This window comes from uncultured Nostoc sp. (assembly GCF_964247315.1).
Lineage (GTDB): Bacteria > Cyanobacteriota > Cyanobacteriia > Cyanobacteriales > Nostocaceae > Nostoc.
This window is the reverse complement of record NZ_CAXTTT010000016.1, coordinates 27,248-70,340: the sequence shown is the minus strand read 5'-3', so window position 1 is coordinate 70,340 and position 43,093 is coordinate 27,248. Positions and strand designations below refer to the sequence as shown.

31 protein-coding genes and 3 pseudogenes are annotated in these 43,093 nt (G+C 40.9%); 11 read left to right on the top strand and 23 right to left on the bottom strand.

Translation table 11 applies throughout. The annotated features are described in order from the left end of the window. From ACFE93_RS07500 to ACFE93_RS07490, 3 genes are all read left to right on the top strand, one after another. Window positions 1-2,110, top strand: a 2,110-nt coding sequence (locus ACFE93_RS07500) for a CHAT domain-containing protein (protein WP_375472714.1), incomplete at its 5' end; no start/stop codon positions are given. A 2-nt stretch (window positions 2,111-2,112) separates the two neighbouring features. Then, complete coding sequence (locus tag ACFE93_RS07495; RefSeq protein ID WP_375472713.1) at window positions 2,113-2,532, top strand: hypothetical protein; 420 nt, start codon at window positions 2,113-2,115, stop codon at window positions 2,530-2,532. Further along, window positions 2,529-3,902 carry a hypothetical protein gene (locus tag ACFE93_RS07490; protein WP_375472712.1) on the top strand — a complete coding sequence of 458 codons (1,374 nt, stop codon included), beginning with the start codon at window positions 2,529-2,531 and terminating at the stop codon, window positions 3,900-3,902. The genes ACFE93_RS07495 and ACFE93_RS07490 overlap by 4 nt, the downstream gene beginning before the upstream one ends. Before the next feature lie 107 nt (window positions 3,903-4,009). On the opposite strand, the gene ACFE93_RS07485 is transcribed toward ACFE93_RS07490, so the two are convergent. From ACFE93_RS07485 to ACFE93_RS07475, 3 genes are all read right to left on the bottom strand, one after another. After that, window positions 4,010-4,993, bottom strand: a complete 984-nt coding sequence (locus ACFE93_RS07485; protein WP_292780652.1) for an RNA polymerase sigma factor, RpoD/SigA family — start codon at window positions 4,991-4,993, stop codon at window positions 4,010-4,012. 577 nt (window positions 4,994-5,570) lie between these two features. Next, the gene (locus ACFE93_RS07480; RefSeq protein ID WP_375472718.1) at window positions 5,571-7,301 is read right to left on the bottom strand and encodes a helicase HerA domain-containing protein; all 1,731 of its coding nucleotides are present in this window, start codon (window positions 7,299-7,301) and stop codon (window positions 5,571-5,573) included. A gap of 120 nt (window positions 7,302-7,421) precedes the next feature. Beyond that, complete coding sequence (locus tag ACFE93_RS07475; RefSeq protein ID WP_375472711.1) at window positions 7,422-8,216, bottom strand: glutathione S-transferase family protein; 795 nt, start codon at window positions 8,214-8,216, stop codon at window positions 7,422-7,424. A gap of 762 nt (window positions 8,217-8,978) precedes the next feature. Here ACFE93_RS07475 and ACFE93_RS07470 point away from each other — a divergent pair. Next, window positions 8,979-9,827 (top strand): fasciclin domain-containing protein, encoded by an 849-nt coding sequence (locus tag ACFE93_RS07470; RefSeq protein ID WP_375472710.1) that lies wholly within the window; start codon window positions 8,979-8,981, stop codon window positions 9,825-9,827. Between the two features lie 76 nt (window positions 9,828-9,903). On the opposite strand, the gene ACFE93_RS07465 is transcribed toward ACFE93_RS07470, so the two are convergent. Both ACFE93_RS07465 and hemL read right to left on the bottom strand, forming a co-directional pair. After that, window positions 9,904-10,806 carry a polysaccharide deacetylase family protein gene (locus ACFE93_RS07465; protein WP_375472709.1) on the bottom strand — a complete coding sequence of 301 codons (903 nt, stop codon included), beginning with the start codon at window positions 10,804-10,806 and terminating at the stop codon, window positions 9,904-9,906. A gap of 709 nt (window positions 10,807-11,515) precedes the next feature. Further along, entirely contained in the window at window positions 11,516-12,814 is a 1,299-nt protein-coding gene (gene hemL / locus ACFE93_RS07460) for a glutamate-1-semialdehyde 2,1-aminomutase (RefSeq protein ID WP_375472708.1), read from the bottom strand. Window positions 12,815-13,043: 229 nt separating this feature from the next. Between hemL and hisIE the strand changes: the two genes are divergently transcribed. Then, the gene (gene hisIE, locus ACFE93_RS07455; RefSeq protein ID WP_375472707.1) at window positions 13,044-13,694 is read left to right on the top strand and encodes a bifunctional phosphoribosyl-AMP cyclohydrolase/phosphoribosyl-ATP diphosphatase HisIE; all 651 of its coding nucleotides are present in this window, start codon (window positions 13,044-13,046) and stop codon (window positions 13,692-13,694) included. Between the two features lie 29 nt (window positions 13,695-13,723). On the opposite strand, the gene ACFE93_RS07450 is transcribed toward hisIE, so the two are convergent. Continuing rightward, on the bottom strand, window positions 13,724-14,998 hold the full coding sequence (locus ACFE93_RS07450) for an MFS transporter (RefSeq protein ID WP_375472706.1): 1,275 nt from the start codon (window positions 14,996-14,998) through the stop codon (window positions 13,724-13,726). A gap of 470 nt (window positions 14,999-15,468) precedes the next feature. Between ACFE93_RS07450 and ACFE93_RS07445 the strand changes: the two are divergent. Beyond that, a pseudogene (locus ACFE93_RS07445) lies at window positions 15,469-15,660 on the top strand (DUF2811 domain-containing protein); the annotation flags it as partial. A 662-nt stretch (window positions 15,661-16,322) separates the two neighbouring features. Here the strand turns inward: ACFE93_RS07445 and ACFE93_RS07440 are convergent. Continuing rightward, window positions 16,323-17,042: a response regulator transcription factor gene (locus tag ACFE93_RS07440; RefSeq protein ID WP_104905561.1), complete on the bottom strand. Its 720-nt coding sequence runs from the start codon at window positions 17,040-17,042 to the stop codon at window positions 16,323-16,325. Between the two features lie 649 nt (window positions 17,043-17,691). On the opposite strand from ACFE93_RS07440, the gene ACFE93_RS07435 reads away from it, so the two are divergent. After that, a complete protein-coding gene (locus tag ACFE93_RS07435) occupies window positions 17,692-18,318 on the top strand; it encodes a CPP1-like family protein (protein WP_292780627.1) in 627 nt (208 codons plus the stop codon). 163 nt (window positions 18,319-18,481) lie between these two features. On the opposite strand, the gene ACFE93_RS07430 is transcribed toward ACFE93_RS07435, so the two are convergent. From ACFE93_RS07430 to ACFE93_RS07370, 13 genes and pseudogenes are all read right to left on the bottom strand, one after another. Continuing rightward, window positions 18,482-19,174, bottom strand: a complete 693-nt coding sequence (locus ACFE93_RS07430; RefSeq protein ID WP_375472705.1) for an HAD family hydrolase — start codon at window positions 19,172-19,174, stop codon at window positions 18,482-18,484. 61 nt (window positions 19,175-19,235) lie between these two features. Continuing rightward, entirely contained in the window at window positions 19,236-19,553 is a 318-nt protein-coding gene (locus ACFE93_RS07425; protein WP_375472704.1) for a GNAT family N-acetyltransferase, read from the bottom strand. A gap of 125 nt (window positions 19,554-19,678) precedes the next feature. Continuing rightward, window positions 19,679-20,755 carry a 4-hydroxyphenylpyruvate dioxygenase gene (gene hppD, locus ACFE93_RS07420; protein WP_375472703.1) on the bottom strand — a complete coding sequence of 359 codons (1,077 nt, stop codon included), beginning with the start codon at window positions 20,753-20,755 and terminating at the stop codon, window positions 19,679-19,681. A 106-nt stretch (window positions 20,756-20,861) separates the two neighbouring features. After that, window positions 20,862-21,566, bottom strand: a complete 705-nt coding sequence (locus ACFE93_RS07415) for an SDR family oxidoreductase (protein WP_375472702.1) — start codon at window positions 21,564-21,566, stop codon at window positions 20,862-20,864. Between the two features lie 81 nt (window positions 21,567-21,647). Next, the gene (locus tag ACFE93_RS07410) at window positions 21,648-22,802 is read right to left on the bottom strand and encodes an NYN domain-containing protein (RefSeq protein ID WP_375472701.1); all 1,155 of its coding nucleotides are present in this window, start codon (window positions 22,800-22,802) and stop codon (window positions 21,648-21,650) included. Between the two features lie 318 nt (window positions 22,803-23,120). Further along, entirely contained in the window at window positions 23,121-23,900 is a 780-nt protein-coding gene (locus tag ACFE93_RS07405; protein ID WP_375472700.1) for a phosphate ABC transporter ATP-binding protein, read from the bottom strand. 920 nt (window positions 23,901-24,820) lie between these two features. Next, window positions 24,821-25,600: a phosphate ABC transporter ATP-binding protein PstB gene (gene pstB / locus ACFE93_RS07400; RefSeq protein ID WP_375472699.1), complete on the bottom strand. Its 780-nt coding sequence runs from the start codon at window positions 25,598-25,600 to the stop codon at window positions 24,821-24,823. A 126-nt stretch (window positions 25,601-25,726) separates the two neighbouring features. Beyond that, a pseudogene (gene pstA / locus ACFE93_RS07395) lies at window positions 25,727-26,608 on the bottom strand (phosphate ABC transporter permease PstA). A 73-nt stretch (window positions 26,609-26,681) separates the two neighbouring features. Beyond that, the gene (gene pstC, locus ACFE93_RS07390; protein WP_375472698.1) at window positions 26,682-27,659 is read right to left on the bottom strand and encodes a phosphate ABC transporter permease subunit PstC; all 978 of its coding nucleotides are present in this window, start codon (window positions 27,657-27,659) and stop codon (window positions 26,682-26,684) included. Window positions 27,660-27,882: 223 nt separating this feature from the next. Next, on the bottom strand, window positions 27,883-28,926 hold the full coding sequence (gene pstS / locus ACFE93_RS07385) for a phosphate ABC transporter substrate-binding protein PstS (RefSeq protein WP_375472697.1): 1,044 nt from the start codon (window positions 28,924-28,926) through the stop codon (window positions 27,883-27,885). A 373-nt stretch (window positions 28,927-29,299) separates the two neighbouring features. Next, window positions 29,300-29,434: a hypothetical protein gene (locus tag ACFE93_RS07380; RefSeq protein WP_375472696.1), complete on the bottom strand. Its 135-nt coding sequence runs from the start codon at window positions 29,432-29,434 to the stop codon at window positions 29,300-29,302. Between the two features lie 435 nt (window positions 29,435-29,869). Continuing rightward, window positions 29,870-30,133: pseudogene (locus tag ACFE93_RS07375) on the bottom strand (Uma2 family endonuclease); the annotation flags it as partial. 73 nt (window positions 30,134-30,206) lie between these two features. Beyond that, the gene (locus ACFE93_RS07370; protein ID WP_375472695.1) at window positions 30,207-31,160 is read right to left on the bottom strand and encodes a stage II sporulation protein M; all 954 of its coding nucleotides are present in this window, start codon (window positions 31,158-31,160) and stop codon (window positions 30,207-30,209) included. 80 nt (window positions 31,161-31,240) lie between these two features. Between ACFE93_RS07370 and ACFE93_RS07365 the strand changes: the two genes are divergently transcribed. Together ACFE93_RS07365 and ACFE93_RS07360 are read left to right on the top strand one after the other, a co-directional pair. Then, window positions 31,241-32,086: a hypothetical protein gene (locus tag ACFE93_RS07365; RefSeq protein ID WP_375472694.1), complete on the top strand. Its 846-nt coding sequence runs from the start codon at window positions 31,241-31,243 to the stop codon at window positions 32,084-32,086. A 45-nt stretch (window positions 32,087-32,131) separates the two neighbouring features. Then, window positions 32,132-32,917: an RDD family protein gene (locus tag ACFE93_RS07360; RefSeq protein WP_375472693.1), complete on the top strand. Its 786-nt coding sequence runs from the start codon at window positions 32,132-32,134 to the stop codon at window positions 32,915-32,917. Between the two features lie 138 nt (window positions 32,918-33,055). On the opposite strand, the gene ACFE93_RS07355 is transcribed toward ACFE93_RS07360, so the two are convergent. Then, the gene (locus ACFE93_RS07355) at window positions 33,056-33,844 is read right to left on the bottom strand and encodes a DUF1868 domain-containing protein (protein WP_375472692.1); all 789 of its coding nucleotides are present in this window, start codon (window positions 33,842-33,844) and stop codon (window positions 33,056-33,058) included. Between the two features lie 177 nt (window positions 33,845-34,021). Here ACFE93_RS07355 and holA point away from each other — a divergent pair, with 177 nt between their 5' ends. Both holA and ACFE93_RS07345 read left to right on the top strand, forming a co-directional pair. Beyond that, window positions 34,022-35,011 carry a DNA polymerase III subunit delta gene (gene holA, locus ACFE93_RS07350; RefSeq protein ID WP_375472717.1) on the top strand — a complete coding sequence of 330 codons (990 nt, stop codon included), beginning with the start codon at window positions 34,022-34,024 and terminating at the stop codon, window positions 35,009-35,011. Between the two features lie 109 nt (window positions 35,012-35,120). After that, window positions 35,121-35,603, top strand: a complete 483-nt coding sequence (locus ACFE93_RS07345) for a DUF4168 domain-containing protein (RefSeq protein WP_375472691.1) — start codon at window positions 35,121-35,123, stop codon at window positions 35,601-35,603. Window positions 35,604-35,839: 236 nt separating this feature from the next. On the opposite strand, the gene ACFE93_RS07340 is transcribed toward ACFE93_RS07345, so the two are convergent. Both ACFE93_RS07340 and ACFE93_RS07335 read right to left on the bottom strand, forming a co-directional pair. Further along, a complete protein-coding gene (locus ACFE93_RS07340; RefSeq protein WP_375472690.1) occupies window positions 35,840-40,246 on the bottom strand; it encodes a PAS domain S-box protein in 4,407 nt (1,468 codons plus the stop codon). Window positions 40,247-40,433: 187 nt separating this feature from the next. After that, window positions 40,434-42,809 (bottom strand): glycoside hydrolase family 31 protein, encoded by a 2,376-nt coding sequence (locus tag ACFE93_RS07335; protein ID WP_375472689.1) that lies wholly within the window; start codon window positions 42,807-42,809, stop codon window positions 40,434-40,436. Window positions 42,810-43,093 lie beyond the last annotated feature (284 nt).

Here is a 43,093-nt window from a genome sequence, read left to right as displayed (position 1 = left end):
TCATTTCGGGCGATTTGAAGAAGCGATCGCATCTTATGACAATGCCCTCAAAATCAAACCTGACTTACACGAAGCTTGGTTCAACCGAGGTGTGGCGCTGGATCATTTCGGGCGATTTGAAGAAGCGATCGCATCTTATGACAATGCCCTCAAAATCAAATCTGACTTACACGAAGCTTGGTTCAAGCGAGGTGTGACGCTGACTCATTTCGGGCGATTTGAAGAAGCGATCGCATCTTATGACAATGCCCTCAAAATCAAACCTGACTTAAACGAAGCTTGGATTAACCGGGGAATTGCGGCGGGAAACGCAACTGGAGAGAGGACAGATTTATTTTTCACATTTACTTTACCTAGTGCAACAGCAGCCAACCTCGCTTTGAAATTTAACAATCCCGATTTAAACAAGCGTGGCTACGAGGGTAAATTGGCAAGCTATAAACAAGGGTTGAAGCATTGCCCCCAAGACACGCATCCAGAAGGTTGGGGAAAATTGCATCAAAAGATAGGTGATGCTCATTACTTCCGAGGGCGAGGTAATTATAACGCCCGCAATTTTTGGCGCAAAGCTATTACCAGTTACAAAACGGCACTACAAACTCTCACAGCAGCAGATTTTCCTGAGTTGCATCTGGAAGTTTTGCAAGACTTAATTCGCGTGCAGTTGGATTTGGAGGAAACAGCCGAAGCCACAGAACTCCAGCGACAGGGTACTGATTTATTGCGGCGCTTATTAAATGAATCAAATCGCTCTAATCAAAGTAAAAAACAACTAGCTCTCAAATTTGCCTGGATTCAACAGTTAACTGCTGATTTAGCTGTGCAGTCTGGAGATTTGCTGCAAGCGATTGAATTAGCAGAAGAAGGTAAAAATACTTGCTTGCGTTGGCTTTTAGATGAATGGAGTGATGATTCATCTCTAAGTTATTCAGAAATGCAACAACTGCTGAATCCCTCAACTGCTATTGTTTATTGGCATCTCAGTTCTTATGCCCTACACACCTTCATCCTCAAACACAACGCGCCATCACCGATTGTCCCAGGAGAAACCGAGTTTGTGACTCAGGCGCAACGTTTACATGATTTTGAAGGCTGGGTGAAAAATTGGAATGAACAATACGCCGATTATCGCAAAGGTAAAGATAAGCAAGGTGAACAAGCAATAACTTGGCGCAGCAAGTTACCCGAAATGCTTCGCAACTTGAGTAATATCCTAGATATCAACGCTGTTGTTTCAGAAATACCAGAAATTACTCAGTTAATCCTCATTCCTCACCGCGATTTGCACCGCTTCCCTCTCCATGCACTATTTCCACCTGAATTCACCATCACCTATCTACCCAGCGCCAAAATAGGATTGATTCCCCAAACTTACCTGGAAAACAGAGGCGATGAGCAGCACAATTTACTCAGCATCGAACATCCCAACAGCAAAGGTTATCCCCGTCTGGAGTTTGCCCAAATTGAATCGGAAGCCATAAGCCGGATGTTTCCCAACCACACCCGCAAGCGTTCTGAGAAAGCGACAAAAACAGCAATAATCAACGCTTTGCCCCAAGATTACGGTATTTTGCACTTTACAGGGCATGGCGAATATAATTTCCAAAATCCTGCGTTATCTCACTTAGCGTTAGCGGGTGAAGATAAACTAACTCTGGCGGATATCCGCAATCTTAATTTGCAAAGCTACCAACTCGTGACTCTAGCAGCTTGCGAAACTGCGATTACAGGTAATCACACCATCACCACAGAATATGTGGGGCTTGTCAGTGGCTTTATGGGTTGCGGTGTGGCTCATGTTGTTAGTACCCTATGGACTGTAGAATCAGCCGCTAGCGCTTTGATGATGATTCAGTTTTACCAATTGTTGCAACAAGGAAAATCAGAAGCAGTAGCTTTGGCTGAAGCTACCCAATGGCTGCGAAATGTCACAAATGCGGAACTTGCAGAATGGTATGCAGCACAAATCGCTACATTACCCCAAGATGAAGGGATCATTCGTCCTTTTTTACAAGATCAGTTAGATAATCTTAAGATCAGACAAACAACTGATCAACCCTATAGTCATCATTACCACTGGGCAGCTTTTACAATTATTGGAGTTTTTTGAACATGCAACCTTTAGAAGCCTATAATCTCAAAGCTTTTGTGTTTGCATTGTCTTACCTTGATGCACCATTACCTGAGAATGTGCAAACACAGATTAATCAAGTAAATATTCCCGATGACATTGGTAAACTGGATGCGATCGCACGCAATTATCCCCCGTTAACTGAACATTATCAAACTGTTCGCCAAAATTTAAAACAGGAAGCTGAAATCCGCAGCAAAGGCCCTTTACCCGCTAAAATTAATCAGTCTGCCGAACAGCAAAGCACAGAAATCAACAATATTCTTGTTGCTATTGATGAACTAGATGATCAAAAATTAACTGAAATTGCTCAACCCATTCTCAAGGCTTCTGATTCTGTAACTGTTGCTAAAGACACGTGGGCAAGAATTATTCTCTCTCTACAAACGCCTATGCCATGAATCAACAGTATAATCTTATCTATCCAACTATTGATTTATTTGTCTATGACCTGCAACAAGGTTTAGGACAAACAGACGAGCAAATTAACCAAAATCGTCATTATTTTTGGCGTAAAATTCAACCAGATTTAAATAAAGATTACGAGAAAGTTAAAGATGATGATTTGCTGAAACAACTCGCTACGTTAGAAAAAACCGAAGCAGATTACGTCGAGTTACTCGTACCCGAAAAACAAGAAAGTTTTCAGCCAGATATAGCAGGTTATTATTACGCATTGCAACTAGGTGATACCTATACCCTGCAAGTAGATAGCGGTGTTACTGATTATCTGGGCAAACCTATAAGTAAATTTCAAGATATTAAACAAAATATAGAATCTCGTACCCATCACCAAAAAGGAAAAATTGGTCAAACTTGGTTTGTTTGGGGACAGTTGGAAAAAATTTATAACCCGGAAGAAATTAGAGCGATCGCACAACAATGCTATACACAAATAAATCCCAACTTTCAGGGTCAAATTGCTTTACAAAACCAGAGCAGTTTTTTAGGTGCATCTGCATTTGAAGTCTGGGAACAGCCTAGTGATTGGGCAAATGAAGAGAACTTTAAAGATAGCTTACATATATTAATATGTTTGTTTCCGCCCCAGCAATCCCTCGAAAATATTAAGAAAAGTATTGCTAATATCTATTTTGATTTAATCCGTATTTTTTGCTATCGTCATAAAATCCTTTGGGCTTATCACCAAAGCCGCAAATTGAAAAGCCGAATCAAGAAAGATTTTAATGAGGTGCAAGAAACTGTCAAAAAAATCAGAGATTTAGGACAACAACTAAACAATGGTAGACTCAATCTTGAGGAATTACAAAAAACCCTAACTGATACGCTGACAATCTTATCGCAATACGCAATTAATTTAAGCTACTTGGATGATCAAGCACGCACAATCAAAGTTAATCTAAATAATTATAAAAAGCGGCTAGAGAAGATTTCACGAGAAAATAGCAACAGCCAACTACAATCTATGCAGCAATTTGGCGAATTTAGTGCTGATAAATATTTGTTGCAAATAAAAACAGATTACATCAACCTCAGCCCAGGCTTGACTCTGCTACAAAATTTAATTAGTACAATTCAAGGTACCATTGACATCTACCAAGCAAAAAGCGATCGCAACCTAGAAAACTTCATCGGTAGCGCAGGTATCGGATTAGCAACTAGTCAAATCGCATCTTCAGTATTAGTTGCTCAATATCCACCCAATAGCAAAACACCATTTTTCCTCACAACAGCCTTCTTGTGGAGCATCTTTGCTGGAGTGCTAACCAGTATAATAGCCTGGATATTCTTTAAAAAAATTCGCCGCTAATCACTCTTGGCTTTGCGTCCTTAGCCAGCATAAAAAAAATCGCCCCCTGAATTCAGGAGGCGCATCACCAAGGTGGTGTAGAGACGCGAAATTCCGCGTCTCTTGTTTTAGCTAGCAACGTATTCTTTGACATTGGCACGACGGCGACGCAGATGAGCCAAAGCTTGATGCTCTAACTGACGGACGCGTTCGCGGCTAAGATTTAATCTCTCACCGACTTTCGCCAATGACATCTCGTTACCATCTTCTAAACCAAAGCGTAGGGCTACAACTTCTCGCTGTTGCGGGGTTAATTCTGCTAACAGGTTGTTCAAGTCTTGGCGTAAGAATTCCTGGTTGGTGTAATACTCTGGCGATGGGCCATCATCTTCGAGCATTTCTTGCAACTCAGTATCCTGGTTCTCACCAACTCGCACATCCAAAGACACTGGTTGACGAGCCATATTCAGATACTCGCGAATCTGAGTCGGTTCTAGTTCTAGCTCTTTGGCAATTTCGGCTGGAGTCGGCGATCGCCCCAAGGTTTGAGCTAACTCGCGCTGCACTTTTTTAATTTTGTTCAGTTTCTCGGTAATGTGGATCGGTAAGCGGATGGTACGTCCTTGTTGAGCGATCGCACGAGTAATCGCTTGGCGAATCCACCAGTAAGCGTAAGTCGAGAACTTATAACCCCTCATCGGGTCAAATTTCTCCACACCCCGCTCTAATCCTAGTGTTCCTTCCTGGATTAAATCCAGAAACTCCATATTTCGCTTTTGGTATTTTTTAGCAATAGCGACGACCAAGCGCAAATTCGCTTCGATCATTTTTTGTTTTGCTCGCTTACCTTGCGCCACCGTTTGTTGCACATCGGTTTCCGATTGTTTAACGTGATCGGCCCACTCTGAAATATCCGGTTCCCGTTGCAACTTCTTCGCCAAAGCTTCTTTGGCATCAATGAGCGTCATCATTTGTTGTACTTGCTTGCCAAAGACAATTTCTTGTTCACGGGTTAGCAGTGGTACACGACCAATTTCTCGCAGATAGGTTCGCACCATATCAGCTGTGAATTTGGTGTTGAGGTTTTCGGTTTGGGTATTGACAGTAGGCATTGGTGCGATGTCCTCTACTTCGTAAAGATAATGTATGTTTTATTACTAAAATGGATGGGAAAAGTAGTACATCTATCACGAAATATCGGGAGCTACCAAAAGCAATTAGTTAATTGATACAGCCATTGCTAAGACGGTAAGCCCCCAATGATAGGTTCCCCTACCTTCCCTAAATTTTCAATCTTTTATAAGCACGCTGGTTATTTTTGAGAATTCTTCTCTTGGACGGTTACTAACACCGAACGGTAAATCCGAAGTCGGTATGAGTTCCACTTAACTTATGATACGATAAATCAGACAAATAGTAAACTATCTTAAGATAAAACCTATAATTATAATTTAAAAGCAGCCGTTATAGAAAAAAATTTTAAAGTCCCTTAAAATTACTCACTACATCTATAGTGACGCCAAAAACCCCTCTTCTGTTGCCAAAACTAGCGGGATAACCGAACTTAATTTGCTGTGATAATGGAGGGATGTCACGAATTGGACATTAGTCATTAGTCATTGGTCATTTGCAAAGGACATGGACGCGCTAGCGGCTTCCCGCAGGGTACGACAACTGACAAATGACAATCTAAAATCCAAGGTCAGCTTTGGCTAGTTCCGCAGCGGCAAATACTTCTGCATCAGGTTTTTCTTCCCAGGCTGGCTCACCAATTTCGGCATAAAAAGTTGCGTCATAAGGACGGGTACGGACTACTACGGGCATAGGAACGGCGTGACCTAATATTAAAGCTTGTTGTTTCGAGTCTAGTTTTGCCAATACCGATCGCAGTCCGCTACCACCAGATACACCTGTAAAAATCGCCTCAATATCTTTTTCATCATTCAGCAAAGCGGTAATGCGAGTCCCAATTTGCGACATAACTTCATTATCTATGCCTGATGGACGCTGATCGACTACCAAAAGTGTGACAAAATACTTCCGTAGTTCGCGGGCAATAGTCCCAAAGATGGTACTTTGGACGATAGCCGGGTCAAGGAAACGGTGCGCCTCTTCAATGGTAATCATCAATGGCGTTGGGCGATCGCTGGGATTTTTGCTTTGCAGGAATTTGTCTGCTTTCTTGACGTAATGCTCGTGAATACGTCGGGTGATCATATTCGTCACCAACATATAAGAAAGCATATTAGACTGGGAACCAAATTCTATCACAACATTCTTCCCAGATTCCAGGCATTGCACAATTTTACTAATGTAATTCTGCGGGCAAACTGCTCGCATATACTTCAAGCTATCCATCCGCAAGAGTTTGCGCTGTAATGCCATAATCGAGCCTTTGTGTCCGCGCTTCTCCTCGCAGAACATCTCGATTTCTTCGTTAGTCATATTTAGCAACTGCACAATCCAAGACTTGCCAAATTCGCTATACAGAATATTGGCGTTATCTAAGGCTGCGTCAGAGAGTCCTAAATCTCGGCTACATAACTTAATATCTTCAACTTCTATTTGCTCGTAACTCAAATAAAGTTCTTGAGCATCACGCACACCCCGACGCTTTGTCGATTCCGGGTCGAGGGTATAAACTTCCACTTTACTAGGAAAAAGTTGCTTTAATCCTTTAACGGTATTGACATTTTTACCTTCTGCGACGGCTTCCCAGCCATATTCAGAGTGCATATCAAAAATCAAATTGACTGCCGCATTTTTACGGATAACACCAGCTAAAAGTAGCCGCGTTAGAAAAGATTTACCAGTACCAGATTTCCCAAAAACCCCATTACTCCGTTCCACGAAGCGATTCAAATCGATACAAACCGGCACATCCATATCCAAAGGTTTGCCTATGGAAAAGTTGCGCCTTTGGGGGTCATCTTCCCAACCAAATACCCGGCGAAAATCGTCAACACTTGCTTCGTAAACTTGACTAAAGTGGCTAGGAATAGTTTTAACCGGCAACAATTCTATCGTCGTGCTGGTTTGTGGCATAAATGAAGCTAAACCCGTCATCGATGGGAGGAAAGGATTTGCCGATTTACCATTTGTTGGGGAGAAAGATTCTTCAGCTTCGGGAGTGAACATCAACATCGGCGCGAGGTTGATAGTACCATAAGTACCACTTCCGGCTAAAACATCTCGTAAAAAAGTGTCTTCCCAACTGGGGGGATTAGCAATAATTCGGGCATTAGCCGCTCCCAATGCTACATCTGTCAGCATACAAAAAAAACGCGATCGCATCCCTTGCACAACAAGAAATTTACCCACCCGCATATCTTCCACAGAAATGTCAGGATGCAATCGTACTTCTAAACCTTCAGTTAGAGAACCTTGAATGACCGAACCTAATGGCTGTGCCGAATTCATCTGATTAGTCATTTGTCATTTGTCATTTGTCATTGGTCATTGGTTATTGGTCATTGGTCATTTGTTTTTCTTCTTCATCCCCTATGCCCCATGCCCAATTTCCCATGCCCTATTATCTATCTAATCAATCTGAATCGAAGTTGGCGCACTTCCTGTTGGTGGAGTAGTACTAATTAACGGGATGCGGAATTGGGCGTAAAGGCGATCGCGCCAGGTGAAGAATGGTTCATAATCTATATTCTCGGCAAAGATTGGCAATCCTTTACCTCTGATAGAAGCTGGTAAATCCAGATAGGGGCCAGCAGGAAACTTGAGTAATATCGATAAGCCAGCCACTGCTAAGTCAGCTAAAGTCGGCTCATCTCCTGTTAAATAGGGACTATCTGCTAATAATAACGTCAAGGCTTCCAAGTCTTGTTTTAAAGATGCGATCGCTGACTTTATCACATCTGGGCTGTAACCGACGCCAAAACCCAACACTGTCAGTAAGTCACTAGGTACTCCTTGAACCAGACTTTTAAATATATCTGGTGTTGAGGTAGGTAATAAAGACTTACGGAAATTTTGATCTTGACTTATGGCAGCAAATAGGGCTTTGCGACCTTTAATGCCTATAGATTCATCCGCCCATTCTTCTATTAATAAAGTTAAACCCCGTTGTTTAGGATCTTGCGGTATTATGGGGCGATCGGGATACTCTAAGTCTAAATACTTAGCTATTTCCGTAGAATCCGCAATATATTTATTACGATCCTTTAATACTGGCACTTGTTTTTGACCAGTCAGCCGGAACAGTTCTACCTGTCCAATCCCAGGCGTAACCTCAATTTTGCGGTAAGCGAGTCCTTTAAAATCTAAAATTAGGCGCACTTTCTCTGAGTATTGAGAGAGTTCCCATTGGTATAATTCCAGCATATTTTGTATATCTTGTAACTGGTCAACTTCTTAACTTTACAATTGTATCTTTAGTTTAAGTAATTTTTATTGGTATTAGTTGCTTAGTTATCTATTTAATTGACATTAGGGTTTAACTGATGCCTAATTTTTGGCAAAATTATCGATTTTAAAAAATATTGCTTTCTGATTGATTAAAATATCGAATAACTAAGTAATTTCATTCAGCATATATATTCAGCATATATATAAATATAAACCTAACTCCTTATTCGTGGGTTTTCAACAGTTACTTCAATTTCTGTTACCGTTAGCCTACGTTAAAATATTTCGGTAATTAATTTCTATGCTTTTGTTGAATAATCAATGGTCAATTCTAAGATATAGCTTTCTTCCCTATGTAATTTAGGATTTATGAATTAACTATTAATATACGTACAAGTTTATATATAAATTGTCTTTTATAATCTTTCTTTGAAGGTCATTCTAACTCATAACTTGTAAATATGAGATTTTCACACTTTCTTGAATTTACGTGACACCGAGTGGGGCTTTTTAACTCATTTTGGTGTGATGGAGAAAATTTGCTCAATTTACATGAAATATATGGTAGATATATTTCATAACTTATCAGCTTGAGTGGAGGTTAAACATTTTACCTCACTAGCACAAACACTTCTAGTTCTAGAGAAAAATCTTACTTCCCTCTTGAGTTAGATTTTGTGCATAGCAAAATGTTATAAATCTTTATGTAATGTGTGGACAAAAAGAAAAACAAAATTTATGAAGACAAATTACAGCAAATTGCTGACCACGTTGGCAGGCATAACAGGATTGAGTAGTTTCAGCGTCCTCATTACTTTACCATCTGACGCGAAAGAGGCACTAAATCCTAACCCCAGTATTTTCAACGAAGCCCCCTATAACCAGGGTCAACGCCTTCAAGCAAACACTCAATACACACCTGCTGAAGCTGTTTCCCAAATAGAAAAGGGCAATACTAAACGCAAATTGGTAGCACAGAATAGTGGTGGAACGCTAAATCCCAAACCAAGTATTTTCAACGAGCCTCCCTATAACCGTGGTGGTGGTAGTGTGACACCTAGTGAACCTACACCCCGCACCCCACGTGCTATCCCACAAACTCAACCTACCACACCACCGACTGAGACACCGACTACAACTCCACCAGGGCCAGGGGCAAGCGACAATCAAGGCAAAAACTTGTTAGCGTTGGCAGAATCAAATGCTTCCTTTACCACGTTGACCAAGGCTTTGAAAGCAGCAGGATTGACCGGAGCTTTGCAAGGCAAAGATAACTTAACTATTTTTGCACCCACAGATGCAGCTTTTGCTAAGTTACCACCAGCTGCTTTGCAAGAATTGTTACAGCCAGCTAACAAAGAAATATTGCTCAAGATTTTAACTTACCATGTGGTGACTGGTAAGTTATTGTCTACTGATTTGAAGTCTGGCGAAGTTAAAAGCCTTGAAGGTGGTACAATCAACGTTAAAGTTGATCCTGCTACAGGTGTAACTGTCAATGATGCTAAAGTGACACAGGCAGATATCACAGGTAGTAACGGCGTAATTCACGCAATCGATCAGGTGATTTTACCTCCTGACATATAGTTGTACGGTATCAGCACAACTGGCAACATAACTAGATTGATATAAAGTATTAATACGTTAAAATTCCGTTCAGATGTTAATTTTGGACGGTTTTTTTGTTTGCAGTCAGCTTTTGATCTTTATCTTGCATTTCTAAAAGTTCAGGAATAGTAACAAAGCGATAGCCTTGTTTCCGAAAGTTGGCAATAATTTCTGGTAAAGCTTGCACAGTTTTAGAGCGATTACCACCACCATCATGCATTAGCACAATTCCACCTGGCTTGGCCTTCCTAAACACATTATTAATTAATTTTGGTACAGCAGGACGTGAGTAGTCTACAGAGTCAGATGACCAGCGAATGATGGCATATTTGCTATTTCTAGCGTAACTAGCCACCCCATTGTGCATGAGTCCCCCTGGTGGTCGAAATAAATTTGTTTTAATCCCTGTTATTTGATAAATCAAGTCTGCTGTATGGTCAATTTCATAGGCAGCTGCTTGTGGATTTAAGAATTGATACCAATGATGCCAAGTGTGATTACCAATTACGTGACCCTCAGCAATCTCCCGCTTTACTAAGCCTGGATAATTCTTCACGTTTTGCCCAATGAGAAAAAATGTCCCTTTAATCTGATTTTTTTTGAGAATATCCAGTACTTGCGCGGTACTCCCAGGCCATGGCCCATCATCAAAGGTGAGCGCAATTACTTTCTGTTCAGGAGTCAATTTTGCCGCATCAACTATTGCCCCTTGAAAACGCTGTGGCAAAGTATATGAAAAACCTTTTGTTTGTACTTGTTGCTGCCAACTTCTAAGCATCGTCGCTTTTAGGTCTTCAATCTGCTGCTGAATTCCAACTTTGCTTGTATTCTCTGTACTTTGAGCATTAGAGGAGCTTGACTTAATAAGCATCATCGTGATGACACTTATACTGCCACTCAAGACAAGCAACGTAACTAATATTTTTTGCAAACCAAAAAATGACTTATTGTCGTCCACTTCATAGCTCCTTCAAGGTCGAACCATCTTTGTTTTCACAATACTTATGGCAGCTTTTTATACTCTGTAAGCCTTGCCATCCAAGCTACAGTTATGATTGGTATATTTTTTAAAGTTAGCTCCAACCCTGACTCTGAAAAAATACCTTACCCGATGGATAATCTAATATCTATAAGCAAAATCCTCACCATGAAGGTTCTCACCTTCATACACATTAATTTTTGTAACCTATGGGGTATAAGGGGAATTTCGAGAACTTTAAAAAGCAAGTAAAATAATTTGTAATTAAGTTAAGTTTTGCAACAGATATCGAGACAAGAGCCACAAAACTTGCCACTTCTTAGTTGCAAGGGACTTAACCCCCTATAATTTATTAATCCTGCGAATCTTAATGTAGGCTAAATATTGCATATTCTATTGACGAAGCCATTGCGAAATTATGACAAAGATGTGACCTTCCTTGAGTAATGACGGTAAAGAGCAAACCTGTTAAAAAATTTCTTTGATCCCCAACCGTGCAAGATGATTGAACACCATTAACTGCTGAAAGTTTTGCAAGTAATGCTTGAGAGTGAGTCCGAAAATTCCGCACGCTTGTTTCTCTCTTAAAAAAAGGACTTCCTATAAATCATTCATTTTGTGGGGTAAGATGCCCACCCCACAAGAGTTAACAGGATACTTTTTATTTGGAAATCCCTTAACAAACAGGTTACAGGCTCGACATTACATCCCGTGCAACTGCTAAAGTCTGCTCAATGTCTTCTTCAGTGTGAGCAAAAGACGTAAACCCAGCTTCAAATTGAGAGGGTGCTAAGTAAACACCGCGCTCTAACATCCCGCGATGGAAGCGTCCGAATTTGGCTGTATCAGACTTTTTCGCATCTTCGTAGTTATGAACTGGGCCAGAGGTAAAGAATAAGCCGAACATGGCGCTGATTTGACCGCCGCAAGCTGCATGACCAGTTTCTTTGGCAATTTGCTGCAAACCATCTGCTAGCTTTTTAGTAATCTGCTCAAGAGACTCGTAAGTCCCTGGCTTTTGCAGCAATTCTAAAGTTTTAATACCAGCAGTCATTGCCAAAGGATTACCCGAAAGAGTCCCAGCTTGATATACGGGGCCGGCGGGCGCAACCATTGACATAATATCTCGACGGCCGCCATAAGCCCCTACTGGCAAACCACCACCAATCACCTTACCCAGGGTTGTTAAATCGGGAGTGATGCCAAATTTTTCTTGAGCGCCACCGTAAGCAATGCGGAAGCCTGTCATCACTTCGTCAAATACCAATAACGCTCCATACTCCTGAGTCAATTCTCGTAATCCTTCTAGGAAGCCAGCGTCAGGCGCAATAAATCCAGCATTGCCGACGACTGGCTCAAGAATGACACCAGCAATCTCGTCGCGGTTTTCTTTAAATAAAGCTTTGACTGCTTCTAGGTCATTGAAAGGTGCAGTTAGAGTAGTGCTAGTTGCTGCTTTAGGTACTCCCGGTGAGTCTGGCAAGCCAAGTGTGGCAACACCAGAACCCGCCTTTACTAGAAACGTATCGGCGTGTCCGTGATAGCAGCCTTCAAACTTGATGATTTTGTCTCGGTTGGTGAAAGCCCGCATCAGCCGCAAAACTCCCATACAGGCTTCAGTTCCCGAATTAACAAATCTGACCATTTCGATGCTAGGAACGGCATAGATGACCATTTCTGCCAAAACATTTTCTAGAACTGAGGGAGCGCCGAAACTAGTGCCTTTTTCTAAAGCTTCATGTAACGCTGCAATTACTTCTGGATGAGCATGACCGCAAATAGCTGGCCCCCAAGTGCCTACATAGTCTATGTATTTATTGCCATCTACATCCCAAATATACGCGCCTTTAACACGATCAAAAACGATGGGTTGTCCACCCACAGATTTAAAGGCACGAACTGGAGAACTGACTCCTCCGGGCATGAGATTTTGAGCAGCGGCGAAGACTTCTTGTGATTTTGTTGTTTTAATTGTGGTATTTACCAAAGTTCTCTCCTAACAGTGGGCAATAAAACGCTCTATCTTAGGATAGGGTCAAACACTGCTTAGAATTTCTATCCTATAAAATTAGCTGAACCAAAAAAATAACAATATGTTATGCAAGTCCAATGAAGATTTGATTTTAGATATTTAATTCCAAAAAATATACCAGCTAACCTATTCTGAATGGTATCGTGAATCCATAAATTATTCTCATGAGAGCAAACTAGCTGGTATGTCTTCTAAGGATTCGCGATCGCTGCATTACACTATCCCGGTTGAGAAAATTCGCTACGATGAACGGGGTCTGGTGCCTGCAATTGTCCAAGACTATCTAGATGGTACTGTCCTGATGATGGCGTGGATGAATCAGGAGTCGTTACAAAAGACTTTAGAAACTGAAGAAACTTGGTTTTGGAGTCGTTCCCGCCAAGAATTGTGGCACAAGGGGGCAACTTCTGGGCATATCCAAAAAGTGCAAAGTATCCGTTATGACTGTGATAGTGATGCGCTGCTCATTGGGGTAGAACAATTAGGAGATGTTGCCTGCCATACTGGAGAGCGCAGTTGTTTTCACCAAATAGAAGGAAAAATTGCTGCACCTCCAGGAGATACATTGTCGCAATTGTTTCAAATAATATGCGATCGCCGCGACAATCCTACTGAAAGTTCTTACACTTGTAAACTATTTGCAGGTGGCGATAACAAAATTTTGAAAAAGATTGGTGAGGAAACTGCTGAGGTGGTAATGGCTTTTAAGGACGATCGAGAAGATGCGATCGCAGGTGAAGTGGCTGATTTGCTATATCATACTTTGGTTGCCTTAGCTCACCATCAAGTTGATTTAAAATCTGTATATCGCAAGCTGCAAGAACGTCGTCAATAGAGGGAAAATAAGCGCACATCTGTGCGCCCCTACTCAGCCAAAATTCGATTCAGGTACTGTAAAATTGCCACAGCGATCGCTACACTGAAGATGAAGCCTAGCCAGTAAGTATTGGTAATAATTTGTGGTTGATCTAATGCCCATCCACCCAAGGGATGACCAATAAAAGAGCCAATAGCCCAGCACAAAGCGTTGATGGAGAAATACACGCTGCGTTGATTTTCTGGGGCTAACTCAGTCACTAAAGAGGCAGCAGATGGGGTATAGGAAACAATTGCCACAGCAAATACTCCCAATGCCAATGTTACCCAAAGCAGATGATGAGATGGTGCTGTCCCGCTTACCCAAATCAGTCCAAAACCGATTGCCCAGAAAATCACAGAAACAGTGAGTGCGAGTGTGTGAGAACAGCGTTTTAAGATGCTAGTGACAGGCAACTGACAAATAATTGCGAACACCAGATGCCAAGCAAATAGTCCGCTAATGGTAGTTTCAGTAAATCCTTTGGTAGTACTTTCTACAAGGACAAAATTTTTGAAGTAAAGCGGCAGGGTGCTGTGGATTTGAGAAATATAGATTGTAAAGAATATATTAACTGCTATGTAGACTAAGAAGCGCCAATCTTTTAATACTGCCATCCAAGCAGCAAAAAGTTCTGTCTTTTCAGATTCCTCTATCTGCTGTTGTTCAGTTTCACTAATCCCTACATAGACAACTCCAAAAAATAGCATAAAAGAGATGGCATCAATGATAAATAGCCATCGGTAATTCCCAACGATCGCAATCAAAAACCCAGCCAGCACAATTCCAATCGCTAACCCAAGATTATCAGCTAGTCGAGCGATCGCAAAAGTTTCCCGGCGATTGTCAATTTGGCTGGCGTCAGCAACCACAGCTTCAGCTGCCGGCCAATAGAAACCTATCCCTAAACCGCTAATCAAGCTACCGATTACCAAAGAAGTGAAATTATCGGTTGCAGCTAAAACTAGAGAAGCAATTGCTGAAATCGCCGTCGCTAGCAACAAAGTGCGGCGGCGTCCCCAATATCCAGAATCAGCCAAAGAACCACCTGCAATCCGCCCTACAATGCCGGAAATCGAGGCGCTACCCAAGGCTATCCCAACACTGGTTGCAGATAAACCAAGTTGATTAACAAAAAAGATGGGGGCGTAAAACACGGTAAAGCCAGTACCAACTTCCGAGAGAAATCTACCAATTGCGAAAATCCAAACCTGGGGATGTATCGAGGGCAACCACGATGATAACTGAGATTGAGAAGCTAATTTCATGAGTTTAAATGTCATAGCTTGCTGACATTTTTGTAATTCTTATCATTGGCTGCAATTTTCCTCACTAATTCCACAGGGTTTCCACAGGGATTTTAGCAGTTTTCCACAGGTGCTATACGAGCTAATAAGCTTCTTGCTGTCTTGCTGGGGATTGTTGATTACAAGTAGCAAAGAAGTTTAAGGACTGAGTTTTTGTAAAGTAAAGTAACAAAAAATTGGCTTTAAGTCTGATTATTTCGTTCGTATTTATTTTTTATACAATTGTTTTTAACATTTCGCAGCATTGACAAACCCACCCCCTCTTAGCGCACAATGATGCGGCTTGCTTTTGTAATCCGTTCAACTGTTGACATCAAATATGTAAAATATAATACTATCAGATGTAAGTGCAGATTGTTGGGATAGCGAAAGAGCGTGTGAAGCCCTAAACCGCTTTAACGCAAGCAACTTGTCCCTCTTGATTATCCTCATAGGAGGAAAATCTTATGAAAGCAACGGTTAGCATCTTTACAGAAATTCCTGAAACACTCCACGAATCCTTAAAAAACTACTTAGAAACCCATCCCGATTGGGATGAAAACAGAGTATTAACGGCGGCGCTATCATTGTTTTTACTCCAAAATGGAGATAGCGATCGCCGTGCTGCGCGAGTTTATCTGGAAACTTTGTTTCATCACTCCAGAGTAGAAATGCCCTGTACCGACTCACCAGCAACAGCTAATTTACTAGACACCCCATAGGTACTGGTATGAAGGGCGTTATTCCCCGATTAATGGGGCACGGTATGCCGTGCCCTATTAACGGCATTTTAAGTTCATAGCGGTCGGCAATATTACAATAAAAAAGATCGGTAGATTCCGATCCATAAAAAAGTTCTAATAGTTTCTCTTATTGCCAAAACTAGTTGGTAATAAAGCAGAATTTACCTTTGTTCTCAGTCTCCGACTGGGAATGCCTATTTTGGGGCTGTCGCTTCTCTGACTTACAGCACCAGCCCAATGAAGCAGCGTTTCCAGACAGAGGCTAGAAACATAGTTTTAAGTGGACTTTAGCCTAAGTTGACGCTAATGTACAGCTATGTGTCCTACAAACACCAATCTAAGTGACGTTATATCTACCAAAACGGTCACATACAAAGAAATATTTTCCAATGGACTCTCTCCCCTGTCCACTGTTTTAAATAGATAAATAAATATCTCAAATAACTGTTTGGTCTGTATTTGAGGAATATCTACCTATTTTGATTGTCTAAATTTGTCTTTTACTAAAGCCAAAGAAATTCACTAATGGCTCCCCCAAGAGTTAACAGTCAAGAGTTAAAAAACTCTAGACTATAAACTCAGGACTTGCCTTCCAACTGCTGGGGGTGAGCAGCAGATTCAAACTTATAGCCTACGCCACGTACAGTTTGAATTAATGCTGGCTGACTAGCATCAATTTCAATCTTCTTGCGAATTTGGCCGATATGAACATCTACAACCCGCTGGTCGCCTACATATTCATAATCCCACACCTCTTGGATTAGTTCTGCCCGCCGCCAAACTCGGCCTGGATGACTAGCTAAAAAATGCAACAAGTCAAATTCCAGAGCCGTTAAAGGTACTGCTTGGTTATTAAGTGCTACCTCCCGTCGCACTGGATCGATCATAAGTTTTTCAAATACTAAGCGTTTCTGCTCGGCCGTAGTTATCACTCGCTGACGCCTCAAAATAGCTCCAACTCGGACTTCTAGCTCTCCTAGCCCAAAAGGCTTGGTGAGATAGTCGTCAGCACCTTTAGCAAAACCGCGAATTTTGTCAGCTTCGTCAGCACGGCTAGTCAACATCAAAACAAAAACACCATTACGACTTTGCATCTCTTGGCAGAGGTTAAACCCTGTGACATCTGGTAAATTCACATCTAGAATCACCAAATCAGGGTTAAATTGCTCAAATAGAGTTAAGGCTGTCTTTCCATCTTCGGCAGCCTCCACCTGATAGTTCTGTTTAATCAAAAAGCGTTGGATTAAATTCCGAACCGCAGGGTCGTCGTCAACAACAAGAATCTTGGCAGGAGCCATGACCATTACTTTGCACAAAAATTCGTAAGATTAACAAGAGAGTTGCGTAAAAACGCAGTTGCCACTTTGGGACTAACTAAGAATCTACATGGCTACGGTATAAGAATCCCGATCGTTCAAAAATAAATACTTTAATCAGGATTGTGGGCAATGAGAAGGCGAAACTTCTATTAGCCAACAGTATATAAGCGCTCTGACTTTAACTGCAACCGTTCTTGATAGCAAGACACCTTCTCGATCCCAGTTAGGTGGTAACTTAAAACGTTTCAATTTTAAATCGATATGTGGATATATACCACAAGCGATTATTCAGTATAATTAAAAAAAACTCTTTTAGGGCACAGTAAGTTGCCAAATTTGAAACAGTAAAGTTGATTTTTTCATAAAAACCATGAATTTTAGGTTCTCTCCTTTCAAATTCTAGATTAAAGCCAGAATTAGACAACGACATGAGGGTATACACGGAGTTATAGCGATATGTTAAAGTGACTATAGTTGAAATTACAAAGTCGATCAAACTAACCCGTGCTACTATCCTGGTAGGGCATATAAATAGGTCGAGACTTTAGTTTCGATCAAAATAAAACCTAAAGCTGTTTTTTATTCGATAAAAGACTGCCGCTGACTGAGGCTGAAGTAACAAACTCCCATGAGCGATCAAAATCCCTACGAAAAACTTGGGGTATCAGAAGAGGCTAGCTTCGATGAAATTCAGGATGCTCGTAATCGCCTATTCGAGCAACATAATGGCGATGCCAAGCATTTGGAAGTGATTGAGGCGGCTTACGATGCGATTTTAATGGATCGCTTGCGGATGCGCCAGGAAGGTAAAATCAAAGTCCCTGAGCGGATACGGTTTCCAGAGTTGCGAGTGCAATCGCCTCCGAAAGAAAGTCCAACCCCTCGCGAGCAGTCACCTGCATGGCTGCAACGGATGCTGGATCAGCCAACGCCTGCGGATATACTCTTACCAGGAGCTTGGTTTCTTGGTTTGAGTTCTATTAGCCTGTTTTATCCAGAGGGGGGCGATCAGGTTTTGCAGTTAGCATTGGTGGTTGGCGTAGGCACTAGTATTTACTTTCTTAATCGCAAAGAAGGCAAATTTGGCCGAGCAGTTCTGTTCACCCTGGTCAGTTTAATAATTGGCCTAATCGTTGGGGGACTAGTTGCTAGCTGGCTTTTACCACAAATATCATTTATTAGTCTGGAAACGAATCAGTTCTCTACTGTAGTGACGTTTATATTGTTGTGGTTAGTTAGTAGTTTTCTACGTTAAACCACTGCCGTCAGCAGGTTTCTATAAAGAAGACATGGTTTATGTATGTTCTTCTGAAATAAAAAAGTCAGGAGTCAGAATACCTATTCTGACTCCTATTTTAATATTTTAATTTGCAACCCGAATGCTGATTAATTGAATCTGTTGCAGCTACAGAGCCTTTTTAAACAAGGTGTTTAGCTCTTAGAACTAAATCTACAGCAGCGCTAAAATCCTTAACGATTAAGTCGGGGTGGTAAAGTTCTAATTGGATGCGATCGCGAATTCCAGATTCCACAGCCATCACCTTAATCCCATAATTTTTAGCTGCGGTAATATCGGCTTCCGTATCGCCCACCATCCAGGTATCAGCAGATGGGGGCAGTTCTTTTAATGCCCTAGCCATCAACAAGGGCTTATCTTCAATATCGCGAGTTTTAACATAGTCGTTAGTCAAGCAATAACAACGATTTTCTGGGAAAAATCTCCCTAAATCGTGTTTTTGGAAGGCATAATCTAGTTCCCGAAATCGGCGCATCGTCATCACTGCCAAATCAATTCCAGCTTGTTGAATTTTTAACAGTGCATCCACAGCACCAGGCGCGAGAGTGTCATAGTGAAAGTAAGGTTCTGTATGCACAGTTTGCCGTCGCAACTGAGCGAATTCTTGGGCTTGAGCTTCGTCTAACCCGGAATTTAAAGCGATTTGTTTTTCAGGAACACGCGATCGCTTGAACTGCCAAAATTCTGCTTTCGGAAGTTCTTGCACTACTTGATCTGGGCGACGGGTTTTATCTAAGCAGAATTGATAAACGCGGTAGTACCGTTCGGAAACATCAATAATTGGGCCGTCGAAGTCAGTAATCAGTCTTATCATCGGCGGAAAATGTTAATTTTTATTAAAATTATCTCAGATGTATGGGTATTTTTAGAGACTATTAAGTTTGGCTGAGGATTTTTTGTAAATTCTTTTTAAGAAAGTATCGACGATGACCTGGAGGAAAATCTGCTAACTCTCCAAAAACTTCATATCCCAAGTGCTGATAAAATTCAGGAGCTTGGAAGCTGTAAGTAAAAACATATACGTTTAAGCAGCCACGATTAACAGCTTCTTGCTCTGCTGTCAAAAGTAGCGCTTTTCCATATCCATTACCTCTTAACTCCTCTGCAATCCAGAGAGTACCGATATGAAGCCATCCCAAGCCGATAAAACCTTCCAAGCCGCCCACTACATTTTCTTCTGAATCACGCAGCAATAGAAACAGTGGCGTATATTGGTAATCTCCAATCTTGCCTATATTGAATTGCTGAAGTTGCTTGTCTATAAAATCAACTTATTTGGAGTCTGGCTGAATTTCAATTAATATTTTGTACTCAGGCATCATTGCAAAGTACCGCGTTTGATTTGTTCGCTTTCAATGGCTTCAAATAAGGCGCGAAAGTTCCCTTCGCCAAAACCTTGAGCTTGGAAACGGCGTTCAATAAACTCAAAGAAAAATGTCGGCTGTTCAAATATTGGCTGGGTGAAAATTTGTAATAATAAGGGTGCGGCATTTCCTCCTTCTGCGGGAGTATCTTCTTGCCAGTCCACCAGAATTTCCTGTTGCGCGATCGCTTCAAGTTCCAAAACTGATAATGGAAGTCCAGGACGTTGTTTTAGCTGTGAGTAATAGGTTTGGGGAACTGAGAGTAAAGATAAACCACTGGCACGAAATTTAGCGATCGCACTCACAAGATTAGTCGTCCGCAAGGCAATATGTTGAATTCCTGGCCCCCGATTGACATCTAGAAATTCCTGAATTTGAGAATTCTTGGTAGCCGGCTCATTAATGGGCAATTGAACGCTACCATTGCGCGAAACCATCACCTGGCTGTGTAAAGCAGAGTGATTGGTTTTAATTTTAAATGCTTGCTGGGGTTGAAAATCTAGAATTTTTTCGTACCAAGCCACAGCCCGATCCAATTCACTAACTGGCACGTTCAGAACTACGTGATCTATGGCGGTAAAAGTGTTGTCATTAGTCATTTGTCCTTTGTCAAAAACCAATGACAAATGACCACTGACTAATGACTTTTCTATCAATGTATGAGTCAGTCCACCCCAGGCGGCAATTTTACCACATTTGATGAATCCCGTACCCTCTTGGCGTTCCTGGATGGGTTGTAGGATTGTAGCACCGTGTTTTTGAGCTAGGGCGATCGCGCCTTCGACATCTTCGACAACAAAAGCGACATCTGCCACACCAGGTGGATATTGCCGCAGAAATTCAGCTACTGGACTTGTAGGCAACAGTGGTGAAGATAGAAAAAAGCAGACATCACCACTTTTCACCACTTCTGTACAAGTGTGAAATGAACTAATGCGATCGGTTACTGCTTGAAAACCAAGATGACGTACAAACCAATCCCGCCACATTTTGGCGTCTTCTACATAGAAATGAACGCGAGCAATTTTCATAGATATTGAAAATTCAGCATAACAGTTTATATATCTGTAAATTTTGCCTTTTCTACTAGATTTTCATGTCTTTCCTAAGCAATAATTATGTAAGCGTATTCCCACTCTAAAAGAACAAATGACTATCAGGTTGAATGTTAATTTCCATTGGCACAGCTTGTGGTTCGGCAGAAAGGGCAAAGAAAATCGCATTGGCAGCAGTTTCAGGACTAAGCATTTTTTTCCGGTCTACTTTTAAGTTGACGTTATCCCAGAAAGGAGAATCTACTCCACCAAAGTAGAATAGCGTGAACTTGATACCAAAACGCTTGAGTTCCTCTGCCATGCACTTGCTGAAACCGACAACACCAAACTTAGAAGCCGAATAAGCTGCTGCCGTCCCCATCGAATGCTTGCCCAGAATTCCAACCATATTACAGATGTGACCAGACTTGCGCTTTTGCATCTCTTCAGCAGCCGCCTGAGTAGTGTAAAAGCTACCTTTTAAGTTGACATCTAACATCTTGTCTAAATCAGCGGGTTCCAGGCTGTTGTAGGGCTTGAGTATACCAGCACCAGCTGCATTCACTAAAATATCGATTTGACCAAACTCAGCGATAGTCTTTTCAATCAAAGTATCTACCTGTAGTGGGTCAGTAATATCGGTGGGAACAGTCAAAACTTCTCCTGGTAAATCAGCAGCCAGTGTGGTTAAACGAACTGCATCTCTAGCAGCCAGTACTAACCGGACTCCGGTAGACGCAAGTTTTTGTGTTAAAGCTGAACCAATACCACCAGTAGCACCGACAATAACAACAACTTTATCCTGCATCGTATTATTTATATTTCTTTACATCTTTTTACATAATACAGAATTACAGGCTCGGGTTGTACGTAAACATCCAGAAAATATCTATTCGGAGAGTAGCGGAATTACCTCACATTCCTTGCCACTCATTTTTAATCTAAATGTGGGAGATGATTCTAAATATTTGGTAAAATTGGAACCTAATTTTAATTTTTTAATAATTGAATTAGGAGACTCTCCGGTTATTTTCCGTAACTCAGAACCTAGTTTAGACACAGATAATTTAGTTTGGGGAGACTTGATTTGTATATCTTGGATAATTTTTAATAGTAATTTATTTAATATTTTTTCATTAAGAATTTCTGCGGAATCTTCTTTTTCTTTTTCTTGAATAGATTGTGCAGATGGGTCATCTATAATAGGGATAATTTCTTCAATTTCTGGTTGCTGAGGATTAAATTTATTATTGATATTGGATCTTTCTTGAAATAAATTTGCAATAGTTGCTAAACTGTGTAATCGAGTATTAATAGAATCTTGTTCATTTTTAATTAAGTCTTGAATTTGCTCAACCACTTTTTCAAAGGATGGAACTTCTGTTGCCATTGCTAAAGAATAATGAGTTAATTTGCCAGTATTCCGGTTTTCTATATGTAAAGTTTGCCCTTGTCTACGTACCCAATAGACAATTAACCCCTGGTTTTGGAGTTCGTTGCAAAGGTGAATTAAAATTCCATCGTTAGAACAGACTAATATTTCTTTAACTGTTGGATAAGAGCGTGAAACACAAGCACCAAAAGCGATCATTTTTGCATCAGCACTATCTTTACCCTCTGGTACGTGGACAAGTTGATAGCCACGGTTATATAGTTCAATATCTTGCTTTCCAATACTTGGATTTCTCCAGTTAGCAAATGCCATTTTAAATTGGAGAGGATACTTGCAGACACTAGCTAAAAATAATTCTGAATTAACATCTAATTTTAAGTTCTCTGCATCCAAAAGTAGAAGAGATATTCCTGTTTCTAATTGATGTTTTATTTCAGTTTTTTGTTGAAATTTTTGGATAAATTGGCTGAATGCAGCAGATTCTAACCAAGCAGGCGATAATATAATTTGCAGCAGTTGTTCAGCTAATGTCAAACTAAAAGAGCCAAGACTTTTCTCCGTGATTTTTTCTTCTGGCAGGTTTTTTACTAAAGAAAGTTTCGTCGCTTCAGGCGTAGATAGTTTAGTATGTCCGTTGCTGTTAGCAAACAAGTCAGTTTCTAGAGAAGGAGGGAATGCAGGCTCAAGGAATTGCTTACCACAATTTTTGCAGAGATAATTCTGCTTGTCATTCCGACGACCATTTTTACGATATGAAGTAGATTCGCACCGGGGACATTTCATTTTATGATTCAGGTGGTCTAGAGCAGATACTTGTCTTTAAATATATAGTATAAAAAAATACTGTCAAGATCAGATCGCATTGCCCAACACCAGAAAAACTTAAAGCAAGCGGAAATTCAATTTAACCCCTGATTTCCACCTGCACCATGTAGTAATCCTCTGAATAGCTAGAATTTAAGAAACACTTTAAATAATGCGAGCAAAAACATAGTCGCGGGTGCGAGAATCTACAGGGTTAGTAAAGATTTTATTTGTAGTACCAAATTCAACCATTTGAGTAATCCGATTTTCATTACTATAAAAGAAAGCCGTAAAATCAGATAGGCGAGTAACTTGCTGGATATTGTGAGTAACCATTACAATTGTCAACTCAGAACGCAAGTTATGGATCAAATTCTCGATTTTCATACTACCCATAGGATCGAGACCTGAACAAGGCTCATCCATCAAAAGAACATTCGGCTTAACGGCTAAAGCACGGGCAATACATAATCTTTGCTGTTGACTGCCAGAAAGCTCTAAAGCAGATTTGTGCAGCTTATTTTTCACTTCATCCCAAAGTTCGGCAGCTTTGATAGCAGATTCAACAATTCCATCTAATTCTACTTTCGGATACCATCCAACTAATTTCACCCCATAAGCAACATTATCGTAAACGCTCATGGGAAAAAGATTTGGTTTGGGAAAAACCATACTAACTTGGCGACGTAAACGATTGATGTTGACACGACGCTCATAAATACTCTGCCCAAAAAATTCTACTCTTCCTTCAACCCTCACATCTCCTTCTAATTCACTCATGCGATTTAACGATTTAAGAAAAGTAGACTTCCCACAACCACTAGAACCAATAATTGCCGTGACTTGGTTTTGATAAATATCCATTGACACGCCTTCAACTATCTTTTTAGTTTCGTAATAGAAGCTGAAGTTTTTGACTCTGATGGCTGGAATTAGTTTACTCATATTCCCAAAACGTCTGAAACAAAACTTGATTAAGTAAAACAGTACAAATCAGCAATGCTGTTTCACTATGTTACTCCCAAAAGGATATATTCATGGAAATTACGTAGTTATACAGCAAATAAAGTGTTATTAGCTATTTGTATCAAGACTGTGTTCCAAAATTTATCTTTTGCAGACTTTTTATACTCATTTTTTGCACCTTCACTTAGAGGATGTTTGAAAAGTGGTATGTTGTGATTTTAATCGAATTATTATCCCCCTTAATCCCCCCTTATAAAGCAGGGCTGTTTCATTCCATTTCAAACAGGATTTGTCAAGATGTTTAGCGAGAAAATTGTAAGTAAGGGCGACGATGAGATCAACATTTAAGCACTTAAATATCAGTAAGATAGTTGATTTTATCGGCACGCTGGTAACAAAATAACCAATTTTTAATCGTTAGAACTCTTGATTTTTAAAGCTCTTTGGGGAATGAAACAGCCCTGCCGATATATTGGGGGGAAACAAGAAAATCCGGTTCCCTCCCCAATATATCGGGGAGGGTTAGAGTGGGGTAAAAAATATTTGATATCATGTCCGCCAAATCACCCATAATGAAAGAACCCCACCCCAACCCCTCCCCGCAAGCGGGGAGGGGAGCTAAAGCACAGCTTTCGCGGGGTGGGGTTTATATGATACATCAATCATGACTTTTAAAACATCCTTTTACATAGCATCCTTGCTTATGAAAAAGGATTAGGTCTATTTCAATTTAAAATATTTATGTATAAATAAAAACATCAATATCATATATCCTCATAGATAGTGAGGAATTAGTTTTTTATAAAGATAAATTAGTAACTTTTTTAAACTAGATTTTATGAGTATCTTCTAGTGCAAGCTAGATCGACAAAAATCGATAAGTCACGTTTGAAGACACCTTAACCGAAACGTCCTGAAATGTAGTCGCGGGTGCGAGGGTCTAGTGGGTTGTTAAAGATTTGCTCTGTAGCGCCAAATTCAACCATTTGACCAATCCGACTTTCATCAGTGCTAAAAAAAGCCGTAAAATCAGAGACGCGAGCGGCTTGCTGCATATTGTGGGTAACGATCGCAATCGTCAACTCAGATTGTAAACTGTGGAGTAGTTCCTCAACTTTCATGGTAGCGATGGGGTCAAGAGCCGAGCAAGGCTCATCCATCAGCAGAACTTTCGGCTTGACTGCTAAAGCACGGGCAATACATAATCTTTGTTGCTGACCACCAGAAAGCCCTAAAGCTGATTTATCCAGCTTATCTTTGACTTCATTCCAAAGAGCAGCGCTGTGAAGTGCAGATTCGACAATTTCATCTAATTCTAATTTTGAATATCTGCCTGCTATTCTCATACCGTAGGCAACATTTTCGTAAATGCTGATCCCAAAAGGATTTGGTTTTTGGAACACCATACCAATTTGGCGGCGTAACCGATTGATGTTGACACGAGGGGCATAAATATTCTGACCAAAAAATTCTACATCTCCTTCAACTTTTACGGGACCTTCCAATTCACTAATGCGATTAAGAATTTTGATGAAGGTAGATCTACCACAACCACTAGGGCCAATAATTGCGGTTACTTGGTTCTGATAAATATCTATTGACACCTTTTCAATAGCTTTTATTATCCCATAGTAAAAGCTGATGTTTTTAACTTTGATAGCTGGAATTAGGTTACTCATGCTAATTCGTAATTCGTAATTCGTAATTCGTAATTAAGATATATCAAACAAGGTTTTAGCCCGGCAGTTTACCTTTTTAATATCATACTTTGCCAGGATGTAAAACAATACAAAAAATTATTTATTTTACTTTAGACTTCTCTGTCTAATAAATAAGCGAGAGAGAATACTGACACATAAAATTAAACCGAGTAGAACTATAGAAGTAGTCCACACTAATTGACTTTTTTGTGGGTCGGGGTCGTTGTAGAGGTTAAAAATCAATACTGGTAAAGAAGCTGTTGGACTTAACAATCCTTCTGACCAATCTAGACTAAATAAAGCGGTAAAAATTAAGGGTGCTGTTTCACCAGCAGCACGAGCTATAGCTAATAAAATGCCTGTAGTAATTCCGGGGATTGCAGTAGTTACAACAATCCGAAAAGTAGTTTGGAAGCGAGTTCCACCTAAAGCAGCAGAGGCTAGGCGTTAAGATGTGGGGATCAGTTTTAAAGATTCTTCTGTTGTCAGTATAATTACAGGTAGCATAATCACGGCTAAAGCAAAACCACCTGCGATCGCACTAAATCCTTTAGTTACTAGAACTATCACACCATAAGCAAACACGCCTACAACAATTGAAGGCACGCCTGTAAGAATACTAGTGACAAAACGAACAATACTAGCAACTGGGTTAATTTGACCAAATTCTGCTAGGAAAATTCCTGTCATAATCCCTGTGGGAATGCTTAAAATAGCACCAATAACCACCATGATTATGGTTCCCAAGATGGCATTGCCAAAGCCATTATCAATAACTGCTTTGACAAACATTTCTGATTTTAGTCCAGAGATTCCCCGGATGAAAATTTCCCACAAAATTGATAATAAAGGAATGAGTACTAGACCTGTGAGACCAAAGGCGATCGCATTCATTGTGTATGTAAATATTACTCGTCCTGTTGGCAGAGGACTGCATAATTCTGCCGCCAAAGATTCATCTGTTTCTGACTGAATGTAACCACTCATAATTTTGAAAGTTTTTGATTGACAAATGTCTTATTACACTGAGCCTTTATAGTAATTTCAATGTAAAATGGTGTTATTTATTTTTTCTGCCAACCCACTTCACTAAGATGACAGCGCCAATATTTACAGTTAGAGTTAGCCCAAATAAAATTAATGCCAAATAGCTTAAAGCTCCTATGTGCAAACCTGGTTCAGCTTCGGCAAATTCGTTAGCTAATACAGAGGGAATTGTATAACCTGGATCGAGTAAAGAAGCGCTGATTTGAGCAGAGTTACCAATCACCATAGTTACAGCCATTGTTTCACCCAAAGCACGTCCTAAAGCAAGCATTGCTGCACTCACTATTCCAGAAAATCCAGATGGTAACAAGACTCGAAAAATTGTTTCCCAACGGGTTCCACCTAAAGCCATAGATGCACTACGTAATTCTTTAGGAATAGCCATTAAGACATCACGACTAATTGCTGCCATTGTGCGCAAAATCATGATGGCGAGAATAACTCCAGCAGTCAACATATTAGTCCCAGAAGGATCTTCTGTATTAAATAGTGGTATCCATTTAAAAGTGCTGGCTAACCACTTTTGTAAAGGTTCGAGAACTGGAATAAAGACAAAAATCGCCCACAAACCAATAATTACACTGGGAATTGCAGCAATTAATTCAACAACAAATGCTAGGATGGTTCGCAGCGATGTAGGTAAAAAATTTTCACTCGTGACTAAGGCTACTGCTATTCCCACTGGGACAGCAAAAAAAATAGCGATCGCACTACTTACCAAAGTTCCATAAATATAGGGTAATGCACCAAAAATCTGATTACCTGTATTCCAATCTTGTCCCCACAAAAACCCCATTCCAAACTGCTTAATGGCTGGTAGAGCTTCGTGTAAAATTACCCAACTCATTAACAATAATACTGCAACGGTAATCACAGCAAAAAAGTATACTAGCCGTGTAAAGCCTTGGTCAAACCAGAAATTTGTGCCACTGTTAGTAGTTAGATTGAAATTTTCATCGCCTAGATTTGAATCATCTGATAAATTTGCCATTACAAATTAAGAAAATAGTTTTTTTTACTAGTAGAGCGAGTTATTAACACAGTCTGTCATTAGTCATTTGTCCTTTGTTATTTGTAATTACAAAGGACAAATGACCAAGGACGACCATAACAAAAATTTTCACAATCTCATTTAGGATTGCTATATTCAAAGCACCCTTCCCTTTTTAAGGGAATAGAGGGATCTCTTGTGCGTAATTTCTAAAAATTGCAAATTAAGGTTTGACAGAGCTATTCACTGTCTGAAGCACTCGATTTGCTACATCAGATGGAATTTTGGTGTAGTTAAGGTCATCGTTATACTGTTGACCGTCTTTTAATACCCAATTAATCCATTTCTTAATTGCATCAGCTTTAGCAGCATTTGCATACTGTTTGTAAACCATCATCCAAGTAAGACCGACAATGGGATAACCTTGTCCTGGATCTCCGACAAAAACGCGGTAGTTGTCTGGGAAAGTGACAGTTGATAAAGCTGCATTTGCAGATTCTAAAGAAGGAGCAACAAATTCTCCGTTCTTATTTTGTACCAATGCTGATTTCAGATTGTTTTTGACAGCGTAGCTATATTCTACATAACCTATAGAACCAGGAGTCCGAGATACTATAGCAGCTACGCCAGGATTCCCTTTGCCTTTGAGGACATTTGGCAGGTTCCATTTTGGAGCAGTGTTAGTTCCAACTCTGCCTTTAAAATAACCGCTGATGGCACTCAAGTGATTAGTAAAAATGAAAGTTGTACCGCTACCATCGGCACGAACAGCAAATTTAATTGTTTGATTTGGTAGATTAGCACTTGGATTATCAGCTTTAATTTTTGCGTCATTCCATTTGGTAATTTGACCTGAATAAATTGCTGGTAGTGTAGCGCGGGACAATTTGAGATCGTTAACACCTGGAAGATTATAAACAACAGAAACAGCACCGCCTGCTGTGGGTACTAAGATTGCACCATTCTTGACTTTAGCGATTTCATCATCTTTCATTGCAGCATCACTACCACCAAAGTCAACGGTTCCAGCAATGACTTGACGAATACCGCCACCACTACCAATTGCTTGGTAGTTAATTTTCAAGTCTGGATATGTCTTCTTCACTTCACGAGCATAGCGTTCGTAAAGCGGAGCTGGGAAAGTTGCTCCTGCACCATTGAGAGTTTCAGCTTGTGCGATCGCACCAAAAAATGGACTAAGTGCAACAGAAGTTGTCACCATTGAAGTAGCAACGACACGATTCAATATGGCGGTCGAAAAAATCATATTACCTCTGATTAAAGGAGTATTTTACTGCTGTTATTCCAGTCTTAAATAGGCTACATTTTTTACAGTTAAAGTTTATTTAACAAATGATAAATAAAAAATTCAGATGTGTTTAAATATTAATTTAAACTATTTTTTGACTTCTTGATATTTGATTTACTAGAGTTATTTTATTAAAAATATACTGAGGAAAAATCTCAGTTTAATTTCAATAATTACTTACAACTGAGAAAATAACACAATTTCAAAATTCTCACTTCAGTATAAAACAGAGAATAAATCTGTGGTTATCGGTGAGTATCTGGAATTGAGTAGTAATCCCAAATTCTTCGTGAATAAAGACATCCGTGACTTTTTTAAATAAATCGTGGATTTAAAGGCTTGCCATTTGAATTAAATCAAATAGGATTGCTATAGCATGAATTGCTGTGGGAATAACCCAAAATAAATAGTTTGAAGGAGCGATCGCTAAGATAATCTTCAAGTGCATTAAGATCGGTAATTGCACTAATGACCAGGATTTAGAATGTAGTCAACCTCAAATGCTTTGAAATTTTCACATCCTAAATGAGTTTAATTCCACATTCTTACTAGAGAAGAAGATTGAATCACAATTCGTTTTTCAACCTTCACATTAAAGTTTAAAAAGTTATTAATTGTGGCTGAATAATCACAAATCAGCTTTTCAAAGTTTTTTAGCGGTATTCTATTTTGAATTTTGTTGCCAAGTTTATCTGTGACAACAAAGGTTATATTTTATTCTTAAATTCCATGCAATTGAAAACTGAACATGGTTTGGTCTAAATTTGGAAAAACAAAGAATTCTTCTCTATAGAGAACATCAATATCATAGAAAGTATAAGCCGTTGATCCTCTAGATGGTGGAACCTTCTGTTACTTTTGGGCAAAAACATTAATGCTAAAGTAATCCGATTAATATTTGTTAAGTAGTCACCTTTAACCACCCAAAAATATCACCTACCGTCAACTGTAACCCCTGGCAAAATTCTGGCACTGGTAAAACAGACTCAATTTCCTCAAAAGGTAAAGGTTGTTGTCCCGCAGGGTAAACAGCAATGAATCGCTCATCAGGGTCAATTAACCAACCTATTTTAGTCCCGTGATTGAGAGCGTGTAGGATTTTTTTTATAACTTTTGTATGGCTTTGTTCAGGGAAGAAAATTTCGATTATCCAGTCGGGTGCTGCGGAAAATGTATTAGTATTTACCTTATTCTAAAATATTTTTTCAATTTTCCAATCAGCTGCTATCTAAATTATTTTATGTTTGCTTGCGACTACAATACATTACTAAAAGTATAAATAATCCTATTCCTGCCAGATATTTAATCGGCTCAGGTACGCTGGGATTAGGAGAGAAAAAGCCTTCGATCGCACCAGCAATAATCAACATTGGTACAATCCCAAATACTAGCTGCACTGCCTGATAACCATAAAATTTCAGTGCATCCCCACGGCGATATTTACCAGGAAATAAAATTGCTCTTGCTAATAATAATCCCGCACCCCCAGCAAAAAAGATTGCAGGTAATTCCAAAGAACCATGCGGAAACACAAAGGCCCAAAAAGGATAAGCCAGATTATTTTGGGCAACTAAAGTACCAACAGCACCAATTAATAAACCATTAAATATCATCAAATAGGCTGTGTATGCTCCAGCTGTCATACCACCGGCTACAGCCCCAAAAGACACCGACAAATTATTGATTGCGATCCCGCTAGATGCAAGAGGTTCAACACCGACAATTGAACCCATCCATAATTTATGCTCATCTCGCACCTTGGTAATCAAGCTTTCAGGTATAATCAAAGGCATAAAGCTGGGGTTTTGCCAAGAATACCACCAAGCCACTAATGCGCCTAGTAAAAACAGCGCCGTTGCCGCAGCAATGTATACAAATGCTTTCTGGACTACAGATGGTAATCCCCAACGATAAAATTCTAGGATTGCCTGCCATTCCTGCCGCCGCGAACCTTGGTAAATCTGCGTGTAAGCACGAGTTGTTAAAGATTGTAAACTTTGGATCGAGGTATTGCCGATTTGCTGAGTGCGGGCACGTGCCAAATCTGCCGCTACTGAACGATACAAACTTGCTAACTCTCTAATTTCTGCTGCCCCTAAAGACTTTAACCCTTTTTTTTCTATCTGCCTTAATAAAGCATCCAAACGCTGCCAATTAGGTTCTCGTCGCGCAATCCAACGTTGAATATTCATGAATTTTAGGAACACTGAGTTTAACTTAGCTTAAGATAGCCTCAAATTCATCTCCGTAATTTCAAGGGAAATTTAGCATTATGTCTGAAAACTTTGGATCTTCCGGTCAGATACAACCACTGAGTATTGGTAACGTTGTCAGTGCTGCGGTAAAGTTGTATCGTTCTCATTTGAAGACTTATCTTAATCTGGCTGCGATCGCTCACTTGTGGATTCTCGTTCCTGTATATGGTTGGGCAAAATATGCAGCCATTTCTGGACTAATTTCACGCTTGGCTTTTGGAGAATTGATTTACCAGCCTGAAGGTGTTCAAACTGCCAGAAGCCATATTAATCCACGTCTTTGGTCATTTTTAAGAGTTGCTTTCCAAGTAGGTATATCTTTACTGGTAATTTATATTGGACTAGCGATCGTGGGCGGTGTACTAGGTGGGTTGATCGGAGGAGTATTAGGAGGGATATTAGGTGTTAGTGCAGGTATTACAGCCACCATTATGGGATTAATTGTAACGGGAGTTCTTGTGCTGTTAGGACTAACCTGGTTCTACTCTCGTTGGATAGTAGCTGAAGTTCCATTAGCAGTTGAGGAAAATATCAATGGTGGCGAAAGTGTTGCCAGAAGTTGGGAGTTAACTAAAGCCTCAGTATTTCGCATCCAAGGCATTGTCTTAGTTGGTTTTATCGTTACATTGCCGCTAGTGTTTGTATTAAACTATATACCTAGCTTATTCCTAATCAGGCTTGAGCCTGGTACTGCTATCTACTCGATTGTCTATCTTATTTCTCTGATTGGAAGTTTGATCGGTGGAGTTTTAGTCATGCCATTCTGGCAAGCACTAAAAGCTGTTTTATACTTGGACTTGCGTAGTCGGCGTGAAGGTCTAGGTTTGCAATTACGAGAACCTCCCTCGCAAGATTTTCGTTAACCCAACACCTTAATCCAACTCTATTAATTTTGAATTATTTAAAATATGCGCTTTTTTAATCGCATCACATTCCAGACTCCAGAAAGTGTAGAGTTGGAATTCACTTTAGCGGGAATCGGTAATCGAGCCTTGGCACTCCTAATTGACTATACAGTGTTGGGTGTAACTTTGCTTCTGTTTGTTCTTACTTGGAGTGTCTTCTCGACACAGCTGTTAAATTTTGTTGAATACTTTTTTACCAATTTACCAAGTTTAGATATTTGGTTGTTAGCAATTTTCTTCATTATCGCTTTTGCAATTTACATCGGCTATTTTGTATTTTTTGAAACCTTATGGTTTGGGCAAACTCCTGGTAAAAGGGTTGCTAAAATTCGCGTAGTTCGAGATGATGGTAGACTGATCGGGCTACAACAAGCAACGCTACGTGCTTTACTGCGGCCCTTTGATGAAACTTTGTTTATTGGTGCTTTTTTAATTATGTTGGGTAACCGTGAAAAGCGCTTAGGTGATTTAGCTGCTGGTACAATTGTCATTCAAGCCCAAACACCCACTGCATCTGCAAAATTGACAATTTCAGAACAGGCAAAAGGACTTCATGAACAGTTAATCGAAATTGCTGATTTCTCGCAATTGATGCCAGATGATTTTGCTGTGATTCGTGAATATTTACAGCGACGTGCTGCAATGTCGTTAAAGGCAAGAACCTCACTATCTCTAAAGCTAGCCGAGCAAGTTAAAGCTATTATTCATTTAGAAAAATTGCCAGAAGCTGTTACACCTGATGTTTTTTTAGAAGCAATTTACCTCGGTTATCAACAACCGGAATTTTAGGCTGGAGATTTTGTTTAAAGCATGGTTTTAAATAGATGGATTAAAATTCATTATCTATTTTCAGGCAGACATAACTAATAATCAGTAGTCAGTAGTCAGTGAGTGGAAACTACTGACTACTAATTACTAACTAATTACTTAAAAATCTAAAATCGGCCAGTTTGATTCACGATAATAGCGTGTCATGTTGTCAAACTTCCGTAATTCAACACGATCAATCAAAAATTCTGGCAAATTCAACAGCCATTGTTCATTCAATTGAGAAAGCATAGTGCTGAAGCTTATGCGGTCTAGGTCAGATGTAACCTCCCCAAAATAGGCTAATGTAACATGGGCCGTGAAGTGATAATGCTGCTCAATACCCAAGGCAATTAACTTGGGATTTTGATAAATTGTTCGGCGAAATTGAATAATTTCCTCATAACAGCGTTCATCTTGAGGGACTAAACAAATGGCTACAGCTCTTGGCATCAGTATTAGTCCTAGCATTTGCCATTTAATTGGATGACTCTTATTTGTCATCAATTGTTGATATTTTTGAAATATTTCAGCTAAACAAGAGTGTAACTCCTCGTCAAATTTAGGATTCTTTTCGTAGGCATCAAGGTAAGCATTGTCCCAAATTAAATCCGCTAAAGTCAGATGGAAGCTAGCAGGAGGTACAGGTACAATCAAATTACGGTTTACAGGCAACTGCAAAAGTTCCTGTTGATAAGTCTGTAATTTGGCATAGAAAGCAGAGTTGTGTGATTCTTCTTCTGCCGGCGGGGTAATTAGCGTATAGCCAGGAAAGGATGCTGCTTGTCTCAACCCAGAATGTGGCTGAAACTTAGAAGATTCCTGAATATGCTGGGCTTGGGATCTGTAGGCTTCAGGCAGCGTCAGTCTTGCTAACCGATTTAAGTAAGTTTGATAGTTGTCGTCCAATCTTGATAGCCTCACGCTCTCACTTGATAGATTTTAGGGAAAATTACCTTGATTAACAGAATGATTTCAAAAGTATTTAATTTTTGGCAGCAGAGGAGCAAGGGAGGCAGGGGAGAATAATTAATTCCCAATTTCTAATGCCCAATGCCCAATGCCCATCTACTACAAGGTTTATCTATGCCAATCTATGTTTACTGGGGTGAGGATGATTTTGCAATGGAAAAGGCGATCGCTATTTTGCGCGATCGCGTCCTCGATCCCCAATGGACAAGTTTTAATTACACTGCATTCTCCCCAGATCGAGCTGATGCTGCTATCCAGGGGTTAAATCAGGTGATGACGCCTACTTTTGGCGCTGGTGGGCGCTTGGTATGCCTGATAAATACTACTCTGTGTCAGCACTGTCCAGAGAATGTGTTGGCAGAATTGGGGCGATCGCTAAGAGTCATTCCCGAAAACTCATTTTTATTGCTTACCAGTCGCAACAAGCCAGATGAACGTCTCAAATCCACGAAATTGTTAAAACAGTTTGCTACCGAATTCCGAGAATTTCCCCTCATTCCCCCTTGGAAAACAGAATTACTGGTGCAATCTGTTAATCAAGCAGCCCAGACTGTGGGCGTGAAACTGACTGCCAATACTTCCCATCTGTTAGCAGAAGCCGTAGGAAATGATACACGGCTTCTCTACAATGAGCTAGAGAAATTACGGCTATATGCCCAAGGTAGTAATAAGCCTTTAGACACAGATACCGTTACAAAGTTAGTAAGAAATACTACTCAAAATAGCTTACAATTAGCAGCAGCAATCAGAACAGGAGATACAGCTAAAGCTTTGACAACACTGGCAGATTTGAGCAATGCTTCCGAGCCGGGATTACGGATAGTTGCGACACTGATTGGGCAATTTCGCACCTGGCTGTGGGTCAAGATTATGATAGAAAGTGGGGAACGCAATCAACAAGCGATAGCTATTGCTGCTGATATCGGTAATCCCAAACGGATTTACTTCTTACAGCAAGAAATCAAGCTGCTTTCTGTGCAACAGTTAATCTCTTGCTTACCCCTACTACTGGAGTTAGAAGTTAGCCTTAAGCAAGGAGCATCCGAAATGTCAACACTCCAGACTAAAGTAATCGAACTTTGTCAAGTCTGCCGAGGAAATTGATAATCAAATATAAAAGCTTGATCTATTGAGCAGTTTCTGGAACTTCCAACTCCGAAAATAATTCAAAGTTCTTATAATATCCCTGATCTAGTTTTGTGTCACATACTATATGAAGAAAATTTCCGATTTATTTTCCCGAACTAGCCGAAAGCGAACCCTTTCGCGCTCGTTATTTTTCGGCGCGATCGCTTCTGTGGGTGTGATTTCTAACGCTTTTTCATTCAGTTCCAAAGCTGAGGCTCAAACTCCACCACCAATAGTTAACAATACTGAAATCAACAGTTACGCTCAAGCTGTGCTAGCAATGGAGCCAGCCCGTCAAAATGCCTTTGAAGAAATTAAAAAACTTATTGGCAATGGAGAAATTCCCCAGATTGTTTGCAACGACTCTAATAGCATAAATGGTCTTCCAAAGAAGGCTCAAGATATCGCAGTGAACTACTGTAATCACGCTCAAAAAATTGTTGAAGATAATGGTTTGAGATTTGAACAGTTCAACAAAATTACTATAGAACTACAAAATAATACTATCTTAAAAAGCCAGGTTTATAATACCCTATTACGCCTGCAACAACCTCCCGAATCTCGGTAAGTAGAAGGACTACTTAAAAGCACGTAGTAAGTAAGTGGTTAATTACTATGGGAATCATAACTAATTATTCGGACATTATATAGGATTCCTATTTGATTCATGAAAAATGATAAAGCGTGTTTTACTCCTGAATTCTGTATTCTGAATTCTGAATTATGCTGTATAAATTTTGATATTAAAAAAAAGCAAATCAGGCATTGGACAGAATTTAATTCATATTCCCCAAAGCCCCATTTTTAAGTCCGTCCAACAAGGCTGGCGATTACTGTAGTTAACTCAGCGGCTTTAATAGGTTTAGGTAAATGTCGCTGATAACCTTCTTGTATAGCTCGCAGCCGATCCTCTTCCCTAGTATCATCTGTCAACGCTGCGGCTGGAATATTTCCCCCTAGTTCTGGTGGTTGCGATCGCACTTTATGGATCAAAGAGTAACCATCCTCTTGGGGCATACTGATGTCGCTGACTAAAGCATTTGGTTTCCACTGTGTAATTAACTGCAATGCTTCTGGAACTGATGCTACAGCTTTAACTTCTGCTTGGTACTGTTCGAGGACTGTGGTGATGAATTCACGGGTATCGGCTTGCTCGTCTACAACCAGCACGCGCACACCAAGGAGGGAGAGAGGCGCAGGGACAGAGGGGGGCAGAGGGGCGAAAGGACGAAGGTGGGCACTCTTGAGTAGTGGCAGTTTGACTGTAAACGTCGCTCCTTGTTCTTTACCTGGGCTATCTGCGTGGACAGTACCGCCATGTAATTCTACTAAATGACGGACGATCGCTAATCCTAGTCCTAATCCACCATAGATTCTAGTGCTAGAACTATCAGCTTGACGAAAGCGATCAAAGACGTAAGCAAGAAAATTAGGGCTTATACCAATGCCTGTATCAATCACCTGAATTTGGGCATATTTATCCGTTGTCTGTCGTTTTTCTTGTCCACTAACCACTGACAATTGCACCTCTACCCTTCCTCCAACGGGTGTGAATTTGATGGCATTGGATAGCAGATTCCAGATAATTTGTTGTAAGCGCTCGAAATCCCCGGAAATTAAATATTGAGAATTTTCGCCCAGCTTGCTGTCCTCTGAATATTGATTGGTTTGGGATTGTGCTGCTGAAAATTCGAGATTTTCGTGATTAACTCCTAATTCCCAATCTGAATTTGGCGCGAAAGTGACCACGGGGAGTATCCCCAGTGGCGCATTTCGCGTTTCTTTTGAGGGAATCAGGGAAAATCTCAAATCGATTTCCTTGGATTGGGCGGCTAAACTAACAGTCTCGATGGCTGACTCAATTATGAGAACTAAATTACAAGTACCGACATTGAGACGTAACTTGCCTCTACTCATCCGCGATATATCCAGTAAGTCTTCAATTAGCTGGGTTTGCGCTTTGGCGTTGCGCTCAATTGTCTCCGTTGCCCTAGCCATTTGGGTATCACTGAGCTTGCCTCGTTGCAGTAATTGCGCCCAGCCAAGGATGGCATTGAGGGGCGATCGCAATTCGTGGGACAATATTCCTAAAAACTCATCCTTCATCCGGTTGGCTTCTTGCAACTCCTCAGTTTGTTGTTGCAAAAAAGCAATTAAACTAGCCCGTTCCATTGCGATCGCTATTTGGTCGCATACTGCTTGCATCATCCCTTTTTGATTGTCAGTGAAGCTTAACAGGGTGCGGCTACCAAAAGAAAGAGTACCCAATAGCCGTCCTTGGGCGAGCAATGGGTAGGCATAATAAGCAGTAATACCTAAAGAGCGAATCAATTCTGTTTGCGGGTCAGTTGATTGCTGCACATTCTCTACAGCTATGGGATGGCGTGAGAGCGCTACACTACCACAAACCGCTTCACCAAATGCCAAACATTCAATTTCTTTTGCTATTTCCTGGGAAATGCCACTGTAAGACTCTAGCCGCATTACCTGAGAGTTATCCACAACCAAATAGTTAAAGTAAATATCTAAACCAATTTGGTCTCTTAGTTTTTGGTAGACGCTATCGATTAGTACTACTGGTTGCTGACTCGATAGTAAATCGTTGGCAGTGTCAAATAGTAGCTTTAGCCTTTTGTAACCTAACGAGAGTGCTTTTTCTACCCGTTTGAGGTTGCTAATCTCTTGGAACACCAAGATACAGGTAGCCGGATGACCGTGCATTGCTGGCAAGGTATCAGCAAATATCAGTAAAGAGCGTACACCATCGGGGGTGTGCCAGTCTACTTCCAATCCATTCAGGCGTTCGCCACGAGCAACCCGTACTCCTGGCATAAGTTCATTGGGGATGCGATCGCCAGCGGCATCTGTGTAGTAGTAAACTGTGTGATAATCTTCGGCGGGTATACCTTTGGGAAATTCGCCCCCAGCTAATTCGTCAGCAGAGCGATTGGCAAAAGTTACCCGTGCCGTTTCTGGTTCGATAAACAGCAACGGTCTTGGCATCAGATTTAACACATCTTCTAGCCATTTTTGCTGATTTAGGAGTACTTCCTCTGCCTGTTTGCGCTCCGTAATATCTAAAAATGCACCAACGCTTCCTCTGGTTTTACCTTCTTCGTCAAACAGAGGTGCAACGTACTCCAATAGGTTGACGATTTTGCCATTGTCATGGACTATATCAACTTCAAAATCTAGAACTTCAACACTATGAGCAGCAGAGTATTGCATTGGCAGTTCCTCTGTTGACAGTTCCCTTCCCTCGCGGTAGATTTTAAAGCTTGTCGGTCTTTCATCCACGGGAGCGTTGAGGGAGCCATTTGTATCTGAGGATATCCCCAATTGCTTGCCAAAAGCAGGGTTGACCTTGATATTTTGGCATTCTGGATCTTCGGCAATGCCAATTCCAATAGGAATCACCTCTAACAAAGTTTGTAATTCAGTAATCCGGCGCTGTAGATCCCTATTTAGTTGTAATATTTGTTCCTTGGTCTGCTTTTGCTCGCTGATGTCGCGAGTCACAGTTGCTAAGGCAATTGGCTGACCTGTGTTGTTATCTGTAACAGTGAAAATATTGTAATCAACTGGTATCGGTTGACCTGTTTGGAGATGCCGAAAGCAAAATTCTCCCTGCCAACGCCCTTCTGATAGCACAGTCGGCAGTATATATTTTTGGAAATAGGCTTTGTCTTTGGGCATGAAGTAATCTAATACTGCTTTTTGCCTTACTTCATTCAGGTTGGCAAACCCTACCAACTTTTGACCTGCATCATTTATGTAGAGTAATTGACCCTCAAGGGTGGCAATGCTGATAAAGTCAGAGCTATTTTCTACTAGCGATGCTAATTTTTGTTGTTCTGCTTCTGCTTGTTTGCGTTCGCTCAAATCTAGGATAAACGCTACTGACTCTTCGCGGTTTTCTCCTAGCAACACGTAACCAACTAAAACCGGGATACGGCTACCATCCTTGCGAATAAATTCTTTCTCGTAGGGCGTACAAGCAGCGTTGGTATTTCCTTGGGCTTCGGCAACACCTCGCTCATCCAAGTATAGATACTCTGGTGGTGTGATATTGCTCCAACTTAACTTACCTGCTGACAAATCCTCCTGTGTGTAACCAATCATCCTCAGAAATTCGTCGTTTGCCTGCTGGATACCGCCATATACGTCGCCAAACAGAATGCCGATGACGTTAGCATCTACAAAACTCCCTAGTTTAGCTTCGTACGTTCTCAGTGCCTTCTGGGCAAGGTCGCGTTGATGGCTGAGGCGTTCAATAACCGCCGCACTTTGCCAAATCAAAATAGTAAAAATCACAATCAAAACGATCGCAAACACCGATACTGCAAATGCCGGATCGTATTGTCCTGCCCGTTGCCCTTCAACAATTACCCACCCCAATATAAAAGGTACTGCGATCGCGGCAACTAGTAAACGACGTGCAAGTAAGCCACCGTAAGTATCACTTGTAACAACCTTCATTAATCCATGTTCTGCCCGCACCCACAGAATGCCCATACTTAGTAAGAGGAACAACACCGTTGTGTGTAACGCCATTGATGTTGTGTAAGGGGCAAATCCGTAGAGAACTTTCACTTTGTAGGCATAGCCCATCAGCGCTTGAAAGGAAATTAAAGTAGCAATCAGAGCGATAATTTGGGCATACCAATTACTGCGGTGGGTTTTTGGATGAACCAGAATCTGTAGAGCGACACTGACCAGTATAAAGTTCACTGCTGTGTTCACCCCCATTCGCCCTGGATACAATGTCGCTAAACTAGTTCGCGAATCGCGAAACAGTAACTCGTCAATGCCGAAATTCCAGCCAAACAGATATTCAAAGAGTGTAAGCGCCGCAATTGTAGTAACCGCTATTGCACAGACCTTAGAAATTAGAAGAGTAGTAGATAGGGCGCTGTGGGGGGAATTTTGAATTGTTCTGTTCCCCTTGGTTCCTGCTAAGAGTTCTTTACCCCTTCCTTTTAAAAATAGCCATAACGACACACCACACAGCACAAAACACAGCGCTGTGTTGACTTTCATTGTGGCAGGACTACCAGGGAAGCCGCGCTTAAGAACTTCAATGTCAAGACACCAACCAACTACTACCAAGCTGCCAACAAAAACAGCGATCGCACTTGCGACTCCTGCCACAAGTGCATTTGTAGAGACTTTAAATCTATCTTGCAGGCGCAAGCGGTTAATATTTAACATTGAGTGTTCTCTAACCGCATCTATCTAGCGAAGTAAACTTACGTATTTTTTACGATTTAACCATTTATGTCCTTTGTATTGTATGTTACCCCTTGACTTGGTTTTCATCCACCTTTATGCATATTTTTTCTTGCACTATTTAAAGTAGGAAATAATGGTGGTTCAAAAAACCACCTTTGCGAGTATTTCAAAATTGCAGAGTATGACGCTTACCATCGTCTTGGAAACGTTGCTCTCCAACACCAACAAGTTCTACAATCACTTGACGCGGTGAAGGCGTCCATTCCCCACCTCTTGCTTCAATTTCCACTACTGTTTGATTAGACTCAGTGAATACGCTGATGTTTGTTAGCGAAAAATTTTTGTCTTGATACTCGTTTGTCTGTCCATCATCTTCAAACAGCTGATATTCGTTATTACCACGCCAAATCCGTAATCGGATCTCGTCGAGTGGGGCTTGATCGACGTATTGGCTGACAGGTTGCATAGGGACGATCGCACCGCTACGAACATACAGTGGCATTCTTTCTAGTGGTGCATGGGCAAGAATGTGCATCGGGCCTTCGTAGCGATCGCCACTCCACCAATCATACCAAGTGCCGCCGGGTAAATAGACAGCTCGATGCTCAACTCCAGGGCGGTAAATTGGTGCAGCCATCAGCGATGCACCTAGCAATACTTGATCGTAGAGGCTATAGGTTTTTGGATCGTTGGGGAAGTGGTACAATAATGGTCTTAAAATCGGTGCGCCTGTTGTTGCCGCTTCCCAGAAAAGACTGTAAATATAGGGAAGTAGTTGGTAACGTAGATTAATATATTCTCGACAGATATTTTCAACGCGATCGCCAAATACCCAAGGTTCATGACGAGCAGTAGACATTGCTGAGTGACCGCGCATCATTGGGTACAGCATTCCTACCTGCATCCAGCGAGCGAATAATTCAGCTGTGGCGTTACCAGCAAACCCGCCAATATCGCAACCCACAAACCCCACACCCGAAAGTCCCATGTTGCAAAGCATCGGCAGAGACATTTCTAAATGCTCCCACAACGATTGGTTATCTCCCATCCACACAGAAGACCAGCGCTGCACACCAGCATAACCCGATCGCGTTAACACAAACGATCGCTCAGAGCCTCGATGCCGTTCCAGCCCTTCATAGGAGGCTTTAGCCATCATCAACCCATACAAGTTATGCACTTCCGTATGAGTCACATCAATTCTTAATTTTGAATTTTGAATTTTGAATTTTGAATTTTCTCCCTCTCCCCCCTGTGGTGCATCTAGCGGAAACCAAATCTTTTCACCTTCATCACCGAAAGGGCGATTATTTATGGCAGGTTCATTCATATCATTCCAAATTCCTGCCACACCAACATCAGTTAAGCTTTTGTGTAAATCAGCCCACCAATTAGACACATCAGGACGTAAAAAGTCAGGAAAAACAGCTTTCTCAGGCCAAACGTAGCCGTGGAACAATGTACCATCGGCTTTACGCACAAAATAATCGTTTTCTAATCCTTGGTCAAAAACGTGATAATTGCCTTCTGGTTCATATTTCACACCAGGATCAATGATTGTGACTGTTTTGAAACCATCCTGTGCTAAATCACTGATGAGTTTTGCTGCGTTAGGGAAACGCTGGGGACTCCAAGTAAACACCCGATAACCCCGCATATAGTCAATATCGAGGTGGATGACATCGCAGGGAATGCGGCGTTGGCGAAATTCCTTTGCTAGTTCCCGCACAACGGTTTCTGATTCATAACTCCAGCGACATTGATGATAACCTAGCGCCCATTTCGGCGGTAATGGCATTCTCCCAGTTAGCTGAGTGTATGTATCCAGGATTTGGGCAGGTTCGGGGCCGTAGATAATGTAATAATCCAATTCACCGCCACGAGTTTCCATCTTCCAAATACCTGGTTGTTCAGCACCTATATCGAACTGACTCCAAAAAGTGGTATTGAAAAAGATGCCATAGCTTACCTGAGGGCGCAAAGCCATAAAAAATGGAATTGCCTGGTACATTTCATCAGTCAGTGCATCATAATCTAAGGAATCCGTTGTCCAGTTGGTTTTTACTTCGCTGAGTTTATCCAGAAAGCCTGTGCGTTCACCAAAGCCATAGAAATGTTCATCGGCTGCAATTTCCTTCCACGCTGCAACTGCGCCCATCCGCCAACCCATCCCCATCTCTGCATCTTGAGCAAAGGGACGGTTATCTTTATCGAAACAAGCGATGCGACACTTTTCTCGCTGGACGCACACACGAATCTGTGCTGTTTCAATTTCTACCGTTGCTTCAGTTTCCTGGACTGTAAAAGGTGTCGTCGTCCATTCTGCATCATCCAGCGTCACTGCCCAAGAGCGGCGAGGCATAAATTCCCCAGTCAGTGCCAAACGCACGCGGATTAAATTGGGAGCAAGTACGCTGATGGTAAGGCGTGAGTCGCCACAGTCAAAATTAATAATATTATTGTCCCAGGTTACAGCTTTTACATTGCTAACAGTTGTCCAAGGTTGATTAGTAGTGGGTAGTTTTCCGAAATATTGCGGCATATCAGTTATTCAGCAGGTTAATACTTGTCCGCATTTCATGATTACAGAGATACTTAGTCTCAAACTCTTTCTTTCGCTAGAAGTTGGGTGAAAGATTAGCAGATATTTATTAGCAAGAGTGGTTTTCTGTAATGCACAAGCTTGTATCGTTATCACACTAAATACAGCATTTGATTAATTTGTCGCGAATTAAAGAAAGGCAATACCCTGCAATGCCAATGTGTCGGCTGACAATGCCAATGTGTCGGCTGACAATGCCAATGCGTCGGCTAACAATGCCAATG

Coding starts and splice junctions, on each gene's coding strand:
- hppD (WP_375472703.1), bottom strand. CDS start 20,755: ATGAAAATTGCTCGCGTTCATTTCTATGTAGAAGACGCCAAAATGTGG.
- ACFE93_RS07415 (WP_375472702.1), bottom strand. CDS start 21,566: ATGCAGGATAAAGTTGTTGTTATTGTCGGTGCTACTGGTGGTATTGGT.
- ACFE93_RS07360 (WP_375472693.1), top strand. CDS start 32,132: ATGCGCTTTTTTAATCGCATCACATTCCAGACTCCAGAAAGTGTAGAG.
- pstB (WP_375472699.1), bottom strand. CDS start 25,600: ATGAGTAACCTAATTCCAGCTATCAAAGTTAAAAACATCAGCTTTTAC.
- pstS (WP_375472697.1), bottom strand. CDS start 28,926: ATGATTTTTTCGACCGCCATATTGAATCGTGTCGTTGCTACTTCAATG.
- ACFE93_RS07335 (WP_375472689.1), bottom strand. CDS start 42,809: ATGCCGCAATATTTCGGAAAACTACCCACTACTAATCAACCTTGGACA.
- hisIE (WP_375472707.1), top strand. CDS start 13,044: ATGTCTTCTAAGGATTCGCGATCGCTGCATTACACTATCCCGGTTGAG.
- ACFE93_RS07345 (WP_375472691.1), top strand. CDS start 35,121: ATGAAGAAAATTTCCGATTTATTTTCCCGAACTAGCCGAAAGCGAACC.
- ACFE93_RS07450 (WP_375472706.1), bottom strand. CDS start 14,998: ATGACATTTAAACTCATGAAATTAGCTTCTCAATCTCAGTTATCATCG.
- pstC (WP_375472698.1), bottom strand. CDS start 27,659: ATGGCAAATTTATCAGATGATTCAAATCTAGGCGATGAAAATTTCAAT.
- ACFE93_RS07430 (WP_375472705.1), bottom strand. CDS start 19,174: ATGATAAGACTGATTACTGACTTCGACGGCCCAATTATTGATGTTTCC.
- ACFE93_RS07340 (WP_375472690.1), bottom strand. CDS start 40,246: ATGTTAAATATTAACCGCTTGCGCCTGCAAGATAGATTTAAAGTCTCT.
- ACFE93_RS07405 (WP_375472700.1), bottom strand. CDS start 23,900: ATGAGTAAACTAATTCCAGCCATCAGAGTCAAAAACTTCAGCTTCTAT.
- ACFE93_RS07480 (WP_375472718.1), bottom strand. CDS start 7,301: ATGAATTCGGCACAGCCATTAGGTTCGGTCATTCAAGGTTCTCTAACT.
- ACFE93_RS07470 (WP_375472710.1), top strand. CDS start 8,979: ATGAAGACAAATTACAGCAAATTGCTGACCACGTTGGCAGGCATAACA.
- ACFE93_RS07370 (WP_375472695.1), bottom strand. CDS start 31,160: ATGAATATTCAACGTTGGATTGCGCGACGAGAACCTAATTGGCAGCGT.
- ACFE93_RS07490 (WP_375472712.1), top strand. CDS start 2,529: ATGAATCAACAGTATAATCTTATCTATCCAACTATTGATTTATTTGTC.
- ACFE93_RS07435 (WP_292780627.1), top strand. CDS start 17,692: ATGAGCGATCAAAATCCCTACGAAAAACTTGGGGTATCAGAAGAGGCT.
- ACFE93_RS07440 (WP_104905561.1), bottom strand. CDS start 17,042: ATGGCTCCTGCCAAGATTCTTGTTGTTGACGACGACCCTGCGGTTCGG.
- ACFE93_RS07475 (WP_375472711.1), bottom strand. CDS start 8,216: ATGCTGGAATTATACCAATGGGAACTCTCTCAATACTCAGAGAAAGTG.
- holA (WP_375472717.1), top strand. CDS start 34,022: ATGCCAATCTATGTTTACTGGGGTGAGGATGATTTTGCAATGGAAAAG.
- ACFE93_RS07365 (WP_375472694.1), top strand. CDS start 31,241: ATGTCTGAAAACTTTGGATCTTCCGGTCAGATACAACCACTGAGTATT.
- ACFE93_RS07495 (WP_375472713.1), top strand. CDS start 2,113: ATGCAACCTTTAGAAGCCTATAATCTCAAAGCTTTTGTGTTTGCATTG.
- ACFE93_RS07485 (WP_292780652.1), bottom strand. CDS start 4,993: ATGCCTACTGTCAATACCCAAACCGAAAACCTCAACACCAAATTCACA.